This is a genomic window from Knoellia sp. AC549 (genome assembly GCF_979258975.1).
The window spans coordinates 685,725-741,418 of sequence record NZ_OZ409890.1 but is presented as its reverse complement, the minus strand read 5'-3'; the positions used below and the strand labels follow the sequence as shown (position 1 = coordinate 741,418).

The following is a 55,694-nucleotide window of genomic DNA, read 5'->3' as shown; positions in this document are numbered from 1 at the left end:
CCCGCAGTCGGCAGTCCGCTCGGCCTCCGACGTGCTGCTGCAGTCGGTCGAGCTGGCGGTCGCCGCCGAGGAGGTGGGGGCCGACGGCGCCTACTTCCGGGTGCACCACTTCGCCCAGCAGCTCGCGTCGCCGTTCCCCCTGCTCGCCGCAGCCGGGGCTCGGACGAGCCGGATCGAGCTGGGCACGGGCGTCATCGACATGCGCTACGAGAACCCCGCCTACATGGTCGAGGACGCGGGAGCGGCCGACCTCATCGCGCAGGGCCGACTTCAGCTGGGCATCAGCCGAGGATCGCCCGAGCAGGTCATCGAGGGCTACCGCCACTTCGGGCACGACCCGCGCGAGGGTGAGTCCGACGCCGACATGGCCAGGCGGCATACGGCGCAGTTCCTCGAGCTGTTGGACGGCAAGGGCTTCGCGGAGCCCAACCCCCGTCCGATGTTCCCCAACCCGCCCGGCCTGCTGCGGGTCGAACCGCACTCCGAGGGGCTACGGGACCGCATCTGGTGGGGTGCCGGTTCGCGGGCGACCGCCGTGTGGACGGCGCAGCAGGGGATGAACCTCATGAGCTCGACCTTGCTCACCGAGGACACCGGAGTGCCGTTCCACCAGCTGCAGGCCGAGCAGATCCACCTCTTCCACGAGGCGTGGCGGGAGGCCGGGCACGAGCGCACACCGCGGACATCGGTGAGCCGCAGCATCTTCCCGCTGGTGACGGCGCAGGACCACGCCTACTTCGGCGCGGACCGGCGCAGCACCGACCAGGTCGGGATGATCGACGGCGGCCTCGCCCGGTTCGGGAAGTCGTATGCCGCGGAGCCGGACGAGCTGGTGCGTCAGCTCGCCGAGGACGAGGCGATCGCGGCGGCCGACACCCTGCTGCTCACGATCCCCAACACCCTCGGCGTGGACTACAACGCCCACATCCTCGAGAGCATCCTCACCCACGTCGCCCCCGGGCTGGGCTGGCGCGACTGACGACGGCTCACCGCGTCAGCACGCCCTGCCCCGTCTCGGGGTCCCAGGGCACGGACTCGTGGTCGTGGGTGATGACCCAAGCGCCCTCACGACGCCTGCACCCCAGGGTGGCGCGCACCCACATGTCCACCTCTGCGCCCTCATTGAGGGTGCCGGTGACGTGATAGAGGAAGCTCGCGAACCCCACATCACCAGCTGCGGTCACGGTGAGGTCGTGCAGGTCGTAGCCGATGTCGGACGCATAGCCGTCGAACCACCCGCGCGCGGACTCGAGCACGGCCTCTCGTCCCACGGCCCGGTGAGGTGGAAGCACGTTGAAGGACTCGACATCCTCGGCCAGGACTGCTGCCAGGGCGTCGAGATCCTTGGCCTTCACAGCGGCGACGCGGGTCTCCAGGAGCGCGTGTATGCCGTCGTCGGCCGACTCGTCCGAGGTCACGTCGTACTCCTCGACGGTGAAAGCGCGGATGCTGTCTCCGACCTCACCCTCCGGGCCGCTGCCCCGGAACCGGTCCAGCGCCTTGCGATCGGTCCATCTCTCACTGACGTTGACGCGATCCGGCTCGACCGAGTCAGCGCTCACGGCGAAGTCGAGGCACCCGGCGTCCGAACGGGCGGCGACGACCGCGTCGCGGGACAGCTCCACCACGCGGTCACGGTCGTCCGCAGCGACCCTCAGATGTCCGGTGACGATGATCACGACCCGTTCCTCTCGACGTCGTAGACGACGGCGACGGCGCCGCTGTCGAACGTGCGGTGCTCGCGCAGCTCGAGCCCGCTCGTGAATCCTTCGGGCAACCATCGGAGCCCGCCGCCGGCCACGTGCGGCATGACGTATGCCGTGATCTCATCGACGAGTCCGGCCCGGAGTGCGTGGGCGGCCAAAGTCGGACCGCCGATGCTCACGTCGGTCGGGCTCTCGCGGACCAGGGTCGCGAGGCGATCGAGGTCCAGGTGGTCCCACAGCTCCGTTCTCGGTTCGGTCGGAGGCGCCAGGGTCGTCGACACGATGACCTTGTCGGTCTGCCTCCAGATCGCCACGAACTCGTCGTGCTCGGGGGCCGTGAGGTCGACGGCCGGCGGGTTCTCCCAGTAGCGCATGGTCTCCCACATCTCGCGGCCGAAGACGTAGGTGCGGATGCCGCCCTCACGCTCGTTGACGTAGGCGTGGAGCGCATCATCGGGGGCGGCCCAGTCGAAGGAGCCCGCCGCATCGCGGGCGTAGCCGTCGAGGGAGACCAGCATCCCGTAGCGAAGGCGTCCCATCACTGCTGCTTCCGGTGCCAGAACTGATGGACCACGCCGGGCCGAGCGGAGTTCGCGGTGTGGATGTCGAACTGGGACTCCACGCCCTCGAGGCCCTGCCAGAGGGACTCGCCGCGGCCCAGCACGATGGGCGCGATGACCAGGTGCAGGTCGTCGATGAGCCCGGCCCTGAGGAACTCCCGGACGATGGTGGGGCCACCACCGATCCGGATATCGAGGGCGCCGGCTGCCTCGCGAGCCATGGCCAGGACCTCTTCCGGTGTCCCATCGGTGAAGTGGAAGGTCGTCCCACCCTCCATCTCGATCGGCTCGCGCGGGTAGTGGGTCATGACGAAGACCGGGGTGTGGAACGGAGGGTTCTCACCCCACCAGCCTCGCCATGACTCGTCGGTCCACGGACCCGCATAGGGCCAGAACTTGCGCCTCCCCATGATCTCGGCGCCCACCGAGCCGTCCCAGCTGACGGCGGCCAGTGCTCCGTCAATGCCGGACTGTGCGCGGGTCTCACCACCCGCCTCGGGTGGGAACATCCATTCGTGGAGCCGCTGACCGGCGTGCCCGAACGGTTCCTCCAAGGTCTGCACATCCCCCGTGGCGAAGCCGTCGAGGGAGATGCTGAACCCCGTGACGCGAACGATCGACATCGTCTTCTCCTTGGTCCGTGCACATCGGCGAGTGATTGCGAAGTGCAACCACGAATCACCGTAGAGTAGAGTGGTTGCGATTGGCAAGCACTCTGCCGGAGTGACGTTCGACGAGGAGAGACATGCGCGGTGAGCCACGCTCGGGCTGCCCCATCAACGCCGCCGTCGAGGCGCTCGGTGACCCCTGGAGCCTCATCGTCCTGCGCGACATGATGTTCGGCGACCGCCGCTACTTCCGGGAGCTGCTGACCCGCTCGGACGAGGGAATCGCGAGCAATGTGCTCTCGTCCCGGCTCAAGTCCCTCGTTGCTGCGGGCCTGTTGACCCGTGACGATGCGACGCGTGGCCAGCGGGCCCGCTACAGCCTGACCGAGGACGGCATCCAGACGCTGCCGGTGCTCGTGGCACTCGGGGCCTGGGGTCGGGCACATCGTGACACCACTCCGGAGCTCACCATCCGACAGCAGGTCATGGAGGAGGGCGGAGCCGCCATGGTCGCCGAGCTCATGGACGAGCTGCGCGCCCACCATCTGGGTGCCCGGCTTCCCGCGAGCGAGGGTCCACGGGCCAGCGAACGGCTGCAGGCGGCATACGAAGCCGTCGTCAACGGCAGCGAACGCTGACAGGGACTCACACGCGCCGGTGTTGGGCCGGCGGCCCCGGATCTCTCCTTGGTCAGGCCGCCGCACTCGCGGTGCTGCTGCCACCGAAGACATAGGTGGCGTTGAAGAGCAGGACTCTGTACTCACGGCGCGCGGACACCGTGTAGGTGTAGGAGTAGCGCCCATCTGGATCGGATGCGACGTTCTTGAGGCCGAGCCAGGTGGTCGTGCCCGGCACGCGGTACTGGATGAGTCCCACCGCGCCACCCCACGAGCCGAAGGCCGCGGTGGACGTCCAGAACCGGGTGGCCCTGGTCGAGACGCTCACCTTCCCTCCGGAGCGAGTCGCCGTGATGCCGGCTCGCGACGTGACACGCACATCGACCGTCGGCGTGTTCATCTCGTCGGCGGTCAGCTCGCGGGTGGGGTCGACCTGGTCGACGTAGCCCGACAAGGGCTTCCACGTCCACCGTCCCGGCGAGGTGTGGTCGAAGATGTACGGGGGTGGGTCGAGGTCGCGCTGAGTCGAGTTGGACAACGCGTGGTACCAGACCGGCTCCGGTCCAACTCGTCTGCTGGGAGCGTGGGCCTGCCACTTCATGGACATGTTCTCCGGGTGCGATCCACCCGGCGGCCAGCAGTCGGTCTGGACGTCGGCGGCCGGATACGTGTGGGCGCTGGAGATGCCGACGCGAGGAGGAAGCACGAGATCGGCGTAGGTGCAGGGCGCGTCCGAGTCGGCCTGTGCACCGGCCGGGCCAGCGCTCACGGCCAGGACCGAGAGGCTCGCGGCGGCGCCGGCCACGAGTCTGCGCAGGGTCGAGGAGGTGAGCTCCGTCGACAGGACCATCTCGTGATCGTACGCCCGCATGGGACCGGGTCAATGCTCTGCTTCCGCGTGCGGCGCACCGTGGCGTGTGCCCAAACTCTCGTCGGCGCAGACCTCCACCGCCGGTAGGGTGACGAGAGGTTCGCAGACCTCGCGTCAGGTGCGGACCGACCCGATCGGCTGAGGAGCGGTGGATGACGGTGGCCCCGAAGCGGCCCGCGGCGATGGCGCTGGCGGCACACTTCCCGGAGCGAACCCAGGAGCAGTGGCGCGAGCTCGTGGGCGCGGTCGTCAACAGCGGGCGACCCGAGGCCGAGCACCTGAGCGGTGAGGCCGCGGTCGCGTCGATGCACTCGCGCCTCGAGGGTGGCCTGGACATCCAGCCGCTCTACACGAAGTCATCCGCTGCGACTCCGCTCGGCCTGCCCGGTGCGATGCCGTTCACCCGCGGGCGGGCGCTGCGCGACGCGGACGTCCCGTGGGACGTCCGCCAGGTCCATGACGACCCCGATGCCGCGACGACGCGCAAGCTGGTGCTCGCCGACCTCGAGAACGGCGTCACCTCCGTCTGGCTCCACGTCGGTGCCGACGGACTGGCACCCGGCGGCGTCGCCGAGGCGCTCGCCGACGTCCGGCTCGACCTCGCGCCGGTCGTCGTCTCCTCGTGGGACGACCAGGTCGCTGCCGCAGACGCCCTGTATGCCGTCCTGTCCGGTTCCCCTGCCGCCTCCGGCAACCTCGGGCACGACCCGCTCGGAGCGGCCGCGCGAACGGGCGGGCCGGTCGACCTCGAGCCGCTGGCGGGCGCTGTCCGCCGCCTCGCCGATCACGGTGAGGTCCGTGCGATCACCGTCGACACGAGTGTCCACACGGACGCCGGCGCGACGGTCACCGACGCGATCGGGTTCGCGCTTGCGACAGGTGTGGCCTACCTCCGTCACCTCGAGGCCGAGGGCATCGACGTCGTCGAGGCCTTCCGCCACATCGACTTCCGGGTGAGCGCGAGAGCCGACCAGTTCCTCACCGCGGCCGCCCTGCGCGCCCTGCGTCGCACGTGGGCCCGGGTCGGCGAGAGCGTCGGTGTTCCTGAGCAGCTGCGGGGTGCCCGCACGCACGCGGTGACCTCACGGCGCATGTTCACGCGTGATGACGCCTGGACCAACATCCTGCGCAGCACGCTCGCGACCTTCGGTGCCAGCGTCGGGGGCGCCGACGCCATCACCGTGCTGCCGTTCGACACCGTGTCCGGACTGCCGACACCGTTCTCCCGACGCATTGCTCGCAACACCCAGATCCTTTTGGCCGAGGAGTCCAACGTCGCCCGCGTCACCGACCCGGCGGGTGGCTCCTGGTATGTCGAGACGCTCACCGATGACGTCGCAAAGGCTGCATGGGCCACCTTCCAGGAGATCGAGGGCGCCGGCGGAATGGTCAAGGCACTCGCGAGCGGCCTTGTCGCACAGCGAATCTCGGCTGCGGTGGCCGAGCGTGACGCTGCTCTGGCAACGCGATCCACACCCATCACCGGCGTCAGCACGTTCCCGCTGGCTGGCGAGAGGCCGCTGACGCGAGTGCCCCGCGCCCAGCTGGTGGTCCAGTCCAGCGCCCTTGTGCCACAGCGGGACTCGGCGATCTTCGAAACGCTTCGGGACCGCTCGGCGGCATACGCGACGGAGCACGGACACGCACCCCGCGTCGCCGTGCCGACCCTCGACGTCCCCCGCGCCGCAGACCGGCGCGTCGACGCAGTCAACCTCCTCACCGTGGCCGGGATCCACGCCGTCGAGGGCGGGGACGACACCGACGCTGCGCTCACGAGCACCGACCAGGGCTACGCCGGCATCAGCAAGGACATGGACGTGGTCGCCTTCCTCTCGGCCCTGCTCGACGAGATCGGAGCACCGGCATGAGCGCCATCCCTGACTTCACACACGTCGACCTCGGTGACGGCCGCCCCGCCGCCGCAGACCTCTCGGATGTCGGCGCCCAGACCTGGCTCACGCCCGAGCAGATCGAGGTGCCGCCGCTCTACACCGACGCCGACCTCGAGGGCCTCGACTTCCTCGAGACGATCCCCGGTGCGCCGCCCTTCCTGCGTGGCCCCTACCCGACGATGTACGTCAACCAGCCGTGGACGATCCGCCAGTACGCCGGGTTCTCGACCGCCGAGGAGTCCAACGCCTTCTACCGCCGCAACCTTGCGGGCGGGCAGAAGGGCCTCAGCGTCGCGTTCGACCTCGCGACCCACCGCGGCTACGACAGCGACCACCCCCGCGTCGAGGGCGACGTCGGCATGGCCGGTGTCGCCATCGACTCGATCTACGACATGCGCACCCTCTTCGAGGGGATCCCGCTCGACCAGATGTCGGTGTCGATGACGATGAACGGCGCGGTCATCCCCGTGCTCGCGCTCTTCGTCGTCGCAGCGGAGGAGCAGGGTGTCGCGCCCGAGCAGCTCTCCGGGACCATCCAGAACGACATCCTCAAGGAGTTCATGGTCCGCAACACCTACATCTATCCGCCCGAGCCCTCCATGCGGATCATCAGCGACATCTTCGCGTTCACCTCCGAGAGGATGCCCCGCTACAACTCCATCTCCATCTCGGGCTACCACATGCAGGAGGCCGGGGCCACGCAGGACCTCGAGCTCGCCTACACGCTTGCCGACGGCATCGAGTACCTCCGCGCAGGCAAGGAGGTCGGCCTCGACGTCGACCGGTTCGCCCCAAGGCTGTCCTTCTTCTGGGCCACCGGCATGAACTTCTTCATGGAGATCGCCAAGATGCGTGCGGCCCGCCTGCTCTGGGCCCGGCTCGTCGAGCAGCAGGGCGCCAAGAACGCCAAGTCGCTCAGCCTGCGCACCCACTGCCAGACCAGCGGCTGGTCGCTCACCGCGCAGGACGTCTACAACAACGTCGTCCGCACCTGCATCGAGGCGATGGCGGCGACGCAGGGCCACACCCAGAGCCTGCACACCAACGCCCTCGACGAGGCCATCGCCCTCCCGACCGACTTCAGCGCGCGGATCGCCCGCAACACCCAGCTCGTCCTCCAGCAGGAGTCGGGCACGACGCGCACCATCGACCCGTGGGGCGGCTCGGCCTACGTCGAGCGGCTCACCCACGACCTCGCCGAGCGCGCCTGGGCGCACATCGAGGAGGTCGAGGCCGCCGGTGGCATGGCCAAGGCGATCGAGGCCGGCATCCCCAAGATGCGCATCGAGGAGGCGGCCGCCCGCACCCAGGCGCGCATCGACTCCGGCCAGCAGCCGGTGATCGGCGTCAACCGCTACATCCCCGATGGTGACGAGCCGTTCGAGGTGCTCAAGGTCGACAACGCCGCGGTGCGGGCCAGCCAGATCGCCAAGCTCGAGCGCCTGCGCGCGGAGCGGGACGACGAGGTATGCCGTGTCGCCCTGGAGCGCTTGACCGCCGCCGCCCGCGATGGTTCCGACGGCACGCTGGACACCAACCTGCTGGCGCTCGCGATCGACGCGGCCCGTGCCAAGGCCACGGTGGGGGAGATGTCGACCGCGATGGAAGCGGCGTTCGGCCGCTACACCGCCCAGATCCGTACGATCGGTGGCGTGTACTCCGACGAGGCCGGCGCCGACGCCAACGTGCGCAGGGCCCAGGAGCTCGTCGAGGAGTTCGAGCAGGCGCAGGGGCGGCGCCCCCGGATCCTCGTGGCGAAGATGGGGCAGGACGGTCACGACCGCGGCCAGAAGGTCATCGCCACGGCGTTCGCCGACCTGGGCTTCGACGTCGACGTGGGCCCCCTCTTCCAGACGCCGACCGAGGTGGCGCGTCAGGCGGTCGAGTCCGACGTGCACGTCGTGGGGGTGTCCTCGCTCGCGGCCGGCCACCTCACGCTCGTGCCCGCTCTGCGCAGGGAAGCTCGATGCGCTGGGTCGTGAGGACCTCATGATCGTCGTGGGCGGCGTCATCCCCACCCAAGACTTCGACGACCTCCGGGCCGCCGGCGCCGACGCGATCTACCCACCCGGGACGGTCATCGCGACTGCGGCGACCAGCCTCATCGGTGACCTGAGTGCTCGCCTGGATGCCGCTGCCCGGGCCGGCGAGTGACCGACGAGCTGTTCGACGGGATCCGCGCTGGCTCGCGGACCGACGTCGCCCGGGCGATCACGCTCGTCGAGTCCAGGCGCCCCGACCACCGCGAGCGGGCACGCGCCCTGCTCACCGAGCTCACGGCATACACGGGTTCGGCGGTGCGCGTGGGGGTCTCGGGGGTCCCGGGCTCCGGCAAGTCCACCTTCATCAACGCGATGGGACAGCGGCTCATCGAGGCGGGCCACAAGGTGGCTGTCGTCGCCGTCGACCCGAGCTCGCGGCGCACGGGCGGCTCGATCCTCGGTGACCGCACCCGGATGGGTGAGCTGAGCGCCAGTGACCGCGCGTTCGTCCGGCCGAGTCCCAGCGGACGACACCTCGGGGGAGTGGCGCGGGCGACCCGCGAGTCCATGCTCGTCCTCGAGGCCGCCGGGTTCGACGTCGTCATCGTCGAGACCGTCGGGGTGGGCCAGAACGAGATCGCCGTGTCCGAGATGGTCGACACCTTCTTGCTGCTGACCCTGGCCCGGGCCGGCGACCAGCTGCAGGGGATCAAGCGCGGCATCCTCGAGCTCGCCGACGTCATCGCGGTCAACAAGGCCGACGGCGACGGTGAGATCGCGGCCAAGGGGGCAGCCAAGGACCTCACCTCGGCGATGCGACTCATGCTCCCAGGCGCCGACGTGCGGCGTCCGGCGGTGCTGACCTGCTCGGCCCTCACCGGTGCGGGGCTCGACGAGGTCTGGACCGCGGTGCTCGAGCACCGCGCCCACCTCGAGTCCGAGGGGTCACTCGAGGCTCGGCGCGCCCAGCAGCAGCAGGACTGGATGTGGGCGCTCGTCGACGCGCACCTGACCGATGCCGTGCGCGCCGCCCCCGAGGTCAGGGAGCAGCGCGCGCAGATCGAGGCCGCCGTCAGGTCGGGGAAGCAGCGCCGTCGACGCAGCGAGCAAGATCCTCGCCGCCTTCCGGCACTGACGCGACTCGAGCTCAGCCGCGGGCTGGGGTGCGCCACCCGGCCGGAGCCACGCCGCGACGGCGGGCCAACCACAGCAGGACGGCCGACACGAGCACCGTGGCGACGACGTTCATCGCTGCCGACACGGGCGACCCCTCACTGGCTCCGTCGACGAACGACTCCTCGAGCCCACCGAAGAGGATGCCGGTCACCATGATGAGCAGGTTGTTGACCACGTGCAGCACGATGACGGCCTCGAGGCCGCCGGTGCGCCACGCCAACCAGCAACCGGCGACCGCCAGGGAGCCGAGCTCGATGACGATCCACGGATCCGCGGACCCGTGGGCGGCCGCGAAGAAGGCCGTCGACAGGACGGCGGTGACGACCAGGGCCACCACGGGGGAGCGGAACCACGCTCCGACTCCCTGGACGAGGCCGCCCCGGAAGGCGAGCTCCTCACCTGCCGCCTGCAGGGGAGTGGTGAGCAGCGTGACGACGATGAGCGCCACCCAGTGGTTAGGCCGGTCGAGCACCTCCTGGTCGAACACGACCCAGCTCACCGCGAGGTAGGCCGCCCACAGCGGGGTGACGACGAGGGCGCACCAGCCCAGCCACCCCCACCGCAGACGCCCGGCCACCGACAGCACCCGCCACGGACTCCGCCGGAAGCCCGCCCAGAGGCCGATCAGAGTCGCCGGGATGAGGCTGGCGAGCAGGAGGTTGGTGACCAGGGCTGCCCACGGGTTCAGCGGGTCGACGAGCGCCTCCTCGCTGTCCAGGAGGCCGCTGAGCCCGCTGGGCACGAGCAGGGCGACGAGACAGACCAACGCCACGGCGACCGCGACGGCCAGGGCGACGAGTGGCCGCCACCAGCGGTGACGCGGGCCACGCATCTGATGGACGTAGGGCCGCGGCTCGCGCTCGGCCGCCTCGAGCTCGGCGGCTCTGGTCCGCTCGACCTGGCCGCGGATCCGGTATGCCGCCCGCTGCCGGGCGAGCTCGACGAACCACCGAGGTGGCTCGCTGGGAGAGACGACGACCGCGGTGCCCTGCTGGTGGGCCACCCACGCGGCTCGGCGGACCGGTTCGGACTGCGCGTCCTGCGGCCAGGCCATCAGCCAGAGGGCGTCGAACCCGTCGAGCCGCCCGCCCGCCAGCTCCCAGGGGGCGAACGGCGACCACTCCAGGTCTGCGGCGGCGTCCACGGACAGGGCTCGGGCCCGCGAGAGCGACTGCTGGTTCCGCTCCAGGCCGGGATCCCCGACGACGGCGATGCGCACGTTCATGCCGTCAAGTCTCACTGTCACGCACGGCCGAGCCGGCATCGGGCCGGGTGCTGGGTTCACGGGCCTGCAGTCCCGAGCGACCGAGGGAGGCCACGCACGTCCGCAGGCCCGCAGCACGGCATACATCGATTTCGTGCTCAGCGCGTGCTCCCGTAGGATGGAGCGTCGGTCTCGTGTGTTCACGCATGCCTTGAACAGCACGAGCCGCATCTCCATGGTTTCACTGGTGGCCTCGCGCCGCACCCAGGGTGGGACCAGCAACGGATTGAGAGGGTATGGCCAAGAAGGACGGCGTCATCGAGATCGAGGGCACCATCGTTGAAGCGCTCCCCAACGCGATGTTCCGCGTCGAGCTCACCAACGGTCACAAGGTGCTCGCGCACATCTCGGGCAAGATGCGTCAGCACTACATCCGGATCCTCCCCGAGGACCGCGTGGTGGTGGAGCTCAGCCCCTACGACCTGACCCGAGGCCGCATCGTCTTCCGCTACCGCTGACCGGTCTGATCCGTAGGCAGTAGCTTCTGCAGCACCCCAGCAAGAACCCGTGCGGCTTCCGCCGTGTCGGGAGGATCGACAAGACAGCAGAGGCAATGAAGGTTCAGCCGAGCGTCAAGAAGATCTGTGACAAGTGCAAGGTGATCCGCCGCAACGGTCGGGTCATGGTCATCTGCGAGAACCCGCGCCACAAGCAGCGCCAGGGCTGATCCCAGAAGACCAACTCTGACCGTCCCGTCGGAGTTCTGCACGAGGCCACAGCCTTCGAGCACACGCACAAGTGAATGACTGAGAACGCAGCGCCCGACCCCCGTGTCCGTCACCTGTCAGAGGTGAGCGCGGGACGTCACCCTCGGCCCGGAGGCCGAGGACCGGACAAGAGTGCCGGACCGGCGACTGCACCAGACCTCCGGAATCCCAGAACAGGAACCATCACACGATGGCACGTCTCCAAGGAGTCGATCTGCCGCGCGAGAAGCGCGTCGAGATCGCATTGACCTACATCTTCGGTGTGGGGCGCTCCAGCTCGCAGAAGGCCCTTGCCGCCACCGGCATCGACCCCAACGTCCGCGTCAAGGACCTCACCGACGTCAACCTCGTCGCCCTGCGCGACTGGATCGACGAGAACCTCAAGGTCGAGGGTGACCTCCGCCGTGAGGTCCAGGCCGACATCCGCCGCAAGGTCGAGATCGGGTCCTACCAGGGTCGCCGTCACCGTTCGGGCCTGCCCGTCCACGGTCAGCGGACCAAGACCAACGCGCGCACCCGCAAGGGCCCGAAGCGCACCGTCGCCGGCAAGAAGAAGGTTGGTAAGTAATGCCTCCCAAGGGCCGTTTGGCCGGCGCCAAGAAGGTGCGCCGCAAGGACAAGAAGAACGTTCCCGTGGGCCAGGCCCACATCAAGTCGACGTTCAACAACACGATCATCTCGATCACCGACCCCACCGGTGCCGTCATCGCCTGGGCCTCCGCCGGCCAGGTCGGCTTCAAGGGCTCGCGCAAGTCCACCCCGTTCGCCGCACAGACCGCCGCCGAGGCTGCTGCCCGTCGTGCGATGGACCACGGCGTGCGCAAGGTCGACGTCTTCGTCAAGGGCCCGGGTTCGGGTCGCGAGACCGCGATCCGCTCGCTGACCGCTGCCGGTCTCGAGGTCGGTTCGATCCAGGACGTCACGCCCTCACCGCACAACGGTGTCCGCCCGCCCAAGCGCCGCCGCGTCTGAGCGCCTGAGACCGAAAGAGAACTGGAAAAATGGCTCGTTATACCGGCCCCATCACCAAGAAGTCGCGTCGTCTGCGCGTCGACCTCGTGGGCGGCGACAAGAACTTCGACCTCCGTCCCTTCCCGCCCGGCCAGCACGGCCGTCGCCGGATGCAGGAGAAGGAGTACCTCACCCAGCTGCAGGAGAAGCAGAAGGCCCGCTTCACCTACGGCGTCATGGAGAAGCAGTTCCGCCGCTACTACAAGGAAGCGGCGAACCGCCCCGGCAAGACCGGTGAGAACATCCTGACGATCCTCGAGTCGCGACTCGACAACGTCATCTACCGCGCGGGCCTGGCCCGCACCCGTCGTGCCGCGCGTCAGCTCGTCACGCACGGCCACTTCGAGGTCAACGGCAAGCGCGTCGACGTCCCGTCCTACCGCGTCGAGCAGTACGACATCATCACCGTGCGCAAGCAGTCGGTGGAGACGTTCCCGCTCCAGCTCGCGCGTGAGACCTTCGGCGACCGCCCGACCCCGGCGTGGCTGCAGGTCGTCCCGGGCTCGCTCCAGATCCTGATCCACTCGCTCCCGATCCGGGCGCAGATCGACTCGATCCTGACCGAGCAGCTCATCGTCGAGTTCTACTCGAAGAACTGACAGAACCCGACGTATTGCGCTTTGTGGTCGGCGAGCTCCAGCGAGCGGACCACAAAGCGCAATAGGTCGGGGCGGTGCGCACCCAGGTGCGTACCGGCATACCCACGCTCATGTTCAGGTCACAGACAGAGGTGACCTGGATGGCCGGGCCGACCCGGCAGTTTCACGAGGCGTCATATAGCGGTCGCCCGTGGGAAGGAAAATCACCGTGCTCATCGCACAGCGTCCACTCCTCTCTGAGGACGTCATCTCCGAGAACCGGAGCCGATTCGTCATCGAGCCCCTCGAGCCTGGCTTCGGCTACACGCTCGGGAACTCGCTCCGCCGCACCCTGCTCTCGAGCATCCCCGGTGCCGCCGTGACGAGCATCCGGATCGACGGGGTCCTCCACGAGTTCTCCACGATTCCCGGTGTCAAGGAAGACGTCACCGAGATCATCCTCAACATCAAGGGTCTGGTCGTCTCCTCGGAGCACGACGAGCCGGTGGTCATGTACCTGCGCAAGCAGGGCTCCGGCGCCGTCACCGCCGCGGACATCGCTCCGCCGGCCGGCGTCGAGGTCATCAACCCCGACCTGCACATCGCGACGCTCAACGACAAGGGCAGCATCGAGATGGAGCTGACCGTCGAGCGCGGTCGCGGCTACGTCTCGGCGCAGCAGAACAAGTCCGGTGACCAGGAGATCGGCCGTATCCCGGTCGACTCCATCTACAGCCCGGTCCTCAACGTCACCTACAAGGTCGAGCTGACCCGAGTCGAGCAGCGCACCGACTTCAACAGCCTCGTCCTCGACGTCGAGACCAAGCAGGCCGTCACCCCTCGTGACGCGCTCGCCTCTGCCGGCAAGACCCTCGTCGAGCTCTTCGGCCTTGCCCGGGAGCTCAACGTCGAGGCCGAGGGCATCGACATGGGCCCCTCGCCCACCGATGCCGCGCTCGCTGCCGACCTGGCGCTGCCGATCGAGGACCTCGACCTCACGGTCCGCTCCTACAACTGCCTCAAGCGCGAGGGCATCCACACCGTGGGTGAGCTCGTCGGTCGCAGTGAGGCCGACCTGCTCGACATCCGCAACTTCGGTCAGAAGTCCATCGACGAGGTCAAGGCCAAGCTGCACGGTATGAGCCTGGCCCTGAAGGACAGCCCCGCCGGCTTCGACCCGAGCCAGATCGCTTCCTACGACGACGAGTTCAGCTTCGCCGACGCCGACGACGCAGAGGACGCGTCGTTCGCCGAGGACGAGCAGCTCTGACGCTGACTTAACCACTAGGAGATAAAGACATGCCTACGCCCACCAAGGGTCCCCGTCTCGGAGGCGGACCGGCTCACGAGCGTCACATCCTGGCGAACCTCGCGACGTCGCTGTTCGAGCACGACTCGATCACGACCACCGAGACCAAGGCCAAGCGCCTTCGCCCGCTCGCCGAGCGCCTCGTCACCTTCGCCAAGCGTGGCGACCTGCACGCCCGGCGCAGGGTCATGACGGTCATCCGCGACAAGGGCGTCGTCCACCGCCTCTTCGTCGAGATCGCACCGGACATGGCCGAGCGCCAGGGTGGCTACACCCGCGTCACCAAGATCGGCCCGCGCAAGGGCGACAACGCCCCGATGGCGGTCATCGAGCTCGTCCGCGAGCCCGTCGCCAGGAAGGCCACCGTCAAGGAGGCCGAGGGCGCGACCAAGCGTGCCGTCAAGGAGTCCAAGGCTGCCGAGGCCGAGGCTGAGGTCACCGAGACCGAGGCCACGGACGCGCCAGCCACCGAGGCCACCGAGGACGCTGCCGCAGTCGAGCTGCCGAAGGGTGCTGTCGCCTCCAACGAGGACGGCTCCGCACCCGAGGGTTACTCGGTCAAGGGCAACGCCGACTCCGGCAAGTACCACGTCGAGGGTTCGCAGTGGTTCGACCAGACCGAGGCCGAGTTCTGGTTCGCTTCGGCGGACGACGCCAAGGCAGCCGGCTTCGAGCCTGCCGGTGGCGAGGACAAGCAGCAGGTCGAGGACGACAACGCCTGACCTCCGCTCCACGGCACTGCGCAAAGGGCCGTTCACCTCGACGAGGTGAACGGCCCTTTCGCATGCCGTCCGTCCGGATCGGTTGGGCACGCGAGCCCAGTCGGTGAGTCGAACTCGGCGACTCAGTCGAGCGCGACCGTCCCGCCGGAGCGCCAGTAGGTCCCGTCCCGACGGTCGAGGAAGCCCTCCTCGACAAGGTAGCGGCGCAGTGCCGCGTGGTCGGGGTGGCGCCGTCGCAGGATCTCGTTGAGGGTCGACTCCGGGTAGATCTCGCCCAGGGCGAAGTCCTGAGCGACGAGGTCGAGCACGACGAGCCGCTTGGTGATCCTCGTCGGGATGGAGGCGAGCCGTCCGTCGGCGCCGACGAACGCGCGCAGGACGGCGTCTCGCCGCTCGAGCGCCGAAGTGAGATGGGGCCGGTCCATGGGTGGAAGTCTATGAACCAGACGCTGATCGCGCGACGCTCAGCCGAGTGCACCGCCGACGCGTGACCAGGTGTGCCGACCGGGACGTCCGTCGTAGGTCCACAGCGCGCCGTCGTTGCCGCGACCGAACGCCACCCAGCTGTTCGTGCCCCGCGAGGCGACCGCCGGGGCGCCGGTCAGCTCGCCACCGATCGCAGTGACGAACGAGCCGATGGCCACCACCGGGGTCACCCCGTTGCGGGTGAGCACCACACCCGAGCCCGGTGTGACCGCCGGGGCCGACGAGGTCTGCCGGGAGCCCACGGGGGCCCAGCCGCGGCGGGTGCCGGTGCTGGTGAGGATGCTGTCCCAGAGGCGGCCGTCACGGCCTCGCGCGAGCACCCGCACGGTGCCAGAGGTCCGGTCGGCGGCGGCCGCCGGTGCGCTGCTCACCCCTCCGTGGATCGTCGACCAGGACGTCCACCGAGTGCCGTCCCAACGGATCCTCCACAGCGCATCGCCGCTGCGGGCCACCGCGTCCAGGGTTCCGGACGACAACGACGCCGCCGTGGGTGCGCCCCGGATCGAGCCGCCCAGGTTGCCCCACGGCGCGAAGGTGCCACCGTTGCTGTAGGTGTGCACGAGCGTGCCTGCTGGGCCACGGGCGAAGAGGTCGACCCGCGAGCCGCCCCAGGTGACTGCCGTCGGGGCCGAGGTGATGGTGCCCTGCACCACCTGCCAGGCGCCGAAGCCCCCGCCGGCGAGGGCCTGCGTCGTGTGCCACACCCGCCCGTCGGTCGCCCGCACGAACACCGTCACGGCGCCGTTGCGCACGACCGCCGACACTCCGCTGGGGGAGACGTCGAGCCCGGACGTGAAGGGTTGCGGCGTCGCGGTCGGGTCGAGGCGCAGCACCCTGTCGCCGCTGCCGTTGCTCGTGCTCACGAACATCGAGCCGTTGGCGGCCGACTGCACGGTGCGGATCCGTCCCACGGAGCCGTCCAGTGAGTCCACCTGCTCGTCTCCTCGCACCCGGCCGTCGGGCGTGAGCGACAGCACCCGCACACCGGAGTTCTTCAGCTCCGCCACCGCGAGCGCACCCTCCCAGCGGCCCCACCGGCTGCCGGTGAGGAACGTCGCGCCACTCGTGGCGACAGTCGGGCGGCCGGACCGCCAGCGGGCCGGGACGGCCGAGGGGAACTTCGCCAGGTCGGTCATCGGAACGTTCTGGTTGTAGCCCGGCACGGGGTCCCACCCGTAGTTGCGGCCGGGGACCAGCCGGTTGACCTCGTCGTCGACATCCGGGCCGTGCTCGGCGCTCCACATCTCGCTGGTCCCGGGTCGCAGCGCCAGGCCCTGGACGTTGCGGTGGCCGTAGGTCCAGACCTTCGCGGCGTTGCCCCCTCGTGAGGAGAACGGGTTGGAGCTCGGGACGGCGCCGGAGCTGCTGACGCGCAAGGTCTTCCCGCCGAGAGAGCCGAGGTCCTGCGGGCTCGTGCCCACGATGGCGTCGCCGGTGCCGACGTGCAGGGTCCGGTCGGCGGCGAAGCGCAACCGGCAACCGCCGTGCTGCCCACTGGTGACCGGGATGCCGGTCACGACCGGTGAGCCGCTGCGGCTGGCCGAGGCACCGCTGGCCGCGAGCACCCAGCGCAGCACGCGGATGTCGACGGCGGAGGTGCCGCTGCCGCGGTACGCCTGGCAGGTGTAGTACGTCCGATTCGTGGCGAAGCCGGGGTCGATGACGAGCCCCATGAGGCCGGACTCCGACCCGACGAAGAGGTCGGGCTGAGCGGTGCTGACGGTCTGGACGGCTCCGTTGGTGCGGATGATCCTCGTGGCTCCGCCGCGCTGGGTGAACAGCACCTCGCCGGACGGCAGGGGGGCGACGTCCCATGGGAGGGCGAGCCCACTGGCGACCGTGGTGAGGCGGGAGGCTGGCTCGGCCGCCGCAGCCAGCGCCGCATCCGTCGCTTCCACACTCCGAGGCGGCGCACCGGCATACGCCGCTCCGGGGGCCAGGGTCGCCGTAGCGGTCCCGGCAAGAAGAGCGCCGACGACAAGGATGCGCGTGTACCGCCCCATGTCGGCAGCGTAACCGTGCCCCGGGGCTCGCGCATCCGCTGCACGGCCACAGCAGGGTGTTGGCCGTGAGCGCGTGGCCTAGGCTGCGGACCCATGACGTCGCTGCGCGTGCGGATCGACCTCGCCTACGACGGGACGGACTTCTCGGGATGGGCCGCGCAACCGGGCCGGCGGACCGTCGAGGGAGAAGCTGTCGGCGGCCCTGACAACTCTGCTCCGTGCGCCGGAACCGTTGCGGCTCACTGTCGCTGGGCGCACGGACGCCGGCGTCCATGCCCGCGGCCAGGTTGCCCACGCCGACGTCGACGCAGCCCTGTATGCCGTCCTGCCGGGTCGGTCGTCCCGCTCACCCGAGGAGGCGGCGAGAACCCGACTGGCCGGCATACTCCCGTCCGACGTGGTGGTGCGGGCCGTCTCACGTGCGCCGGCCGGCTTCGACGCACGGTTCTCGGCGTCGCAGCGGCGTTACCTCTATCGGGTCTGTGACCGCCCCGGCACGCTCGACCCGTTGCGTCGACGGGACACGGTGCTCGTCAAGGATGAGCTCGACGTCGAGGCGATGGACTCGGCTGCCGGGCGCCTCACCGGGCTGCGCGACTTCGCGGCCTTCTGCAAGAAGCGTGAGGGCGCGACGACTGTGCGCACGTTGCTGGACTACTCGTGGGAGCGCGCAGCCGACGGCACGGTCGAGGCAACAGTCGTCGCAGATGCGTTCTGCCACAGCATGGTTCGCGCCCTCGTCGGGTCGGTCGTTCCTGTGGGGCTGGGGCGGGCCGAGGTCGGGTTCCCGGCCGAGGTGCTCGCCGCGGGTGCGCGTGACCCACGCGTCACGGTGATGCCGCCGCAGGGGCTCTCGCTCGAAGAGGTGACCTATCCGGCGGACGCGGACCTCGCCGCTCGCGCGGTGGAGGCCCGGGCCACGCGCACCCTCGACCCCGAACCTTGATCCTCACCCTCAGCGCGTGATGCTGACGTCGTCGCCGCGCAGGTGGGCACGGAACCCCTCGGCCTGGACGGACACTGCCGTGAGCGCCATGCCCTCAGGGACGCCCTGGACCGTGTGCCTGATCGTCACGAGCTGCCGCACGATCGTCGAGGCGGCCGAGTCGAGCCAGTCGGGCCCGTCGAGGTCGATCGTCTCGGGCGTGATGACGAGCCGGCCGTCGACGGCACGCACCGCGCCCGTCGCGCGCACCTCGACGTCGCGACCCAGCACACTCACCCGGCGGCGCAGGCCCGCGAGCCCGTCGTCGGCGGCATACAGGGTCACCCCGTCACCGATCTGGGAGGCGGCTGACTCGAAGGGGAGCAGGGCGTCGATGTCGAGGCGTCCGGCACGCAGGCCGTTCTCGTCCAACCTCACTGCTGACCCGATCGCGGTGACGTCACGCAGGCCGCCGTCGCCCGTGACCACCTGGGCGCTCGTCAGGCGCACGTCGCCGAGCCAGGTCTCGCCGCTGGTCAGGTCCGTCGGCGCGGACGGCCGTGGGGCGGCGCTCGCGGTCGGGGCGGGCACGTCGGCTCCCGACCCCGGACTGCCCACGGACCACACGAGCACGAGGGCGGCGACGACCAGGGCCGTGAGCATGGTGACTGCGCCCAGCACGAACTGCTTCACCCCCACATCCTGCCCTGTGTGCCTGAGCCCACGCCCCGTCGTGGTCTCGGGCACACAAGGGGTGGTGCTGGGCTTCATGTAAAGCGTTTACGCAGATAGCCTCCACTCCAGTTCACGTCCGCGCGCCAACGGTGGCGCCGCGGCCACCTCGGAGGAGCAACGATGCCCAGTCCACGCCGCCTGTATGCCGTCCTGGCCGGGGCCGCCGTCGCCGTCACCCCGCTCGTGGGGGCCGCGCTTCCCGCTGCTGCCGAGACGACGTCGGTCGCGCTCGCCGGCTCGCTCCAGACCGAGCTGGGGTGCTCCGCCGACTGGCAACCCGAGTGCAGCGCCAGCGAGCTGACCCGGGTCGGGGACACCACGGCATACAGCAAGACGTTCAGGCTCCCCGCCGGGAACTACGCGTTCAAGGTCGCGATCAACGACTCGTGGGCCGTCAACTACGGCGCGAACGGTGCGCTCGACGGTGCCGACATCCCGCTCGTCCTCGAGGGACCGGCCACGCTGAAGTTCACCTACGACGACGTGACCCACCTCGTGAGCGTCACGCCCCAGAACCTCTCCGGCAGCACGACGCCCGCCGACGCCGCACTGGCCAAGAGCTCGCTGCGCTCCCCGCTCACCAAGGAACGCTTCTACTTCCTCATGGCCGACCGGTTCGCCAACGGCAGCACCGCCAACGACAAGGGTGGGCTCACCGGCGGGCCGCTCACGACCGGGTTCGACCCGACGCACAAGGGCTTCTACCACGGTGGTGACCTCAAGGGCGTGATCAACAAGCTCGACTACATCAAGGGCATGGGCACGACCGCGATCTGGCTCACGCCGAGCTTCAAGAACAAGCCGGTGCAGGGCAAGCCGGGCGAGGAGAGCGCGGGCTACCACGGCTACTGGATCACCGACTTCACCCAGATCGACCCGCACCTCGGCACCAACGAGGAGATGAAGACGCTCATCGCCGCGGCGCACAAGAAGGGGATGAAGGTCTTCTTCGACATCATCACCAACCACACCGCCGACGTCATCGACTACGAGGAGCAGCAGTACACCTACCGCTCCAAGAAGAACTTCCCCTACGAGGACGCCTCGGGCACGGCCTTCGACGACCGCGACTACGTCAACAAGACCTTCCCCGAGATGGACCCGGCGACGTCCTTCCCCTACACCCCGGTCCTGCGCCCGGGCGACGAGGACGCCAAGACCCCCGCCTGGCTCAACGACCCGCTGATGTACCACAACCGCGGTGACTCGACCTTCGCCGGCGAGTCCTCGACCTACGGCGACTTCATCGGCCTCGACGACCTCTTCACCGAGCGTCCCGAGGTCGTCGACGGGATGGGTGAGATCTACAAGCAGTGGGTCGACTTCGGCATCGACGGCTTCCGCATCGACACCGTCAAGCACGTCAACCTCGAGTTCTGGCAGAAGTTCATGCCCGACCTGCTCGGCCACGCCGCCAAGAAGAACCCGGACTTCTTCGCGTTCGGCGAGGTCTACGACGGCAACCCCGCCGTCATGTCCGAGTACACGACTCGCGGCAAGCTCCAGGCCACCCTGGACTTCGGCTTCCAGCAGCAGGGCATCGACTTCGCCAAGGGCAAGCCGGCCGGCGCGCTCGCGGACTTCTTCGCCAAGGACGACTGGTACACCGACGCCGACAGCAACGCCTACCAGCTGCCGACGTTCCTCGGGAACCACGACATGGGCCGCGCCGCGATGTTCCTCAAGGAGGGCGTCTCGAGCGAGGCCGAGCACCTCGCCCGCGTGAAGTTCGCCGACTCCCTCATGTTCGCCACGCGTGGCAACCCGGTGACCTACTACGGCGACGAGCAGGGCTTCGTCGGCACCGGCGGCGACCAGCTCGCCCGCGAGGACATGTTCGCGAGCAAGGTCGACGTCTACAACACCGAGGACGTGCTCGCCGGGCCCGAGGGCTCGCGCGACCGCTACGACACCACGCACCCGCTCTACGCGCACATCAAGGCGCTCTCGGCGGTTCGAGCGAAGCACCCCGCGCTCGCGGACGGTGCCCAGGTCAACCGCCACTCGGCCGAAGGCGCCGGCATCTTCGCCGTCTCCCGGATCGACGCGGGTCAGAAGGTCGAGTACATCGTGGCCGCCAACAACGACGAGAAGGCTGCGTCCGCGACGTTCCCGACCTGGAGCAAGGGCAAGGGCGTCGTGTTCACGCCGGTCTCCGGCACGGACACGGCGGTCAAGCCGGCTGCGGACGGCTCGGTCAAGGTGAGCGTGCCGCCGCTGACGGTCAGCGTCTGGCGGGCCAACAAGGCGATCTCCACGACGGGTGCCGCACCGACGGTCGAGCTGACCGCTGGCGCCGACTCGACGGTGTCGGGTCGAGCCGAGGTGGCTGCCGACGTGTCGGCGAGCACCTTCGCGCAGACGACCTTCCTCTACCGCCCCGTCGGGACGTCCGCGTGGCGCTCCATCGGGACCGACGACAACGCCCCGTTCAGGGTCTTCCACGACGTGGCCGGTATGCCGCTCGGCTCGGTTCTCGAGTACCGCGCGGTCGTCCGTGACGCAGCAGGCCGGGTGGCCGCGGACGGCACCTGGGCCTCGGTGGTCGCGGAGTCGGCGGGCGGTTCGACGGAGGGTGAGATCGGTGACCCGCCGCCGACCCAGCCGACCGCGGTGTCGGTGCCGGGCACGCACAACTCGGAGATGGGCTGCCCGTCCAACCTCGGGGTCAACGGTGACTGGGCGCCCGACTGCGACCAGGCCCAGCTGACCCTGGACCAGGACGACCTCATCTGGAAGAAGACGTTCACCATCGCCCCCGGCCCCTACTCCTACAAGGTCGCGCACGACCGCTCGTGGACCGAGTCCTACGGTGACGGTGGTGGCAGCGAGAACATCTCCTATGAGACTCCGGATGGCACGGTGACCTTCTTCTACGACCCGCGCACCCACTGGGGCACCTCGGACGAGCAGACGGAGATCATCACCGCGCCGGGGACCTTCCAGACCGCGCTCGGGTGTCCGGCGATCTGGGCCCCTGACTGCATGCGCCCCTGGTTGCAGGACAAGGACGGCGACGGCGTCTTCACCTGGGCGACGACGCAGATTCCCGCCGGCACGTACTCGTTCAAGATCGCCCATGACCAGCTGTGGGCCGAGAACTACGGCGAGGGAGGCACCCGCGACGGCGCCGAGATGAGCGTGACCGTTCCGAGCGACGGGGCGACGACGAACTTCGTCTACGACTCAGCGACCCACCGCACGACCGTCACCAGCCGCTGACCTCAGGCGGGCGCGGCGTCACCCTCGACAGGGTCGACGCCGCGTCCGCGCTCGTGGCGCAGCGCCGGGAGGTAGAGGAAGGCGCCGAGGATGCTGACCAGGCCGGCCACGACCATGGCCGTCTGGACCGATGTCGTCTCGGCGAGCCAGCCGATCGCGGGAGCCGCCACTGCGCCTCCTGCGAACATCACCATCGAGTTCATCGACAGCACGGTGGCGCGGTTGCGCGCGCTGGCCTCTCGGTGCAGCAGGGTCGCGTGCGGGGCGCCGCCGACTCCGTGCAGCATGTAGGTGACGAGGTAGGCCCCCACCAGCCCGACCGGGCCGAGCATCAGACCCATGACGGCCGCCCCCAGGCCGTTGAAGATCCGCGCCCCGATGGCGGCGCGCACGACGCCCCACCGCTTCATCATCCGACCGGCGAGGGTCGACCCCAGTGCGAAGACGGCCCAGCCCCCGGCAGCGACCGGGCCGAGAAGGGCGCCGGCGTCCGTGGTGCTGCCGAGGAGCTCGGCCATCCGGATGGGCAGCATCGACTCGAAGACGGTCATGCCGATGACCCAGAAGAGCTCCACGCCCACGATGCCGGCGAGGATCCGGTTGTGCCGCAGCAGGGTGAGGCCGTCCGCGATGACCTTGGGCGTGTCCTTCGCGGAGTCGAGCGCCTGGCGCAACCGCGTGGACTCGTGCGGAAGCCGGGGCTCGTGGACGAGCGCCAGGGTGAGGACGAGGTGGATCACGGCGAAGGCGATCGAGACGACGATCGGCAGCGCGATGGCGCTCCGGTCGGCGAGGGGATGCCAGGCGATGAGCCCGCCGGAGGCGAGTGAGCCGCCCGCGATGGCGACGCCCACGATGGTGCCCTGTGCTGCGAGGGCCTGGTCGACGTCGGCGCCCGGTTCGCTGAGGTGGACGGTGTCGACGAACCAGGCCTCGAGCGGACCGGAGTCCAGGGCCCGGTAGACCCCCATGAAGGCCGCCGCCAAGGTGAACTGCCAGAAGGACGTCGCCGTCACGTAGAGCACGCCGGTGACGACGTTGATGACGCCGGCGGCGACAAGGACGCTCTTGCGCCCGAAGGCGTCGGCGAAGCCGCTGGTCGGCAGCTCGAGGAGGAGGACCATGACGCCCTGCGCCGCGGCATACGTCAGGGTCTGCTGGACCGTGAGCCCGCGCTCGAGCGCGAAGAGGGTGAAGACCCCGATGACGAAGCCGACCGGCAGCCACCGGGTCGCACTGAGGATGAGGAAGACGCGGCGCGCGGCCGCGGGGGAGAGGTGCGGGCTCATGTGTCGTCCCCGCGGGGGATGCGGTCGAGGTCCAAGGGGTAGGAGACCGTGTAGACCGCGAGGCGCCGGGCGGCCGGGTTGCCCTGTCCCACCCGGCGATAGCGCGCCACCACCTCGTCGAGCTCGGCCTTCATCGCCTGCAGCTGTGCCGGGGTCGCGACGACGTAGGAGTCGCTCATGCCGGCTGCGTCACGCCACGCGATCGGCCAGGCGGCCTCGACGTCGAGCCACCTCTCGAACTGCTCGGCGAAGTGGCGGGTGTAGTCGCGCACGAGCCAGTTCAGCGCCGTCTCGGAGTCCTCGTCGCCGGCGAAGTCGCTGGGCTCGAAGCTGTGGCTCTCGGTGGCGGCTCGCCACAGCCGTCGCTTGCCCTCGCCCTCACCGGTGTCGGCGACGAGACCGACCGACTCGAGCCTGCGGAGGTGGTAGCTCGTGGCACCTGAGTTGGTCCCGAGCGAGGTGGCGAGGTCGGTCGCCGTCGCCGGGCCGCCACGACGCAGCGCAGACAGGAGACGGGAGCGCAGCGGGTGGGCGAGCACCTTGAGCGAGGCCGCGTCGAGCCGGAGGCCGGTGAGCTGGTGGTGGGCGGGGGTGGAGTCGGAGGGCATGCCGTGCACAATACCTCTGCACACTTCGTTTGCACAACATCTGTGTATGCTGCCGGCTAGCCATCGTTTGTGCAGGTCAGGGGCACTTTCCGACCTGGTTGTGGGCGATTTGGGCGCGGAGCCGGTCGCCCGTAAACTTGAGGACTGTTGTGCCGTGCGCCCTTCCCAGGGTGACCCGAGAGGTTCGAAACCCTGGCGGGAGCACACGGCATACCCCTGAGGTTCTGGTCCGGCACGGACGAAGGCTGTCCCGCTGACACAGACCGCAGGTCATCCCGTTCCATCCACACGTTAGGTAACACCGTGCGTACCTTCACCCCGAAGCCGGGCGACATCACCCGCACGTGGCACATCATCGATGCCACGGACGTCGTGCTCGGTCGCCTCGCCGTCCAGACGGCGACGCTCCTGCGCGGCAAGCACAAGCCGACCTTCGCCCCCCACGTCGACGGTGGCGACTTCGTCATCATCATCAACGCCGACAAGGTGGCCCTCACCGGCGCCAAGCTCGAGCAGAAGCGCGCCTACCGCCACTCCGGCTTCCCGGGTGGTCTGCGTAGCCGCACCTACGTCGAGATGCTCGAGAAGTTCCCCGAGAAGGCGGTCGAGAAGGCCGTCCGTGGGATGCTCCCGCGCACCACGCTGGGCCGTCAGCAGCTCGACCAAGCTCAAGGTCTACGCCGGCTCCGAGCACCCCCACGCTGCGCAGCAGCCCAAGCCCTTCGAGATCACCCAGGTGGCCCAGTAATGACCGAGAACATCACCGACGCCACTGACGCAGAGTTCGGCACCGACACCGAGGACCAGGAGATCACCGAGTACACCTCGGAGTCCTCCGCCGACTCGGCCACCGAGCCCGCCCGTCGTCCCACCGCCTCCGCTCCCGGCGCAGCCACGGGTCGTCGCAAGCAGGCCATCGCCCGCGTGCGCATCGTCCCCGGCACCGGCGAGTGGAAGGTCAACGGCCGCACGCTCGAGGCCTACTTCCCCAACAAGGTCCACCAGCAGATCGTCAACGAGCCCCTCAAGGTGCTCGAGCTCGACGGCGCCTACGACGTGCTTGTGCGCGTCCACGGTGGTGGCCCCTCCGGCCAGGCCGGCGCTGTGCGTCTCGGTGTCGCCCGCTCCCTCAACGGAGTCGACGAGGAGCTGAACCGTCCGACCCTCAAGAAGGCCGGCTTCCTCTCGCGCGACTCCCGCGTCCCGGAGCGCAAGAAGGCCGGTCTCAAGAAGGCCCGCAAGGCACCTCAGTACAGCAAGCGCTGATCCAGCGTTCTTGGAGTGCGCGTCCTCGTGGCGCGCCCCGCATGGAGGCGGCATCCCGCAGGGGGTGCCGCCTTCGGCGTGCGGGGGTAGGTTGACTCGTCGGCCGTCAACACGACCGGCGCCCAGAAGGACGACGAAAGGCACGGCACACGCATGGCACGACTGTTCGGGACCGACGGAGTCAGAGGACTCGCCAACGTCGACATCACTGCCGATCTCGCCATGCGTCTCGCCATGTCGGCCGCCACGGTCCTCGGGCGTGGCGCGCGCGAGGCTGGTCGCAAGCCCAAGGCCGTCGTGGGGCGGGACCCCCGGGCCTCCGGCGAGTTCCTCAGTGCTGCCGTCATCGCCGGACTGGCCTCGTCCGGAGTCGACGTCCACGACGTGGGCGTGCTGCCCACCCCGGCGGTCGCCTTCCTCACGGCCGACATGGATGCCCACTTCGGCGTCATGCTCTCGGCCTCGCACAACGCCATGCCGGACAACGGCATCAAGTTCTTCGCCCTCGGTGGGCACAAGCTGCCCGACGCGCTCGAGGACGAGATCGAGGCGGGGCTCGACTCGCCTGCGCCGCTGCCGACCGGAGCCCAGATCGGTCGGGTCCACCAGAACCGGGCCGGCCAGGCGCGCTACGTCGCGCACCTCCTGGAGGCCATCCCCAACAGTCTCGACGGGCTCACCGTCGTCATCGACGGAGCCCATGGTGCGGCCTCCTCGGTCTCACCCGAGGTGTTTCGGCTGGCCGGCGCCGAGGTCATCGAGATCGGCACCGAGCCCGACGGCCTCAACATCAACGACGGCTACGGCTCGACCCACCTGACCCACCTCAAGGACGCCGTCATCCGCCGGGGTGCCCACCTCGGCATCGCCCACGACGGCGACGCCGACCGCTGCCTCGCCGTCGACGCCGACGGCAACGAGGTCGACGGCGACCAGATCATGGGGATCCTCGCGGTCGACATGAAGTCACGTGGCGCACTGCACGAGGACACCCTCGTGGCGACGGTCATGAGCAACCTCGGCCTCATCCAGGCCATGGAGCGCGAGGGCATCAAGGTCAAGCAGACCGGCGTCGGCGACCGCTATGTGCTCGAGGAGATGCGCCGGTCCGGGCACACGCTCGGAGGCGAGCAGTCCGGCCACGTCATCATGCTCGAGCACGGCACCACGGGCGACGGTGTCCTCACCGGACTCATGCTGGCCGCTCGCATGGTCGCGACCGGGCGCACCATCGCCGACCTCGGCACGGTCATGACGCGCCTGCCGCAGGTCCTCATCAACGTCAAGGGCGTCGACAAGGCACGCGTCGAGAGCGACGAGCACGTGCAGGCGGCCGTGGCAGAGGCGGGGATGCGGCTCAACGGGTCGGGACGGGTGTTGCTGCGCAAGTCGGGCACCGAGCCGGTCGTGCGGGTCATGGTCGAGGCCGCCACCAAGGACGACGCGCAGCTGGTCGCCGACCGCCTGGTCGAGGTCGTCAAGGAGCGCCTCACCCTCTGAGGCCCCTGCAGGCCCAGATGAGAGAAGAGAACGCGCCGCCTCCGAGATTTGGGAGACGGCGCGTTCTTTACTCTCGATCGATCGGTCACTCCTGCTTGGCCGCGCCGACGTCGTCAGCCGGTGGTCAGTTGTGAGTGGTCAGTGGTGGGGGTCGATCGAGATGTCCGGTCCAGTTCGCGCCTGGTCGGCCTCGTGGCGCTTGGCATATGCCGCGTCTTCGGCTCCCGTGTCGACGTGTGTCGGGTCGAGCACGCGTTGCAGGAAGACTCGCGTCCGCTGCTCCTTGGGCTCACCGATGACCTGTTCGGGGGCGCCCTCCTCGACGATGTTCCCGCCGTCCATGAAGATCACCCGGTCCGCGACCTCGCGGGCGAAGGCCATCTCGTGGGTGACGACGAACATCGTCATGCCCTCACTCGCCAGGCGGCGCATGACCGAGAGCACGTCCCCGACGAGCTCCGGGTCGAGCGCGGAGGTCGGCTCGTCGAAGAGCATGAGCTTGGGGTCCATCGAGAGCGCACGGGCGATGGCGACGCGCTGCTGCTGACCGCCGGAGAGCTGGGCGGGGAACGCCGACTCCTTCTCGGAGATCCCGACCTTCTCGAGGTTCTCGCGGGCCTTGGCCTCGGCCTCGGCCTTGCTCCGCTTGAGCACCGTCGTCTGGGCGATGGTGCAGTTGTCGAGCACCGACAGGTGGGGGAAGAGGTTGAACTGCTGGAAGACCATGCCCATGTTGCGACGGATGGCGTCGATGTCGCAGTCGGGGTCGGTGACCTCGTCGCCGTCGAACGTGATAGAACCGCTCGTGGGCTCCTCGAGCAGGTTGATGCAGCGCAGGAAGGTCGACTTGCCCGACCCGGACGGGCCGATGACACAGACCACCTCGCCCTGCGTGATCGTTGCGTTGAGTCCTTGGAGGACGTGGTTGCTCCCGAACGACTTGTGCAGGTCGGTGACCTTCACGACGGTGGAACTGGCGGTGGGGGATGCACTCATGGCGCTCAGCGCTCCTTCTTCTGGCGCGCTTCCATACGGCGGACGAGCATGGAGAGCGGGAGGGTGATGATGAGATAGCCCAAGCCAGCCACGACGAGGGGCGTGAGGTTGGAGGTCTCACTGGAGAGGTCACGCCCGTACTTCGTCAGCTCGTAGCCGCTGAGGGACAGCCCCAGGACGGAGACGAGGGAGGAGTCCTTGACCAAAAGGATGACCTCGTTGGTCAGGGGCGGGGTGATGATGCGGAGCGCTTGGGGAAGGACGATCTTGCGGGTGGCAGCCCCTGCCGGCATGCCCAGTGATCGGGCGGCTTCGACCTGGCCGGGTGGCACGGCTTGAATGCCGGCTCTGATGGTCTCGGCCATGTAGGCCGAGGCGACGATGCCCAGCCCCAGCCAGACCGTGCCGTTCACGCCGAAGGGGATGGCCAGACCTGGAAAGGCCACGCCCAACAGACCGAAGCCCAGTAGGACGACGATGGCGGGGAGTCCGCGGAAGAACTCGATCCACGCCGTCGCGATCCACCGGTAGGGGGCGATGGACGACAACCGCATCAGCGCGAGCACCGTGCCGAGGACCAGTCCGATGACGAAGGCGCCCGCGGTGTAGGTCAAGGTGTTCTTGAAAGCGGTGCCAATCCCCCCGACAAGCGTCTCCTTGACGAACTCGGTCCGGAAGAACTGGGCCTGGAACAGGGACCAGTTCGCTGAGAACGCGATGACCAGCACCACGACGACGAGGAGTGCATACTGCACCCACCGGATCCGTTGGGCGCGCTTGCGCGGAGACAGCTTCTTCTTCGGTGGTGCCTCAGTGGTGGGGCTGGTGGTGCTCATCAGTTCTCCTGCCGACCGTCGGGGTCATGGGCCACAACGCCGAGGGGCGGCGGGCCGGTCGAAACCGTACCGCCGCCCCCGACGCCAAGGAAGGGTCACTTCGGGGCGTCGACTCCGAACCACTTCTTGTAGATCGTGTTGTAGGTGCCATCGGCGACCGCATCCTTGAGGACCTGGTTGGTCAGCTCGGCGAGCTTGGTGCCGTTGGGGTCGTCCTTCTTGAACATCAGGCCGTACTGCTCGCCGGTGTCGAACTCCTTGACGACCTCGGTGGTCGGGTTGTCCTTGACGTAGTCGAAGAGAGGACCGTTGTCGTTGATCGCAGCATCCACCCGTCCGGCGAGCACGCCGGCGAGCTGGGTGGGCAGGTCGTCGAACACGACCGGCTCGTAACCGTTGGCGGCCTGCTCCTTCTCGGCGAACTCCTGACCGGTGGTGTCGGTCTGGACCCCGATCTTCTTGCCCTTCAGGCTGGCGAGGTCGGTGATCCCTGAGCCCTTCTTGGTGATCAGCGCCGCGGTCGAGTCGAAGTACGGGTCCGAGAAGACGATGGCCTTCTTGCGCTCGTCGTTGATCGTCGTTGCGCCATAGCCCATGTCGCACTTCTTGGCGGTGAAGGCCGCACCGGAGGTGATCGTGGCGAACTCGATGTCGATGACCTCCTGCTCCAGACCGAGCTTCTTGGCAACGAGGTCGGCGAGGTCGTAGTCGAAGCCCACGACCTTGGCGCCCTCCTTGAACTCGAACGGCTTGTAGGACAGGTGCGTGCAGGCCGTGAGCTTGCCGTCCGAGATCGTCGTGATGCCGCTGGAGTTCGAGGCGGCGGGGGTGTCCCCGTCACCGGAACCGCAGGCGGCGAGGGCCAGAGTGGACATGAGCGCGGCGGCAGCGAGGGCGCTGGCGCGGCGGGTACGTGAGGTGGTCACCGGGGAACTCCTTGGCGGTAGTGGACGTGGTCGACCCACGTCTGACTAGTCGCTGACCCTACCCAGCGCTGGGCCCGATGCAGCGACTTTGCCGCATGAGACCCCCGAATCGTGACCTGTGTCGCCGACGCGGCGCCGCGGTTATTCGCGATGCGAGGCGATGATCCGGGCGTACTCGAGCCCGGAGTCCTTGATGGTGCGCTTCTGGGTGTCGTAGTCCACGTGGACGATCCCGAAGCGCTTGCTGTAGCCGAAGGCCCATTCGAAGTTGTCCATGAGGGACCACGCGAAGTAGCCGCGGATGTCGGCTCCGTCGTCGATCGCCCGCTTCGCCGCCTCGAGGTGACCGTGCAGGTATGCCGTCCGCTCCGGATCGTGGACCGCCGCGCCCTCGGGTCCGGTCTCGAGGGTGTCCGGCCAGGCGGAGCCGTTCTCAGTGACATAGATCGGCAGCCCGGACTCCTCCCATGAGCGCATGAGGATGTCGTGATGGCCCTCGGGCGAGATCTCCCAGCCCATGTCGGTGAGTGGTGGGCGTGGCTCGGCGTCCTCGACGCCCTCGCCGCCCGGGAGCGGGTGGATGGCGCCCTCTGTGTGGCGGACGCGGGTGGGGAAGTAGTTGTTGACCCCGAGGTTGTCGAGGGGGGCGTTGATGACCTCGAGGTCACCCTCCTGGATGTACGCGTGGTCGGTGAGGTGGGCCGTGTCCTCCAGCAAGGTCGCCGGGTAGGAACCGTGGAAGAGCGGGCCGAAGAAGACGCCGTTGAGGACGTTGTCGGCCCGACGCACGGCATCGAGATCGCGTTCGTCGCCGTCCTCGGGTCCCCAGACCTGGGTGGGGTTCAACGTGATCGAAACCTCCGCATCGGCGCACTTCTCACGGATGACCGGCACCGCGGTGCCGTGGGCGAGCATGAGGTGGTGCGCGGACACGAGTCCCTCGACCGGGTCGGTGTGCCCCGGGGCGTGTTGGCCGAGCGAGTAGCTGAGGAAGGACGAGCACCACGGCTCGTTGAGGGTGGTCCAGTTCTTGACCCTGTCACCCAGCGCATCCACGACGGCCCCGGTGTAGTCGGCGAACCAGTCCTTGATGTCGCGGTTGAGCCAGCCGCCGCGGTCGCCGAGGGCCTGCGGCAGGTCCCAGTGGTAGAGCGTGACGAAGGGACGAATTCCGTTGTCCAGCAGCGTGTCCACGAGGCGTGAGTAGAAGTCGATGCCGGCCTGGTTGACAGCGCCGGTGCCGGTCGGGATGACTCGGGGCCAGGCGACGGAGAAGCGGTAGGCGCCCAGACCCAGGTCCTTCATGAGCGCGACGTCCTCGGGGACGCGGTGGTAGTGGTCGCACGCCACCTCGCCGGACTCGCCGCCGTGGACCTTGCCGGGCTCGGCGCTGAAGGTGTCCCAGATGGACGGAGAGCGCCCGTCTTCGGCGACGGCCCCCTCGATCTGGTAGCTCGCGGTGGCTGCGCCCCACAGGAAGCCGTCGGGGAAGGTCGTCTCGAAGGTCATGGACCCAACGTAGTCCGCACGCGAGGGCTGGGGCATGGTGTTCATATGCCATACGAAGCAGTCACCGAGCCCCTGTACACCATCGCCGCGACCGCCACGGGTGGGCGTGAAGGCACCGTCAAGAGCGAGGACGGCGTCGTCGACCTCCCCCTGGGCAAGCCGGGCAGCCAGGCCAACCCCAAGGCCAACCCCGAGACCCTCTTCGCCTCCGGGTACGCCGCCTGCTTCACGGGTGCCCTCAACCTGGTCGCCAAGCGGGACGGCCTCGACACGAGCGCGTCCGTCGTGACGGCAGACGTGACCTTCGGCAAGACCGACAGCGGTGCTGGCCTGGCGGTCGCCATCGAGGCGGTCATCCCGGGCGTCGACCAGGTCAAAGCCCAGGAGCTGGTGGAGAAGGCCCACGAGGTGTGCCCCTACTCGAAGGCCACCCGCGGCAACATCGACGTCACCGTCACCGGACGCGCGGCCTGATCATGGCTGCCGTCACGGTCATCGGTGGCCACGGCAAGATCGCGCTGCGCCTCGCCCAGCAGCTGTCGGACGCCCGGCACGACGTCACGTCCTGGATCCGCAACGCCGACCAAAGTGCTGACATCGAGGAGGTCGGGGCCACCCCTGCCGTCCTCGACGTCGAGTCGATGTCGGTGGAGCAGATGGCTGAGGCGTTCGCTGGGGCGGACGTCGTCGTGTGGTCCGCCGGTGCCGGTGGCGGAAGCCCCGAACGCACCATCGCCGTGGACCGCGACGCAGCCATCCGCTCGATGGAGGCCGCCGTCGCCGCCGGGGTGCCGCGCTACGTCATGGTGTCCTACATCAGCTCTGGCCCCGATCACGGTGTGCCGCAGGACAACCCGTTCTTCACGTACGCACAGGCCAAGACCGACGCAGATGCCCACCTGCGCGAGACATCGCTGGACTGGACGATCCTCGGACCTAGCACGTTGACCGACGACACGGGCACCGGACGCATCGAGGTCGGTGACGAACTCGAGCCCGGCCATGTCACGCGTGACGACGTCGCGACCGTCGCGGCATACGTCGTCAAGCACGACGTCTTCGCGCGCACCACGGTGCTGTTCAACAACGGGGAGACACCGATCAAGCTGGCGCTCGACGCGATCGTCTGAACCTCAGCCGGGCACGACCTCATCCCCGATGCGCACCACGCCGGTGCCGTCGGGAATGAGCTGCATCGCGAACCAGGTCTTGCCGTCCCAGCGACGGTGGCGGGCCAGGGTGCGAATGGGTTCCTTCGATGTCGCGAGAGTGCCGGGGTCGATGGTCGTCATGACACACCTGTCGACGGGCTTCGCCACCCGGAAGGTCACCTCGCCCAGCCGGAGCGTCGACCAGCCGTCCTCGACGAACGCCTCGAGGTCACCGTCGATGACAACGTTGGGCCGGAAGCGCTCCATCGGCAACGGCTCGGGCACCGGCTCGCCACGGTCCACAGCGCCTTCGGCGATCCAGTCGTTGAGCCGGCCCAGCGACCGCTGGCTGGCGAGCGTCACGGGATAGCCGTCGGCGTATGCCGTGTGGTCACCTTCCTGGCTGAAGTCGGGGTTGAGCGCCCGCCGGGTGGGGTCGACACAGCGCACGAGCCTCAGTCCCGGAACGCCAACGGCACGGCTCACCCACTCATCCGCCTCGCGTGACACGAGCGAGCCCATGAGGTCGTGTCGGTGCAGCCGAACCGGGATCTGCTCACCCCGCGCGTCAGGCAGGTGCAGGTCCGACGCCCCCGGCGCGCGCAGCCGCAAGCCACTTGGCACGTGCGGGTCGGTCTCGGCGGTGTCGGGCACGATAGAAAAGAGACGGTGCTCCTCACGCGCCGACACGAGGAGTCCGTCGGCATCGACGACCATCCAGCGCCGGTCACCGACGAAGCCCGCTCGTTCCACCGACGCAGACGCCACCGGCCGGATCGCCGTGCTCTTGACCGGATGCACGTTGAGCCCGACGACATGGACCTTCGACATCGCTCAATCCCTCCCTAACTTGGAAGCCGGAAGGTCGAGCGTAGGGCGATGTGCGCGTTCGCGACGAAGGAGCGACTGAGCGTGCGTCGCCCTACGCTCGACCTTCACGCGCGTTCGCGACGAAGGAGCGACTGAGCGTGCGTCGCCCTGAGCACGACCTTCACCCGTCAGCTCACGCGCGCTGGTCGATAAGGCCGGTGTCGACGTCGTAGATGAACCCACCAACAGCAACGCTGTCGGGGATGAGCGGGTGCGCGCGCACGGCCATGACATCGGCCTTGAGAGCAGCCTCCTGGTCGCTGATGACGTGGAAGCCCTGCCAGGAGGCGTCGGACCCGGCCTTCTCGCCGATGATTGCGCGCAGCTCGGTCTCGGAGTACTTGGTCATCGCGCAGCGGGTGTGCGGCACCACGAGCACGCGCTGGACATTAAGCAGGTGCACACCGAGGACGAGCGCCTCGAGAGCGGCCGCCGTCACGCGGCCACCGGGGTTGCGGAAGATCTTGGCGTCACCGGGGGAGAGGCCCAGCATGCCCAGCGGGTCGATGCGCGAGTCCATGCAGGTGACGACGGCGACGCCCCGGTGGGCGATGCCGTCGAAGCCACCGAGGGTGAACTGCGTCGCAAAGGCCTCGTTGGCCGCGAGCAGATCGTCGAATCCCGCTGTGGGGGAGGGGTTCTCGCTCATGTCAGTCCTGGTCGCTTGGGGATGGTCATGGCCATCGGCTTGGTCACTGAGGCAAAGAAGTCGTTGCCCTTGTCGTCGACGACGATGAAGGCGGGGAAGTTCTCGACCTCGATCTTCCAGATCGCCTCCATGCCGAGCTCGGGGTACTCGAGCACCTCGACGCTCTTGATGCAGTCCTGAGCCAGACGAGCGGCCGGACCTCCGATCGAGCCGAGGTAGAAGCCGCCGTGCTCGTTGCAGGCGTCCGTGACGGTCTTGCTCCGGTTGCCCTTGGCCAGCATCACCTTGGATCCGCCCGCGGCCTGGAACTGCTCGACGTAGGAGTCCATGCGACCGGCGGTCGTCGGACCGAAGGAACCGGACGGCATACCCTCCGGTGTCTTTGCGGGACCGGCGTAGTAGACCGGGTGGTCACGAAGGTAACCAGGCATCTCCTCACCGGCGTCGAGGCGCTCCTTGATCTTCGCGTGGGCGATGTCGCGGGCGACGACGAGCGGTCCGGTGAGGGAGAGGCGGGTCTTGACGGGGTATGCCGTCAGCTCGCCGAGGATCTCGTCCATCGACCGGTTGAGGTCGACCTCGACGACGGCGCCCTGACCGGTCGACCCGGCCCCCGCGGCCTCGTCGTCGTGGGCCTCCAGCGCGCCGTGCGTCGTGTCGGGCAGGAACCGAGCCGGGTCCGTCTCGAGCTGCTCGATGAAGACACCCTCAGCCGTGATCTTGGCGAGCACCTGTCGGTCGGCCGAGCACGACACGGCGATGGCGACAGGGAGGGAGGCGCCGTGGCGGGGGAGGCGGACGACGCGGACGTCGTGGCAGAAGTACTTGCCGCCGAACTGCGCGCCGATGCCGAACTCACGGGTCAGGCCGAGCACCTGCTCCTCGAGCTCGGTGTCGCGGAAGCCGCGTCCGGTGGCTGCATCGCCTGTGGTGGGGAGGGCATCGAGGTACTTGGCGCTCGCGTACTTCGCTGTCTTGAGGGCGAACTCGGCGCTCGTGCCACCGATGACGATCGCCAGGTGGCAGGGCGGGCAGGCCGCCGTGCCGAGGCTGCGGAAGCTTCTCGTCGAGGAAGCGCATCATCGCGGTCTCGTTGAGGACGGCCTTGGTCTCCTGGAAGAGGAACGACTTGTTGGCGCTGCCGCCGCCCTTGGCCATGAAGAGGAACTTGTAGGTGCTCTCGTGGCCCGGGGTCGTGTCGGCGTAGAGCTCGATCTGAGCGGGGAGGTTGTTGCCGGTGTTCTTCTCGTCCCACATGGTCACAGGGGCCATCTGCGAGTAGCGCAGGTTGAGCCGCGTGTAGGCGTCGTGGATGCCGTGGGAGAGGGCCTTCTCGTCGACCCCGGGCGTGAGCACGTGCTGGCCGCGCTTGCCCATGACGATCGCCGTGCCCGTGTCCTGGCACATCGGCAGGACACCACCAGCGGCGATGTTGGCGTTCTTGAGCAGGTCGAGAGCGACGAACTTGTCGTTGTTGCTGGCCTCGGGGTCATCGAGGATGTTGCGCAGCTGTTGGAGGTGAGCCGGCCGCAGGTAGTGCGCGATGTCGTGCATCGCCGTCTCGCTCAGCAGGCGCAGCGCCTCGGGCGCGACCTGGAGGAACTGGCGTCCTCCCGGACCATCGAGGACCTCGACGCCGTCCGTGGTGAGGAGCCGGTATGCCGTGTCGTCCCGACCGACGGGAAGAAGGTCCTCGTAGGCGAACTCGGCCATCGTCGTCAGATCTCCTCTCGCGTCGGGGCATAGGCGCCGGCCCGCCCGACCGTGATCGCACTCGTCGCCAGTGCCCGGCTGACCGAGTCGGCCACGTCGTTGAGGGTGGCTGCGCCGAGCCTCTGCCGAGCGTCGACGTCGCCCAGCAGCCCGGCGTCGAGCAGGCCGGATACGAGCCCAGCCATGAAGGAGTCGCCGGCGCCCACCGTGTCGGCCACCTCGTCGACCCGTGCGGGTGCCTGCGCGATCTCTCCCGTGGCCGAGACGCGGTAGGCGACGCCGTCGCCGCCACGCGTGATGACGACCAGTCCCGGTCCCAGCCGACCCCACGCGGCCATGACGTCCGGAAGGGACTTCCCGGCATACAGCCAGGCGATGTCGTCCTCACTGGCCTTGACCACGTCGCTGAGAGCGATGAGCTCCTCGACACGGTCTCGGACCTCGTCGACGGTGCCCATGATCGTGGGTCGGACGTTGGGGTCGTAGGAGATCGTCGCGTGCTTACGGGCTGCGGTGAGGGTCTGGGTGACCACGGCCTCGCCGGGCGTGAGCGTCGCCGCGATGGAGCCGGTGTGGACGTGAGCGACCTGGTCGAGACCGGTGACGGGGCGCAGGTCCCAGTGCAGGTCGAAGTCATACTCAGCCGCGCCGGAGTCGTCGATCGTGGCGAGCGCCGTCGACGTCGGGTGCTGTCCGGCGTCGAGGTTCTCGATGGTCACGCCGTGCGAGGTGATCTGCTCGGTGCAGCGCGTGCCGTGGTCGTCGTCGCCGAGGGTCGTGGCGAGGACGGTGTCGTGACCGAGCCGGGCGATACCCATGGCGACGTTGGCGGGGGAGCCGCCGACGTGCTCGGCGACCGCTCCGTCGGGGGTGTGGACGATGTCGACGAGGGTCTCGCCGACGACGAGGACGCGCTGCTCCGTGGTCAGGTTGTCGGTCATGTCAGGCACTTCCCTGCGGAAGGCCTGCGGTGCGGCCGACGACGTGGTGGCTCTCGATGACGCGGACGGTGCCGGACTTGCTGCGCATGACGATGGAGTTCGTCGTGGCCCGGCCGCGGGAGTAGCGCACGCCCTGGAGCAGCTCACCGTCGGTGATGCCCGTCGCGACGAAGAAGCAGTTGTCCGAGGTGACGAGGTCCTCGGTCGTGAGCACACGGTCGAGGTCGTGGCCGGCGTCCAGCGCCTTCTGCCGCTCGTCGTCGTCCTGTGGCCACAGGCGCCCCTGGATGACGCCACCGAGGCACTTGATGGCGCAGGCCGTGATGATGCCCTCGGGCGTTCCACCGATGCCGAGGAGGAGGTCGATGCCGGTCGTCTCGCGGGCTGCGGAGATGGCGCCGGCGACGTCGCCGTCGGAGATGAGCTTGATGCGGGCGCCGGTGCCCCGGATCTCGTCGGCGAGCTTCTCGTGGCGCGAGCGGTCGAGCAGGACGACGGTGACGTCCTCGGGGCTCTCCCTCTTGGCCTTGGCGATCCGGCGGACGTTCTCGGCCGCGGGCAGGCGGATGTCGACGACGTCCGCGACTTCGGGACCGGCGACGAGCTTGTCCATGTAGAAGACCGCGCTGGGGTCATACATCGTGCCCCGGTCACTCACCGCCATGACCGCGATCGCGTTGGGCATGCCCTTGGCCGCGAGGGTCGTGCCGTCGATCGGGTCGACGGCGACGTCGACCTCGGGACCGTGGCCGGCGCCGACCTGTTCGCCGTTGAAGAGCATGGGGGCGTTGTCCTTCTCGCCCTCGCCGATGACGACCGTGCCCCGCATCTCGACCGTGGCGATGAGGGCACGCATCGCCTCGACCGCGGCGCCGTCGGCGCGGTTCTTGTCGCCCCTGCCGACCCAGCGGCCACCGGCCATGGCGGCGGCCTCGGTGACGCGGACGAGCTCGAGCGCGAGGTTGCGGTCGGGGACGTTCGCGGGCGTGGCGTCGGGCATGGGAAACCTGTCTTCCTTGACGTGGCGCAGTGGCTGGATCGGGCTGGGATCCTGCGCGCCCGACTCTATCGCCGACCCGATACGTCGATTCCCGGGGTCATCGGCGACGATGGAGGGGTGAGCACGACGCCGACCAAGAGCCGCTACTCGATGGGTTCCGCCCCCAACATGCTGCGGTCGCTCCTCGTCATCGGCGCGCTCATGGCCCTCATCTGGTTCATGACCCCCCGCGTCAACACGCTGGCTGGACCGGTCGTCGACGTGCACGGCACGGCCGTCACCGTCGCCGAGGAGAGCGGGTGGCCGATCTCCGAAGCCGTCGACCTGCCCCAGGACTGGAAGACGACGAGCGCGCGCTACGTCAAGGGGACCGACGGGCTCATGACGTGGCACGCGGGATACCAGGCGCCATCGGGCAACTACGTGGCCGTGGAGCAGACCCGTGACGCCACCCAGGGGTGGGTCGACGCGCAGACCAACCGGGCTCGTCGCGTCGGCGAGCTCCAGGCGGCCGACATCACGTGGATCAAGTTCGAACGCGGCGGCAAGATCCAGAACAGCCTCCTCGACCGGCGCAAGGGGGCCGGTGAGCTGACGACACTGCTCACGGGCACCGGCACGTTCGAGGAGCTCACCTTCGTCGCCGAGCACCTCGCCCCCGTCACCCAGTGACGCCCGCGCGACCCGGGACCGCGGCTACTCGCTGAGCTTGGCCTCGGCCTCGTCGAGCCACTTCGCGCAGTGGGCTGCCAGCGCCTCGCCGCGCTGCCACAGCCCCATGCTGTCCTCGAGACCGACCTGGCCGTTCTCGAGGCGCGCCACGATGTCGACGAGCTCGTCGCGCGCTGCCTCATAGCTCAACTGCGCCACATCGGCGTTCGCGCCATCGGGAGTCGCGACGGCGCTCGCGTCGTCGACGGTCTCGGGCTGCGGGGTGCTCTTCGCCATGCGCAGCACCCTAGCCGTCGGCGAGGACAGGTCCCGCTGTCCGACAAGGGCGGACGGCTCGCCCGCACGAGAGGGTTCGCGAGCCCTGGGCTCACCCGTGGACCGGACCGATCCGGTCCACGAAGAGCCTGATGGTTCGCGAACCGCTTCTGGCCTGCAGTGGCGGCCGCGCCGCGGGAGACGCTCGCCGTGCCGAGGCTTGAGGCCAGGCCGGCTCACCCTTCCGTGCGGACGCCGAAGTCTCCGCAAGCCACCGTCACGTGGAGCAGCTCCCGGACGCTCAGCTCGGCTGGGTCGTGCACGACGGCTCCGTCGACCTGTTGGACGATCGCGTAGCCCCGGTCGAGCGTCGACTGCGGTGAGAGCGTGCGCACCTGGGCGCGCAGGTGGCGGACACCGTCGTGGTGACGGTGCAGCTGGGCCTCGACGCGGTGCCGGGCCCGTGACCGCAGCGCTGTCACCACCTCGCGCTGCACGCGCACGAAGGCTGCGGGGTCGGCGAGCACCGGACGTGACCGCAGCTCGACGAGTCGCCGCCGCTCGTGGTGCAGCCGCCCCTCGAGGGCTCGTCGACCCCGCGTGCGCGCCGCCTCGATGACCTGGTGCTCGCGGTCGGCGTCGGGGACGATCGCCTTGGCCGCGTCGGTCGGCGTGGAGGCGCGGTGGTCGGCGACGAGGTCGAGCAGGGGTGTGTCGACGTCGTGGCCGATGGCGCTCACGACCGGTGTGCGCGTCGCCGCCACAGCGCGCAGAAGCGCCTCGTTGCTGAACGGCAGCAGGTCCTCGACCCCGCCCCCGCCGCGGGCGATGACGATGACGTCGATGTCCGGTATGCCGTCCAGCTCGCGCAGTGCCTCCGTCACCTCCGTGACGGCGTTGCCGCCCTGGACGGCCACCTGGCGGACCTCGAACTGCGCCGTCGGCCAGCGGCGTCGGGAGTTCTCGACGACGTCCTTCTCGGCGGCGCTGGCCCGGCCACAGATGAGGCCGATGCGGCGCGGGAGGAAGGGCAGCGGTCGCTTGCGGTCGGCGTCGAAGAGACCCTCGCTCGCCAGGTTGCGCTTGAGGTACTCGATGCGGGCGAGCAGCTCGCCCACACCGACGGGACGGATCTGTCGACCGTCGAGCATGAGACTGCCGCGCTGGGTCCAGAACGTCGGCTTGGCCTGGACGACGACCCGCGCACCCTCGACCAGCGGTGTGCCCATCGCGTCGAGGGCATTGACCTGGATCGCCACCGAGAGCGACATGTCGACGTCGGGATCGCGCAGCGTCACATAGGCCGTGCGCGCCCCGGGGCGGCGGTTGAGCTGGACGACCTGGCCCTCGACCCAGAGCACCGACATCTTGTCGACGTACTCGGCGATCTTCATGGAGAGCAGACGGACCGGCCACGGCTGCTCGGCGGTGGTGTCGCCGGCCCGCTCGGGGAGAGCCGGGCGCGCATCGGGGCTGGTCACGCAGCCACTGTAGGAGGTGGGTCCGTCAACGCTGCCGGCGTCACCATCAGGACCGCAGCGTCGCCCGCCGGCGCGAGCGGCCGGCCGTGGTCGGCGACAACGACGCAAGCCGGCGTATGCCGCGTGGTGCGCACCCGGCATACGTGGGCTCGGTCGATTGGGGACGCCACGAACGGCGACCTACCATTGAAGACGTGACCGCCGCATATCTTCCCCATGACCAAGCCACCAAGCGCGTGCTCCTCGCGGCGCCTCGCGGCTACTGCGCCGGAGTCGACCGGGCCGTCGTCACGGTCGAGAAGGCACTCGACCTCTATGGGGCGCCGGTCTATGTGCGCAAGGAGATCGTCCACAACAAGCACGTCGTGACCACGCTCGAGAAGCGCGGCGCGATCTTCGTCGAGGAGACCGACGAGGTGCCCGAGGGCGCGACGGTGATCTTCTCCGCGCACGGCGTCGCCCCGGTCGTCCACGAGGAGGCCAAGGCGCTCGGCCTCAAGACGATCGACGCGACCTGTCCCCTCGTCACCAAGGTGCACCGTGAGGCCGTCCGCTTCGCCAGCGACGACTTCGACATCCTCCTCATCGGTCACGAGGGCCACGAGGAGGTCGTCGGCACCGCCGGTGAGGCGCCCGAGCACATCACCCTCGTCGACGGCCCTGAGGACGTCGACAACGTCGAGGTGCGCGACCCCGAGAAGGTCGTCTGGCTGTCGCAGACCACCCTGTCGGTCGACGAGACCATGGAGACGGTGCGTCGCCTGCGCGAGAAGTTCCCGATGCTGCAGGACCCGCCCAGTGACGACATCTGCTACGCCACCCAGAACCGCCAGCTCGCCGTCAAGCACATGGCGCCGGACTGCGACCTGATGATCGTCGTCGGCTCGCGCAACTCCTCGAACTCGGTGCGCCTCGTCGAGGTGGCGCTCGAGCACGGTTCCAAGGCCGGTCACCTCGTCGACTATGCCGACGAGATCGACGCGTCGTGGCTCGACGGGGTCGCGACGGTGGGTGTCACCTCCGGTGCCTCCGTGCCCGAGCTGCTCGTCCGTGGCGTGCTCGACTACCTCGCCGAGCGGGGCTTCGAGGACGTGCGCCCGGTCGTCGCAGCGCAGGAGTCGCTGATGTTCTCGCTGCCCAACGAGATCCGCCGCGACCTCAAGGCCGCGGGGCTGTCCGACAAGATGGTGCACGACGCCGGGTTCACCGCGGACGGCGCACTCCACTGACGGGGCGGCCGCTCCTCAGGAGCGGTCGATGAGGGCGGCCAGGCCGTCCAGGGTGCGGGCGAGTCCGAAGCCCCACGCCGACTCGGCGCTCCACGCGCTGCCCTGCGCCTCGCCGGCTGCTGACCCGATGCGCGCGGCCCGCGGGTAGGCCTCGGCGTCGAGGGCCTTGGCGAGGACGGGCTCGTTGGCGGCCCACCACTGGGCATCACTCATCGCGGTGTCGGTGGTCGCGCGGGCCGCGTCGTGCGCCGACCTCACGTGTGCCTGCACGAAGCCGAGCAGGTAGGTCAGCGCGGCATCGGTGTCGACGTCGGACAGGCCGGTGTCGTCGAAGGCCGCGAGCTCGTGCTCGTACTTGCCCATGACCCCCGGGCCCAGCGGCGGGCGGCTGAGGGCCGCGACCTCGGTCAGCCAGGGGTGCTGGACGAGCAGCTCGCGGTTGGCCTGCGCGACCTTGGTGAGGCGTGTCCGCCAGCCGGATCGGCGCCAGGTCGGCCGGGGCATCCGGAGGTAGAGCGTGTCGACCATGAGGTCGAGCAGCTCGGCCTTGCCCGGGACGTAGGTGTAGACCGACATCGCCGACACCCCGACGGCCTCGGCCACGGCACGCATGGTGACAGCTGCGAGCCCCTGCTCATCGGCCAGGTGGAGTGCCGCATCGACGACCTGCTCGACGGTCACCGACCGGCCCGGCCCCTTGCGGCGGGGGGTGGCCGAGGGGTCGTCCCAGAGCAGGGCGAGCGTGCGGCTGGGATCGCCGGCGCCCGTAGCGGTGGGAGGTCTGGTGGCCATGGGAATGATTCTGTCACGGCTGCGTTGTACGTTGTACACCGTACAATGTACAGTATAGTGACCCCAGCACCACGAAGTCGAGGAGATCGATGACTCAGAGCACCACCGCACGCCCCGCCCACCCATCGACAGGAGCCCCCATGCAGTTCAGCAGTTTCACCGTGTCACTCAACGTCGTCGACGTCGAGGCCTCGGCCTCGTGGACCAAGAAGCACCTCGGCTTCACCGAGGCGATGGCCGCCGACGGGTTCATCGCGCTCCAGCACGAGGAGACTGGGACGAGCGTCGTCTACCTCCGCGTGGGTCTGTCGACGTTCAAGCCGGCCTCCGCAGCCGGCCCGGTGGACGGACTGCTCCTCGCCTTCACGGTGGACGACATCGACGCGCAGTACGCCCGTCTGCAGGCCGAGGGTGTCTCGATCATCACCCCGATCGAGACCGAGCCGTGGGGCGAGCGCTACTTCCAGATGGCCGACCCCAACGGGGTGATCTACCAGCTCGTGCAGTGGGTCGAGCCGACCGACCCGCAGTACATCCAGGGCTGACCAGTCGGGTCCTGTGTGACGAGTCGGGATCTACGGACATCCCGGCTCGTCACGCAGCCGCCGACTCGTGAGACATTCGACAGCCGCGCTCAGCCGACCTGGTCACGAGCTTGCCGCGGCTGCCCGGGCAGGTCGAGCAGCAGGTCCGGGCGCTCGTCCTGCGCGCCGACGGCCTCGAGGAGCTCGATCGCGGTGAGGACGCGAGGGCCGGTCTCGAGCGGCGCCAGCTGGGAGCTCGTCGGTGACGACGTCGAGCTCCTGCATCCGCCGTGCCGTGACGAACACCCGGGACTCGAGGGCGCCGACGAACTGGTTGTAGCTCTCGACGGTGGCGTGCAGCGAGCGCCCCATCTTGGCCGTGTGGGTCCCCAGGGTCGCGAGCCGCCGGTAGAGCTCCTGCCCGAGGGCGAGCAGCTCGCGGGCACTCGAGCTCAGCGAGTCCTTCTGCCAGCCGAAGGCGACCGTGCGCAGCAGGGCGAGCAACGTGCCCGGTCCGACGAGGACGACACGCGAGGCCATGGCCCGCTCGTGCAGGCCGGGGTCAGCAGCCAGGGCCGCGCCCAGCATCGCGTCGCTGGGCACGAAGCAGACCACCATCTCAGGGGTGGTGTCGAAGGCCGACCAGTAGTCCTTGGCCGCGAGGGCGTGGACGTGCTGCCGCAAGGCCCGCGCGTGCTCGCGGAGCAGCTCGGCCCGCTCGTGCTCGGGGAGCTCCTCGGTCTGGGCGTCGAGGAAGGCGGCCATCGGGGCCTTGGCGTCGATGACGAGGGACCGCTCGCCGGGCAGTCGCACGACCACGTCCGGGCGCACCTCGCGGTCGTGTCGGCTGCGCGCGCGGACCTGCTCCTCGAAGTCGCAGCGCGCCAGCATGCCGGAGGCCTCGAGCACGCGTCGCAGCTGCACCTCGCCCCAGGAACCCCGCACCGACGAGGACCGCAGCGACCCCGCGAGCGACTGGGTCTGGCGTCCCAGCTGCTGGGCCTCGGACTCGACCCGGCCCATCACCGCCCGGATCGCTCCGAACTGCTCCACCCGGTCACGCTCGAGCACGCCCACCTGTCGCTCCACCCGGCCGAGGGCATCACGCAGCGGCGCGAGCAGCGATGCCGTCTCGAGGTCCTCGGCCAGCGAGGCCTCGAGGTCGAGCACCCGCTCGCGGAGCAGGTCACGCTCCGTGGCCATGGAAGCCGAACGGACGGCATACCCCTGCCGGAGAAGCAGGTATGCCGTGAGCGCACCGATGACGATGCCGCCCACCAACGTGATCCACGGGTTCATGGGTGCCACGGTGCCAGTCGGCACCGACAGGACGCGGGACCTCAGGAGCGTGCGACGGGGCGGAAGGCGCGTTGGAGCCAGACGGTCACGACACCGGCGACGAGCATGCCGGCGATGTTGACGACGAGCTGGCTCACCGAGCCCCGGATCTCGTCGGGCGACCAGAGGGCCAGCGCGAGCGCCAGGTTCCCTGCGGCGGGGACGGTGGTGACGGAGATGAAGACCCCGACCATGGCGGCCGACTTCGCAGTCGTCATCGCCAGGACACCAGCGGCGCCGGCGACGAGCGCGACGATGAACGACCACCGGTCCGGGTGCCAGATGAAGCCGGTCAGTGGTCGAGGGCGCGTCACCATCTCCGACGTGATCAACCCGGTCGCCCTGGCGACCAACGCCAGGAGCATGACGCCCACGATGGCGACGAGGAAGGCGGCCACGAGCCGGGAGAGGCCCCGCGCCGCCTGACCCCAGCGACCGAACGCCATGGCCACGCACGCCCCTGCGATCGACGCGAACTCCGGCCCGACGACCATGGCGCCGACGACGAGGACGGCGGAGTCGGTGATGACCGCGATGGCGGCAAGGATCGTCGCGAGGACGAGGAACGCCAGGTAGGTCGCGCTGGGCCGCGCGCTCGTGCGCGCCCGGTCGAGCACGGCGCCCCAGAGGACGGCATCGTCCGGGTCGCCCGGTGCTGCTCGACCGACCGCAGAGGCCGCGTCGAAGCGGGAGCCGTCCACATCGCTGAAGGCCAGACCACCACGGGCCGGCAGTCCGGTCGCGCAGATCGCGTCGATGACGTCGCTGGCCGCCTCGCGTGCCACGTCGGCCTCGATCGCATCGCCCACGGGCTGCACGGAGACCCCGCGCATGACGACGACGTTGGTGACGCGGTCGTCGGTGACGAGGAGGTCCTCGATGGTGGGGGAGAGGTCCTCGGGAACCGTCATCCTCAGGTGGACGAGCATGAGGGGCAGGGTATGCCGCACGGTCGCCTCCTCGTGGTGGCGGACCCGCAAGTTAGCCTCAAGGCATGGCAGACCGCGGGCGACCCGACCCATCCTCCGAGGGCGCAGACGGCACAGGTCGTCGGTCTCACGTGCATTTCCTCAACGCCAAGCTCCCGCGCAAGCGCAACATCGCGCAGGGCCTGCTGCGCAACGAGGACGGCGAGATCCTGCTGTGCGAGCTGACCTACAAGTCCGAGTGGGACCTGCCCGGCGGCGTCGTCGACCCCAGGGAGTCTCCGGCCGCGTGCGTCGTCCGTGAGATCACCGAGGAGCTCGGGGTCGCGCTCGGCATCGAGGCACTCCTGGCCGTCAACTGGCTGCCGCCATGGCGCGGGTGGGACGACGCGGTCCTGTTCCTCTTCGGAGTGGGCGTGGTCCCGCGCTCGTTCACCGACGACCTCACCCTCCTGCCGCGCGAGATCAAGGGGGTGCACTGGGTGGCTCCCGAGGCTCTCGCCGACCACGTCGCGCCCTACACCGCACGGATGGTGGAGCAGGTCCTCGAAGGTGGGCGGCCGGCATACCCGATGTATCTCGAGAACAGCGAAGTCCCTGAGAGCCTGCAGTGACCATCGCAGGGTGCCGTGTGGTGAAGGCACGCGCCCTGCGCCAGTAGACTCCTGTCCCCGTGGCACTCACCATCGGAATCGTCGGGCTCCCCAACGTCGGCAAGTCGACGATGTTCAACGCCCTGACCAAGAACAACGTCCTCGCCGCGAACTACCCGTTCGCGACCATCGAGCCCAACGTCGGCGTCGTGCCGCTGCCGGACGACCGGCTGGCCCGGCTCGCCGAGATCCATGGGTCCGAGAAGATCCTGCCGGCCACGGTGTCCTTCGTCGACATCGCCGGCATCGTCCGTGGCGCCTCGGAGGGGGAGGGGCTCGGCAACAAGTTCCTCGCCAACATCCGCGAGGCCGACGCGATCTGCCAGGTGGTGCGCGCGTTCGAGGACGGTGACGTCGTCCATGTCGACGGCAAGGTCTCGCCCGAGTCCGACATCGAGACGATCCACACCGAGCTGATCCTCGCCGACCTGCAGACCCTCGAGAAGGCCGTGCCGCGCCTCGAGAAGGAGTCGCGGATCAAGAAGGAGTCCAAGCCGCTCCTGGACAACGCCCTCGTCGCGCAGAAGGTGCTCGAGGAGGGAACGACCCTGTATGCCGTCAAGGACGACACCAAGGTCGGTCTCGACTGGGCTGCCACCACCTCGCTGGGGCTGCTCACGACCAAGCCCTTCATCTATGTCTTCAACCTCGACGAGGACCAGCTCGCGGACGCCGAGCTGCAGGCCTCGCTGCGCGCCCTCGTGGCCCCGGCCGACTCCGTCTTCCTCAACGCCAAGCTCGAGATGGACCTCATGGAGATGGACGCGGCCGAGGCGATGGAGCTGCTCGAGTCGTTCGGGGCGACCGAGTCCGGCATCAGCCAGCTCGCGCGCACTGGCTTCCACACCCTCGGGTTGCAGACCTACCTGACCGCCGGGCCCAAGGAGTCGCGGGCGTGGACGATCGGGCAGGGCTGGACCGCGCCCCAGGCTGCCGGCGTCATCCACACCGACTTCCAGCGCGGGTTCATCAAGGCCGAGATCGTGTCCTTCGACGACCTCGATGCCGCGGGGTCGATGGCCGCGGCCAAGGCCGCCGGCAAGGTCCGCATGGAGGGCAAGGAGTACGTCATGTCCGACGGGGACGTCGTGGAGTTCCGCTTCAACGTCTGACCGCGCCACCTGCGGTCGCCACAAGGTCCCACGGATCGCGGGCACGGAGGCCGCGCTCTGCGGGATCTTGTGCCCCTCTCACGTGCGCAGAGGGGCGCCCACGACGGACAGGAGCTGGAGCTTGTCCGGCTCTCGCTGCCGGGCGCGGCGGTGTAGACGAGCAGCATGTGCGCCTGCTGGGGGTCGAGCAGGATCTGGCAGCTCAGCTCGAGGAGCCCGACCCCTGGGTGCTGGTAGCGCTTGACCTCTCTCGGTCTGATGCCGACCTCGTGCTCCTGCCAGAAGCGTCTGAACTCCTCGCTCTGTGAGCTGAGCAGGTTCACCAGGTGGGCGGCCCTGGAGTCCGGTCCGCGCAGCGCCATGACTCCGCGCAGACCGGAGGCATACATGCGGGAGTAGAACTCGTGGTCCTCGGCGGGATGGAGCTCGCGGGCGGAGGGATCGGTGAACCACCGGTAGCCGATGCTGCGCGACGGTCCGGAGTGCCGGCCCAGGTCACCGACGAGGGCCACCCCGAGCGGGGTCTGGCGCAACGTCTCACCGAGCTCGGTGACGATCTCCGCCGGAGTGTCGCCCAGCCGGTCGAAGATGCGCAGCATCCCGGGACTGAGGTGGTCCCCGCCGGGGCGTCGTGCCGGGGGCTGGTGGCCAGCGAGGAGGAAGAGGTGGTCGCGCTCGTCCAACGACAGGTGCAGGCCCTGTGCGATCGACGCGACCATCTGCTCGGAGGGCTGCGGACCCCGTTCGCGCTCCAGGCGCGAGTAGTAGTCGGTCGACATGTGGCACAGGACGGCGACCTCCTCGCGGCGCAGGCCACTGGTCCGACGGCGGGCACCACGCGGCATACCCACGTCCTCGGGCTGGAGCGACTCCCGGCGGACCCGCAGGAAGCCGGCCAGCCCGGCGCGATCGATCATGCGGCCATCCTCTCCCGAGGTGGCTCGCGCAGCCACGGATCGTCAGGCCGTGGATAACTCCGTCGCGACCGCGGATGGTGGTCGGGTGCACCGACCAGGGCACCTCACAGACCAGTCCAGGAGCAACACATGGCAGGCACGAAGTACGACCTCTCCATCCCGGACCTCACCGGGAGACGCGCGGTCGTCACGGGGGCGAGCGACGGGATCGGCCTCGGCATCGCGACGGCGCTGGCGGCCTCCGGTGCCGAGCTCGTGCTGCCGGTGCGCAACCGGCGCAAGGGGGAGGCGGCCATCGCCACGATCCGGAGGCGGAGTCCCGGCGCCGTCATCAGCCTCGTCGACATGGACCTGTCCTCGCTCGAGTCCATCGCGACGGCGACGGAGCGGCTGCGCGCAGAGGGTTCGCCCGTCCACCTGCTCATCAACAACGCAGGGGTGATGACACCACCCGAGCGACAGACCACCGCGGACGGGTTCGAGCTCCAGCTGGGCACCAACCACCTCGGCCACTTCGCCCTCACCGGCGGGCTGCTGCCCCTGCTCAAGGCGGGACGTGCGCGCGTCACGTCGCAGGTGAGCATCGCCGCGCGCAGCGGGAAGTTCAACTGGGACGACCTGCAGTGGGAGCGCGAGTACGACGGCATGCGCGCCTACCGCCAGTCCAAGATCGCGGTGGGCCTCTTCGGTCTGGAGCTCAGCCGCCGCAGCGCCGCCGAGGGCTGGGGGCTGACCAGCAACCTCTCGCACCCCGGCGTGGCTCCGACGAGCCTGCTCGCTGCTCGGCCGGAGCTCGGCCGGACGCAGGACACCCTCCAGGTGCGGATGATCCGCTGGCTCTCTGCTCATGGCCTCGTCGCCGGCACCGTCGAGACCGCGAAGCTGCCCGCGCTCCTCGCCGCGGCCGGACCCGACGCCGGGGACGGGAGCTTCCACGGACCGCAGTGGCCCGGCAACGCCGGTGGTCCTCCCGGGAAGCAGAAGCTCTGGGCGCCGCTGCGCAGCACGGAGGATGCGGCGCACCTCTGGTCGACGTCGACCGAGCTGACCGGGGTGCGGTTCGCCTGACCCTCCGGTCAGCAGTGGGGTTCGGGAGCTGCCCCTCTAAGTGGCAGAACCACCTCGGGCGGGAGGGGCGGCGGTTAGGGTTCGGGACATGGATTCGCTCGCACGGCACAACGTCGTGACCTCAGGAGCGGAGGGCCGACAGCCGATGCTGTTCGCGCACGGGTTCGGTTGTGACCAGACCATGTGGCGCCACGTCGCACCGGCGTTCGCCGACCGTCATCACGTCATCACCTTCGACTTCGTCGGGGCGGGTGGCTCGGACCTCTCGGCCTACGACCCGCAGAAGTATGCCGACCTGCGCGGCTACGCCTCGGACGTCCTCGAGATCGTGCGAGAGCTGGACCTGCACGACGTCGTGTTCGTCGGGCACTCGGTGTCCGCGATGATCGGCGCGCTGGCGGCCATCGAGGCGCCGGAGCGGTTCAGCAGCCTGGTCATGGTGGGTCCCTCGCCCCGCTACATCGACGACGACGACTACGCGGGAGGCTTCTCCCGCCAGGACATCGACGAGCTGCTCGACTCGCTGGCCTCCAACTTCCTGGGCTGGTCGGCGGCCATGGCGCCGGTCATCGTCGGCAACCCCGACCGGGCAGAGCTGGGGGCCGAGCTGACGGCGAGCTTCTGCCGGATGGACCCCGACATCGCCCGTCAGTTCGCGACGGCGACCTTCCTCGCGGACAACCGCCAGGACCTGGCACAGGTCCCCGTCCCCACCCTCGTGCTGCAGTGCACCGACGACTTCATCTCGCCGGACTTCGTCGGGGCCTATGTCGCGAACGCCGTCCCCGACGGGACACTGGTCCGCATGGCCGCCACGGGGCACTGCCCCAACCTCAGCGCGCCCGAGGAGACCATCGCGGTCATCGACGGCTTCCTGCGTCGACGCCAAGCGGCCTAGCCATGGAGCCCGAGGACCACGGCTTCCGGATGGTCCTGCTCGACGACGACCCCGCACTGCTCTACGAACAGGCGCCCTGCGGCTACCTCTCGACGACCGACGACGGCAACATCGTCAAGGTCAACGCGACCCTGTGCAGCTGGCTCGGCCGTGAGCCGGATGACCTCATCGGCCGCCGTTTCGCCGAGCTGCTGACGCCGGGGAGCCGGATCTACCACGAGACGCACTACGGCCCGATGCTGCGCCTGCAGGGCTTCGTCCGTGAGATCGCCGCCGACATGGTGCGGGCGGACGGCAGCAGGTTGTCCATCCTCCTCAACGCCTCCGTGGCCCCGTCGGCGGACCACTCGACCCACCTCGTCCGCATGGCGATCTTCGACGCGACCGAACGCCGCTCGTACGAACGAGAGCTCGTGCGGGCCCGTGATGCCGCGCGGGAGGCCGAGCTGCACGCCGAGGCACTGACCCACACACTGCAGGCAAGCTTCATCCCTCCGACCGCGCCGGACATACCCGGCCTGGCGATCGCGACGGCATACCGACCTGCCGGTGACGGGACCGAGGTCGGAGGGGACTTCTACGACATCTTCCCGACCGGGCCGCAGGACTGGGTGCTGGCCCTCGGCGACGTCAGCGGCAAGGGCGTGGAGGCTGCGGTCGTCACCTCGATCGTGAGGCACACCGTTCGCGCCCTGACGGTGCTGGGGCACGCGCTGCCCGAGGTCCTCGACGGGGTGGACCGGGTCATCGCCCAGCACGAGACCGACAAGTTCTGCACGCTCGTGGTGCTCCGGCTGCGCCGGGACGGCGACAGCTGGGTCAGCACCGTGGCCGTGGGTGGGCACCCGCCGCCGATGCTGCTGCGTCCGGGGTGCGAACCCCGGATGGTCGACGCGCACGGCCCGCTGCTCGGGCTGCTGCCGGACGTCGCGTTCTCCGAGTGGCCGGTCGACCTGCGACCTGGCGACACCCTGCTCCTCTACACCGACGGCGTGACCGAGGCCCGGCTGGACGGGAAGTACTTCGGCGAGGAGCAGCTCCTGGCCTGGGCCGCGGCGCGGGAGTCGGACCACCCGTCGGTCCTCGTGGACTCGCTGCTCGACGAGGTGCTGCGCTTCCAGGCGGGTGAGCCCCGCGACGACATCGCGGTCGTGGCCGTCCGGCACACCTGACCGAGTGGTCATCTGACGTCGCGAGAGCTGGGCTGCGCGTCGTTGTGGCGTGGGACCAGGGGCCGGGTCTAGTGTTCGCGGGTGCGCGCAACGGCGCTCGCAACGCAGACGAAAGAGGTTGTTCTCGTGGACGAACCTGAGGTCGTGGACCATGACACGGTCCCTCCCGCCAACAAGAAGCTGCTGGCGGCCGCCGGGGTCCTGCTCCTGCTCCCCATCGTCGCCCTCATGTGGGTCAGCTCCTACAGCAGGGCCGAGCCTCGTCTGTGGGGCTTCCCCTTCTTCATCTGGTACCAGTTCCTCTGGGTCTTCCTCTGCTCCGCGATGACCTACGCCGCCTACCGGCTCGTGCTCCTGGCGCGTCCGCACCGTCCCATGGATGACGTCGAGCGCCACTCGCGCAGGACCGAGTCCCACAGGCACGGCCGCCACGAGCGGGGAGCGACGATCGGTGACACCACCGACGCCGACCTCCACGACGGCCAGCCCTTCGACGCCAAGGAGGGCGACCGATGACCACCCTGGCCACAGCACTGCCCGCAGCACTGCCCGCAGCACTCCCGGCAGCCAACCCCCCGGGCGTCAACTACGTCGCCCTCACCATCCTCATCGTGCTGTTCCTCCTCGTCACCGTCATGGGCTTCCTGGCGACGCGCTGGCGGCGACCGGACAGCATGGAGTCCCTCGACGAGTGGGGCCTTGGCGGACGCTCGTTCGGCACGTGGGTGACCTGGTTCCTCCTCGGAGGTGACCTCTACACGGCATACACGTTCGTCGCCGTCCCGGCCGCGATGTTCGCCCTCGGGTCGGTGTCGGGGTTCTTCGCCGTGCCCTACACGATCGTGCTCTACCCGATCATCTTCGTCTTCATGTCCCGCCTCTGGTCGGTGAGCCACCGTCACGGCTACGTCACGCCCGCCGACTTCGTCAAGGGTCGGTACGGCAGCCGTGAGCTCTCGCTCGCCGTCGCGGTCACCGGCTTCCTCGCGACGATGCCCTACATCGCCCTGCAGCTCGTCGGCATCCAGGCCGTCCTCGAGGTCGTCGGCGTCGGTGGCGGCGACAACTGGGTCGCCAAGGACGCGCCGCTCTTCATCGCGTTCGCCCTGCTCGCGGCCTACACCTACAGCAGCGGCCTGCGCGCGCCGGCCATGATCGCGTTCGTCAAGGACACGCTCATCTACCTCGTCATCATCGTGGCGATCATCTACCTGCCGTCCAAGGTCGGTGGCTGGGAGGCCGTCTTCGGGGCGGCCGAGGAGAAGATGACGACGCCCAACCCGGCGACGGGCAAGGTGCCGGGCGCGTTCATCCCGGGCAGCGAGCAGATGTGGGCCTACGCGACGCTGGGCCTCGGCTCGGCCCTCGCGCTGTTCATGTATCCCCACTCGATCACCGCGACCCTCTCCTCCAGCAGCCGCAACACGATCCGCCGCAACGCGGCGATCCTGCCGGCCTACTCCTTCGTCCTCGGGCTCCTCGCCCTGCTCGGATGGGTGGCCATCGCAGCCGGCACCAAGCCGATCGGTCTCGACGGCGAGCCCAACGCGCAGCTCGTCATCCCGCAGCTGTTCGAGGACATGTTCCCGAGCTGGTTCGCGGGCGTTGCCTTCGCGGCCATCGCCATCGGCGCCCTCGTGCCCGCTGCGATCATGTCGATCGCGGCCGCGAACACCTTCACCCGCAACATCTACAAGGAGTGGATCAAGCCGGACGCCTCCGCACAGCAGGAGGCCAAGGTCTCCAAGCTCGTGTCGCTGGTCGTCAAGGGGTTCGCGCTGGTGTTCGTCCTGCTGCTCGACAAGCAGAACGCGATCAACTTCCAGCTCCTCGGCGGCATCTGGATCCTCCAGACCTTCCCGGCGATCGTGTTCGGTCTCTACACCCGCTGGTTCCACCGGTGGGCCCTGCTCGTCGGCTGGGCCATCGGCATGGTCTATGGCACGTGGTCGGCATACAACGTCGTCAACCCCGTGACGGGCAGCCACTTCGGTGGCTCCCTGGCCAACATCCCGGGCATCGCGCAGCTGGGCTACATCGCGATGACGGCCTTCGTCCTCAACCTCATCATCGCTGGAGTGCTCAGCGCCGTGTTCAACGCGATGAAGGTGTCCAACGGCCACGACGAGACGATCCGCGGCGACTACTTCGCCGACGCCGGTGACCCCCGGGTCGAGCGGCTGCCCGTGGGTCCGCACGAGAGCACGCCCAACCCCTGACCCACGGTCGGGGCTGAGTCCCAGGGGCGTCGTCGCGGTTGCGGCGACGCCCCTGGTGCGTGCCGGCGCCGGGGACGGGCAGGATGGAGCCATGCTTCCCGTCGCGCCGTCCGACGCCCTCCTCGACCTCGCCCGCGCCCACGGGGTGGCGACCGAGTTCGTGGACTGGAGGGGCGCACACACCGTCATCGGCGACGGACCCCTCAGGACGGTCCTGGGTGCCCTCGGCGTCGATGCCTCCACCCCTGAGGCAGTGGCATCGGCGTTGCTGGACGTCGAGGACCGGCCATGGCGGCGCACCCTGCCCGCAACCGTCGTATGCCGTGAGGGCTGGACTCCGTGGATCCATGCGCACGTGCCCCACGGGGCCGCCATCTCGCTCACCGTCGAGCTGGAGGACGGCGGCAGCCGCGAGGTGCCGGCGGTCGAGCGCTGGGTCCACCCGCGGACCATCGACGGCCGCGAGATCGGTGAGGCGACCTTCGAGCTGCCGGGTGACCTGCCGACCGGTTGGCACACCCTCGTCGCCCACCTCGACCAGCCCGCAGTCATGGAGGGCAGCGAGGTCTCGACCCTCGTCGTCACACCCGGTCGGCTCGAGCTTCCCGGAGGTCCTGCGGCACGGTGGCGTCACGGGCCTGATGACCCAGGTCTACCAGGTGCGTTCGGCGGGCTCCTGGGGAGTCGGTGACCTCGCCGACCTCGGTGACCTGGCCTCGTGGGCGGCAACGGACCTGGGGGCCGACTTCATCCTCGTCAACCCGCTCCATGCCGCCGAACCCGTTGCGCCGATGGAGGACTCGCCCTATCTGCCGGCGACGCGGCGGTTCGTCAACCCGATCTACCTGCGGGTCGAGGACATCCCCGAGCTGGTGCGGCTCGATGCCGGTGCCCGCACCCGCGTGAGTGAGCTCGCTGCCACCGCCCAGGCCCTCAACGCCGGGGAGACGATCGACCGTGACGCTGCCTGGACCGCCAAGCGAGAGGCGCTCGGGCTCGTGCACGCCGTCGGGCTCGAGGGTCGCCGGGCGCGCGACTTCGTCCGGTTCCGTGAGCGCGAGGGCGAGGGCCTCACGACCTTCGCCACCTGGTGCGCGCTGGCCGAGCGTCACGGGCTTCCCTGGTCACAGTGGCCGGCCGAGTACCACGACCCCACGAGCCCTGCCGTGGCCGAGTTCACCGCGAACCACCCCGACCTCGTGGGTTTCCACATGTGGCTGCAGTGGCTCCTCGACCGTCAGCTCGGCGAGGTCCAGCGCGAGGCCAGGGCCGCCGGGATGTCGCTGGGCGTGGTCCACGACCTGGCCGTGGGTGTCCACTCGCGGGGAGCGGACTCGTGGGGCCTCGCCGGCGCCCTGGCCCTCGGAGTCACCGTGGGCGCCCCGCCGGACCAGTTCAACCAGCTGGGCCAGAACTGGTCGCAACCCCCCTGGCACCCCGAGCGGCTCGCCGAGCTGGGCTACGCGCCCTTCCGCGACATGGTCCGCACGGTGCTGCGGGACTCGGGCGGCATCCGCGTCGACCACGTCATCGGCCTCTTCCGTCTCTGGTGGATCCCCGAGGGCCTCACGCCCGCCGAGGGCACCTATGTCACCTATGACCACGAGGCGCTCATCGGGATCCTCTGCCTGGAGGCACAGCGCGCCGGTGCCGTGGTCATCGGCGAGGACCTCGGTGTCGTCCCGGCCATCACCCGCGACTACCTGCAGGAGCGGGGCGTGCTGGGCACGAGCATCCTGTGGTTCGAGAACACCGACGACGCACCCACCCCGCCCGAGGACTACCGCGAGCTCTGCCTGTCGTCGGTGACGACGCACGACCTGCCGCCCACCGCAGGCTTCCTCACCCTCGAGCACGTGGACATCCGTGAGCGCCTCGGGCTGTTGACGCGTCCTGTCGAGGAGGAGCGGGCGCACGAGGAGGAGTCGATCGGCAAGGTCCGTGACGCTCTCGTCGCCCGGGGCTGGCTCGAGCCGGGCGCCGGGGTGCCGTCAGTCATCGAGGCCATGCACCGCTGGCTCGGCCACACCCCGAGCGCGCTTCGCGCCATCTCGCTGGCGGACGTCGTCGGGGACCGGCGAGCGATCAACCAGCCGGGCACCGACGACGAGTACCCGAACTGGAACCTGCCGCTGGCCGGCCCCGACGGCACACCACTCTCCCTCGAGGACGTGATGAAGTCCGAGCTCGCGGAGGTCCTCTTCCGAGCGACCGCGGGAGACTGACCGCCAGCTCGGCAGGTCGTCAGAGCTGAGTCCCCACGAGGGATCCGATCCCATAGGTCACGGCCATGGCGAGAACGCCTCCGACGACGTTGCGGCGGATCGCCGGCCCCACGGGAGAAGAGCCGAGCCGGGCGCTGAGCCAGCCGGTGCCGAGCAGGGCCGCGACGACTGCCACGACCGTGACCGGCACCCGGGCGCTCACCCCGACGAGCAGCACCGCGACCAGCGGCACCAGGGCACCGACGGTGAACGACACGAACGAGGCGTATGCCGCCTGCCACGGTCTCGTGAGCGCCTCCGGGTCGATGCCCAGCTCGGTCTCGGCGTGGGCACCCAGGGCGTCGTGTGCCGTGAGCTGCACGGCGACCTCGTGGGCCAGCTCCGCGGAGAGACCCTTGTCGGCATACATCTCGGCGAGCTCCTGGAGCTCGGCCTCGGGCTCCTCGCGAAGCTCGCGTCGCTCCTTGGTGAGGAGCGCCTCCTCGGTGTCGCGTTGGGTGCTGACCGAGACGTACTCGCCCACAGCCATGCTCATGGCACCGGCGGCGAGCCCGGCCAGTCCGGCGGTGAGGATCGTCGAGCGCT

General features: G+C 69.4%; 51 protein-coding genes and 6 pseudogenes (2 of these 57 cut by a window edge). 31 read left to right on the top strand and 26 right to left on the bottom strand.

What is annotated here, in order from left to right:
• Positions 1 to 979: the 3' portion of an LLM class flavin-dependent oxidoreductase gene (locus ACZZ98_RS03530; RefSeq protein ID WP_463514968.1), read on the top strand. It extends 44 nt beyond the left edge of the window; the window shows 979 of its 1,023 coding nt (coding positions 45-1,023); its start codon lies beyond the left edge, outside the window; it ends in the stop codon at positions 977 to 979.
• 7 nt (positions 980 to 986) lie between these two features.
• On the opposite strand, the gene ACZZ98_RS03525 is transcribed toward ACZZ98_RS03530, so the two are convergent.
• Genes ACZZ98_RS03525 through ACZZ98_RS03515 form a run of 3 tightly spaced genes read right to left on the bottom strand, consistent with a single transcriptional unit; the run spans position 987 to position 2,889 of the window.
• A complete protein-coding gene (locus tag ACZZ98_RS03525) occupies positions 987 to 1,679 on the bottom strand; it encodes an SgcJ/EcaC family oxidoreductase (protein ID WP_463514967.1) in 693 nt (230 codons plus the stop codon).
• A complete protein-coding gene (locus tag ACZZ98_RS03520; RefSeq protein ID WP_463514966.1) occupies positions 1,676 to 2,245 on the bottom strand; it encodes a dihydrofolate reductase family protein in 570 nt (189 codons plus the stop codon). Before ACZZ98_RS03520 ends, ACZZ98_RS03525 begins: the two co-directional genes overlap by 4 nt.
• A complete protein-coding gene (locus ACZZ98_RS03515) occupies positions 2,245 to 2,889 on the bottom strand; it encodes a dihydrofolate reductase family protein (protein ID WP_463514965.1) in 645 nt (214 codons plus the stop codon). Before ACZZ98_RS03515 ends, ACZZ98_RS03520 begins: the two co-directional genes overlap by 1 nt.
• A 122-nt stretch (positions 2,890 to 3,011) precedes the next feature.
• On the opposite strand from ACZZ98_RS03515, the gene ACZZ98_RS03510 reads away from it, so the two are divergent.
• Entirely contained in the window at positions 3,012 to 3,512 is a 501-nt protein-coding gene (locus tag ACZZ98_RS03510) for a winged helix-turn-helix transcriptional regulator (RefSeq protein WP_463514964.1), read from the top strand.
• A 52-nt stretch (positions 3,513 to 3,564) separates the two neighbouring features.
• Here ACZZ98_RS03510 and ACZZ98_RS03505 read toward each other — a convergent pair whose 3' ends face one another.
• Positions 3,565 to 4,341 carry a hypothetical protein gene (locus tag ACZZ98_RS03505; protein WP_463514963.1) on the bottom strand — a complete coding sequence of 259 codons (777 nt, stop codon included), beginning with the start codon at positions 4,339 to 4,341 and terminating at the stop codon, positions 3,565 to 3,567.
• 173 nt (positions 4,342 to 4,514) lie between these two features.
• Between ACZZ98_RS03505 and ACZZ98_RS03500 the strand changes: the two genes are divergently transcribed.
• The 3 genes and pseudogenes from ACZZ98_RS03500 (at position 4,515) to meaB (ending at position 9,568) form a co-directional block, all read left to right on the top strand.
• Entirely contained in the window at positions 4,515 to 6,230 is a 1,716-nt protein-coding gene (locus ACZZ98_RS03500) for a methylmalonyl-CoA mutase subunit beta (protein ID WP_463514962.1), read from the top strand.
• Positions 6,227 to 8,408, top strand: a pseudogene (gene scpA, locus ACZZ98_RS03495) (methylmalonyl-CoA mutase). The gene ACZZ98_RS03500 and the pseudogene scpA overlap by 4 nt, the downstream one beginning before the upstream one ends.
• Positions 8,405 to 9,568 (top strand): methylmalonyl Co-A mutase-associated GTPase MeaB, encoded by a 1,164-nt coding sequence (gene meaB, locus ACZZ98_RS03490; RefSeq protein ID WP_463514961.1) that lies wholly within the window; start codon positions 8,405 to 8,407, stop codon positions 9,566 to 9,568. Before scpA ends, meaB begins: the two are co-directional and overlap by 4 nt.
• A gap of 13 nt (positions 9,569 to 9,581) precedes the next feature.
• Here meaB and ACZZ98_RS03485 read toward each other — a convergent pair.
• A pseudogene (locus ACZZ98_RS03485) lies at positions 9,582 to 10,244 on the bottom strand (lysostaphin resistance A-like protein); the annotation flags it as partial.
• Positions 10,245 to 10,912: 668 nt separating this feature from the next.
• Between ACZZ98_RS03485 and infA the strand changes: the two are divergent.
• From infA to rplQ, 7 genes are all read left to right on the top strand, one after another.
• A complete protein-coding gene (gene infA, locus ACZZ98_RS03480; protein ID WP_006946284.1) occupies positions 10,913 to 11,134 on the top strand; it encodes a translation initiation factor IF-1 in 222 nt (73 codons plus the stop codon).
• A gap of 95 nt (positions 11,135 to 11,229) precedes the next feature.
• On the top strand, positions 11,230 to 11,343 hold the full coding sequence (gene rpmJ / locus ACZZ98_RS03475; protein WP_009775928.1) for a 50S ribosomal protein L36: 114 nt from the start codon (positions 11,230 to 11,232) through the stop codon (positions 11,341 to 11,343).
• Between the two features lie 230 nt (positions 11,344 to 11,573).
• Complete coding sequence (rpsM, locus tag ACZZ98_RS03470; protein WP_009775927.1) at positions 11,574 to 11,951, top strand: 30S ribosomal protein S13; 378 nt, start codon at positions 11,574 to 11,576, stop codon at positions 11,949 to 11,951.
• The gene (rpsK, locus tag ACZZ98_RS03465) at positions 11,951 to 12,355 is read left to right on the top strand and encodes a 30S ribosomal protein S11 (protein ID WP_009775926.1); all 405 of its coding nucleotides are present in this window, start codon (positions 11,951 to 11,953) and stop codon (positions 12,353 to 12,355) included. Before rpsM ends, rpsK begins: the two co-directional genes overlap by 1 nt.
• A gap of 29 nt (positions 12,356 to 12,384) precedes the next feature.
• Entirely contained in the window at positions 12,385 to 12,993 is a 609-nt protein-coding gene (rpsD, locus tag ACZZ98_RS03460; protein ID WP_009775925.1) for a 30S ribosomal protein S4, read from the top strand.
• Positions 12,994 to 13,201: 208 nt separating this feature from the next.
• Positions 13,202 to 14,242: a DNA-directed RNA polymerase subunit alpha gene (locus ACZZ98_RS03455; protein ID WP_380085604.1), complete on the top strand. Its 1,041-nt coding sequence runs from the start codon at positions 13,202 to 13,204 to the stop codon at positions 14,240 to 14,242.
• A gap of 29 nt (positions 14,243 to 14,271) precedes the next feature.
• On the top strand, positions 14,272 to 15,003 hold the full coding sequence (gene rplQ / locus ACZZ98_RS03450; protein ID WP_463514960.1) for a 50S ribosomal protein L17, sunset domain variant: 732 nt from the start codon (positions 14,272 to 14,274) through the stop codon (positions 15,001 to 15,003).
• Positions 15,004 to 15,125: 122 nt separating this feature from the next.
• On the opposite strand, the gene ACZZ98_RS03445 is transcribed toward rplQ, so the two are convergent.
• Both ACZZ98_RS03445 and ACZZ98_RS03440 read right to left on the bottom strand, forming a co-directional pair.
• Entirely contained in the window at positions 15,126 to 15,428 is a 303-nt protein-coding gene (locus ACZZ98_RS03445; protein WP_463514959.1) for a DUF2087 domain-containing protein, read from the bottom strand.
• 39 nt (positions 15,429 to 15,467) lie between these two features.
• Positions 15,468 to 17,492: a PQQ-dependent sugar dehydrogenase gene (locus ACZZ98_RS03440; RefSeq protein ID WP_463514958.1), complete on the bottom strand. Its 2,025-nt coding sequence runs from the start codon at positions 17,490 to 17,492 to the stop codon at positions 15,468 to 15,470.
• Positions 17,493 to 17,585: 93 nt separating this feature from the next.
• On the opposite strand from ACZZ98_RS03440, the pseudogene ACZZ98_RS03435 reads away from it, so the two are divergent.
• Positions 17,586 to 18,438 (top strand): annotated as a pseudogene (locus tag ACZZ98_RS03435) (tRNA pseudouridine synthase A).
• A 9-nt stretch (positions 18,439 to 18,447) separates the two neighbouring features.
• Here ACZZ98_RS03435 and ACZZ98_RS03430 read toward each other — a convergent pair.
• Entirely contained in the window at positions 18,448 to 19,110 is a 663-nt protein-coding gene (locus tag ACZZ98_RS03430; RefSeq protein WP_463514957.1) for an LmeA family phospholipid-binding protein, read from the bottom strand.
• 162 nt (positions 19,111 to 19,272) lie between these two features.
• Between ACZZ98_RS03430 and ACZZ98_RS03425 the strand changes: the two genes are divergently transcribed.
• Positions 19,273 to 22,374, top strand: coding sequence for a pullulanase X25 domain-containing protein (locus ACZZ98_RS03425; protein ID WP_463514956.1), 3,102 nt, complete (start codon positions 19,273 to 19,275; stop codon positions 22,372 to 22,374).
• 2 nt (positions 22,375 to 22,376) lie between these two features.
• On the opposite strand, the gene ACZZ98_RS03420 is transcribed toward ACZZ98_RS03425, so the two are convergent.
• On the bottom strand, positions 22,377 to 23,663 hold the full coding sequence (locus ACZZ98_RS03420) for an MFS transporter (RefSeq protein WP_463514955.1): 1,287 nt from the start codon (positions 23,661 to 23,663) through the stop codon (positions 22,377 to 22,379).
• The gene (locus ACZZ98_RS03415) at positions 23,660 to 24,271 is read right to left on the bottom strand and encodes an ArsR/SmtB family transcription factor (RefSeq protein WP_463514954.1); all 612 of its coding nucleotides are present in this window, start codon (positions 24,269 to 24,271) and stop codon (positions 23,660 to 23,662) included. Before ACZZ98_RS03415 ends, ACZZ98_RS03420 begins: the two co-directional genes overlap by 4 nt.
• Positions 24,272 to 24,574: 303 nt before the next feature.
• Between ACZZ98_RS03415 and rplM the strand changes: the two are divergent.
• The 3 genes and pseudogenes from rplM to glmM all read left to right on the top strand — a co-directional run bounded on the left by rplM (position 24,575) and on the right by glmM (position 27,037).
• A pseudogene (gene rplM / locus ACZZ98_RS03410) lies at positions 24,575 to 25,019 on the top strand (50S ribosomal protein L13).
• Complete coding sequence (gene rpsI, locus ACZZ98_RS03405) at positions 25,019 to 25,537, top strand: 30S ribosomal protein S9 (protein ID WP_463514953.1); 519 nt, start codon at positions 25,019 to 25,021, stop codon at positions 25,535 to 25,537. The pseudogene rplM and the gene rpsI overlap by 1 nt, the downstream one beginning before the upstream one ends.
• A 153-nt stretch (positions 25,538 to 25,690) precedes the next feature.
• The gene (gene glmM / locus ACZZ98_RS03400) at positions 25,691 to 27,037 is read left to right on the top strand and encodes a phosphoglucosamine mutase (protein ID WP_463514952.1); all 1,347 of its coding nucleotides are present in this window, start codon (positions 25,691 to 25,693) and stop codon (positions 27,035 to 27,037) included.
• Between the two features lie 138 nt (positions 27,038 to 27,175).
• Here the strand turns inward: glmM and ACZZ98_RS03395 are convergent, their stop codons facing one another.
• From ACZZ98_RS03395 to ACZZ98_RS03380, 4 genes are all read right to left on the bottom strand, one after another.
• Positions 27,176 to 28,033, bottom strand: a complete 858-nt coding sequence (locus ACZZ98_RS03395; RefSeq protein WP_463514951.1) for an amino acid ABC transporter ATP-binding protein — start codon at positions 28,031 to 28,033, stop codon at positions 27,176 to 27,178.
• A 5-nt stretch (positions 28,034 to 28,038) separates the two neighbouring features.
• Positions 28,039 to 28,869 carry an amino acid ABC transporter permease gene (locus ACZZ98_RS03390; RefSeq protein ID WP_463514950.1) on the bottom strand — a complete coding sequence of 277 codons (831 nt, stop codon included), beginning with the start codon at positions 28,867 to 28,869 and terminating at the stop codon, positions 28,039 to 28,041.
• A gap of 95 nt (positions 28,870 to 28,964) precedes the next feature.
• The gene (locus tag ACZZ98_RS03385; protein ID WP_463514949.1) at positions 28,965 to 29,795 is read right to left on the bottom strand and encodes an ABC transporter substrate-binding protein; all 831 of its coding nucleotides are present in this window, start codon (positions 29,793 to 29,795) and stop codon (positions 28,965 to 28,967) included.
• Between the two features lie 141 nt (positions 29,796 to 29,936).
• Positions 29,937 to 31,304 carry a GH1 family beta-glucosidase gene (locus ACZZ98_RS03380; RefSeq protein ID WP_463514948.1) on the bottom strand — a complete coding sequence of 456 codons (1,368 nt, stop codon included), beginning with the start codon at positions 31,302 to 31,304 and terminating at the stop codon, positions 29,937 to 29,939.
• Positions 31,305 to 31,349: 45 nt separating this feature from the next.
• Here ACZZ98_RS03380 and ACZZ98_RS03375 point away from each other — a divergent pair, with 45 nt between their 5' ends.
• Together ACZZ98_RS03375 and ACZZ98_RS03370 are read left to right on the top strand one after the other, a co-directional pair.
• On the top strand, positions 31,350 to 31,778 hold the full coding sequence (locus ACZZ98_RS03375; RefSeq protein WP_463514947.1) for an Ohr family peroxiredoxin: 429 nt from the start codon (positions 31,350 to 31,352) through the stop codon (positions 31,776 to 31,778).
• A gap of 2 nt (positions 31,779 to 31,780) precedes the next feature.
• Positions 31,781 to 32,434 carry an SDR family oxidoreductase gene (locus ACZZ98_RS03370; protein WP_463514946.1) on the top strand — a complete coding sequence of 218 codons (654 nt, stop codon included), beginning with the start codon at positions 31,781 to 31,783 and terminating at the stop codon, positions 32,432 to 32,434.
• A gap of 3 nt (positions 32,435 to 32,437) precedes the next feature.
• Here the strand turns inward: ACZZ98_RS03370 and ACZZ98_RS03365 are convergent, their stop codons facing one another.
• The 5 genes and pseudogenes from ACZZ98_RS03365 to glpX form a co-directional block, all read right to left on the bottom strand.
• On the bottom strand, positions 32,438 to 33,286 hold the full coding sequence (locus ACZZ98_RS03365; RefSeq protein WP_463514945.1) for an MOSC domain-containing protein: 849 nt from the start codon (positions 33,284 to 33,286) through the stop codon (positions 32,438 to 32,440).
• 172 nt (positions 33,287 to 33,458) lie between these two features.
• Positions 33,459 to 33,974 carry a beta-class carbonic anhydrase gene (locus tag ACZZ98_RS03360; RefSeq protein WP_463514944.1) on the bottom strand — a complete coding sequence of 172 codons (516 nt, stop codon included), beginning with the start codon at positions 33,972 to 33,974 and terminating at the stop codon, positions 33,459 to 33,461.
• Positions 33,971 to 35,687, bottom strand: a pseudogene (locus tag ACZZ98_RS03355) (fumarate hydratase). Before ACZZ98_RS03355 ends, ACZZ98_RS03360 begins: the two are co-directional and overlap by 4 nt.
• Before the next feature lie 5 nt (positions 35,688 to 35,692).
• Complete coding sequence (locus ACZZ98_RS03350) at positions 35,693 to 36,628, bottom strand: carbohydrate kinase family protein (protein ID WP_463514943.1); 936 nt, start codon at positions 36,626 to 36,628, stop codon at positions 35,693 to 35,695.
• A 1-nt stretch (position 36,629) separates the two neighbouring features.
• Positions 36,630 to 37,628: a class II fructose-bisphosphatase gene (gene glpX, locus ACZZ98_RS03345; protein ID WP_463514942.1), complete on the bottom strand. Its 999-nt coding sequence runs from the start codon at positions 37,626 to 37,628 to the stop codon at positions 36,630 to 36,632.
• Positions 37,629 to 37,745: 117 nt separating this feature from the next.
• On the opposite strand from glpX, the gene ACZZ98_RS03340 reads away from it, so the two are divergent.
• Entirely contained in the window at positions 37,746 to 38,300 is a 555-nt protein-coding gene (locus tag ACZZ98_RS03340; RefSeq protein WP_463514941.1) for a DUF4245 domain-containing protein, read from the top strand.
• A 24-nt stretch (positions 38,301 to 38,324) separates the two neighbouring features.
• On the opposite strand, the gene ACZZ98_RS03335 is transcribed toward ACZZ98_RS03340, so the two are convergent.
• Both ACZZ98_RS03335 and xseA read right to left on the bottom strand, forming a co-directional pair.
• Positions 38,325 to 38,576, bottom strand: coding sequence for an exodeoxyribonuclease VII small subunit (locus tag ACZZ98_RS03335; protein WP_463514940.1), 252 nt, complete (start codon positions 38,574 to 38,576; stop codon positions 38,325 to 38,327).
• Positions 38,577 to 38,791: 215 nt separating this feature from the next.
• A complete protein-coding gene (gene xseA, locus ACZZ98_RS03330) occupies positions 38,792 to 40,036 on the bottom strand; it encodes an exodeoxyribonuclease VII large subunit (RefSeq protein ID WP_463514939.1) in 1,245 nt (414 codons plus the stop codon).
• 194 nt (positions 40,037 to 40,230) lie between these two features.
• Here xseA and ACZZ98_RS03325 point away from each other — a divergent pair, with 194 nt between their 5' ends.
• A complete protein-coding gene (locus ACZZ98_RS03325; protein ID WP_463514938.1) occupies positions 40,231 to 41,265 on the top strand; it encodes a 4-hydroxy-3-methylbut-2-enyl diphosphate reductase in 1,035 nt (344 codons plus the stop codon).
• Positions 41,266 to 41,280: 15 nt separating this feature from the next.
• Here ACZZ98_RS03325 and ACZZ98_RS03320 read toward each other — a convergent pair whose 3' ends face one another.
• Entirely contained in the window at positions 41,281 to 42,057 is a 777-nt protein-coding gene (locus ACZZ98_RS03320) for a TetR/AcrR family transcriptional regulator (protein ID WP_463514937.1), read from the bottom strand.
• 140 nt (positions 42,058 to 42,197) lie between these two features.
• Between ACZZ98_RS03320 and ACZZ98_RS03315 the strand changes: the two genes are divergently transcribed.
• Positions 42,198 to 42,602 (top strand): VOC family protein, encoded by a 405-nt coding sequence (locus tag ACZZ98_RS03315; RefSeq protein ID WP_463514936.1) that lies wholly within the window; start codon positions 42,198 to 42,200, stop codon positions 42,600 to 42,602.
• A gap of 102 nt (positions 42,603 to 42,704) precedes the next feature.
• Here ACZZ98_RS03315 and ACZZ98_RS03310 read toward each other — a convergent pair whose 3' ends face one another.
• Together ACZZ98_RS03310 and ACZZ98_RS03305 are read right to left on the bottom strand one after the other, a co-directional pair.
• Positions 42,705 to 43,880: a DNA recombination protein RmuC gene (locus ACZZ98_RS03310; protein WP_463514935.1), complete on the bottom strand. Its 1,176-nt coding sequence runs from the start codon at positions 43,878 to 43,880 to the stop codon at positions 42,705 to 42,707.
• 41 nt (positions 43,881 to 43,921) lie between these two features.
• Positions 43,922 to 44,848 (bottom strand): DUF389 domain-containing protein, encoded by a 927-nt coding sequence (locus ACZZ98_RS03305; RefSeq protein WP_463514934.1) that lies wholly within the window; start codon positions 44,846 to 44,848, stop codon positions 43,922 to 43,924.
• Positions 44,849 to 44,913: 65 nt separating this feature from the next.
• On the opposite strand from ACZZ98_RS03305, the gene ACZZ98_RS03300 reads away from it, so the two are divergent.
• On the top strand, positions 44,914 to 45,459 hold the full coding sequence (locus ACZZ98_RS03300) for an NUDIX domain-containing protein (RefSeq protein WP_463514933.1): 546 nt from the start codon (positions 44,914 to 44,916) through the stop codon (positions 45,457 to 45,459).
• A 59-nt stretch (positions 45,460 to 45,518) separates the two neighbouring features.
• Positions 45,519 to 46,610, top strand: coding sequence for a redox-regulated ATPase YchF (gene ychF, locus ACZZ98_RS03295; RefSeq protein ID WP_463514932.1), 1,092 nt, complete (start codon positions 45,519 to 45,521; stop codon positions 46,608 to 46,610).
• Positions 46,611 to 46,688: 78 nt separating this feature from the next.
• Here the strand turns inward: ychF and ACZZ98_RS03290 are convergent.
• Positions 46,689 to 47,527, bottom strand: a pseudogene (locus tag ACZZ98_RS03290) (helix-turn-helix transcriptional regulator).
• A gap of 129 nt (positions 47,528 to 47,656) precedes the next feature.
• Between ACZZ98_RS03290 and ACZZ98_RS03285 the strand changes: the two are divergent.
• The 7 genes from ACZZ98_RS03285 (at position 47,657) to malQ (ending at position 55,109) form a co-directional block, all read left to right on the top strand.
• Positions 47,657 to 48,595, top strand: coding sequence for an SDR family oxidoreductase (locus ACZZ98_RS03285; protein ID WP_463514931.1), 939 nt, complete (start codon positions 47,657 to 47,659; stop codon positions 48,593 to 48,595).
• Between the two features lie 88 nt (positions 48,596 to 48,683).
• Positions 48,684 to 49,493, top strand: coding sequence for an alpha/beta fold hydrolase (locus ACZZ98_RS03280; RefSeq protein WP_463514930.1), 810 nt, complete (start codon positions 48,684 to 48,686; stop codon positions 49,491 to 49,493).
• A 2-nt stretch (positions 49,494 to 49,495) separates the two neighbouring features.
• Complete coding sequence (locus ACZZ98_RS03275; RefSeq protein WP_463514929.1) at positions 49,496 to 50,665, top strand: PP2C family protein-serine/threonine phosphatase; 1,170 nt, start codon at positions 49,496 to 49,498, stop codon at positions 50,663 to 50,665.
• Positions 50,666 to 50,791: 126 nt separating this feature from the next.
• Positions 50,792 to 51,181, top strand: coding sequence for a DUF3311 domain-containing protein (locus ACZZ98_RS03270; RefSeq protein ID WP_463514928.1), 390 nt, complete (start codon positions 50,792 to 50,794; stop codon positions 51,179 to 51,181).
• A complete protein-coding gene (gene mctP, locus ACZZ98_RS03265; protein WP_463514927.1) occupies positions 51,178 to 52,884 on the top strand; it encodes a monocarboxylate uptake permease MctP in 1,707 nt (568 codons plus the stop codon). The genes ACZZ98_RS03270 and mctP overlap by 4 nt, the downstream gene beginning before the upstream one ends.
• A gap of 91 nt (positions 52,885 to 52,975) precedes the next feature.
• Positions 52,976 to 53,575 carry a hypothetical protein gene (locus ACZZ98_RS03260; RefSeq protein WP_463514926.1) on the top strand — a complete coding sequence of 200 codons (600 nt, stop codon included), beginning with the start codon at positions 52,976 to 52,978 and terminating at the stop codon, positions 53,573 to 53,575.
• Positions 53,526 to 55,109 carry a 4-alpha-glucanotransferase gene (malQ, locus tag ACZZ98_RS03255; RefSeq protein WP_463514925.1) on the top strand — a complete coding sequence of 528 codons (1,584 nt, stop codon included), beginning with the start codon at positions 53,526 to 53,528 and terminating at the stop codon, positions 55,107 to 55,109. The genes ACZZ98_RS03260 and malQ overlap by 50 nt, the downstream gene beginning before the upstream one ends.
• 19 nt (positions 55,110 to 55,128) lie before the next feature.
• Here malQ and ACZZ98_RS03250 read toward each other — a convergent pair whose 3' ends face one another.
• Positions 55,129 to 55,694: the 3' portion of a VIT1/CCC1 transporter family protein gene (locus ACZZ98_RS03250; protein WP_463514924.1), read on the bottom strand. Its footprint extends 157 nt past the window's final position; the window shows 566 of its 723 coding nt (coding positions 158-723); its start codon lies off the right edge, out of view; the stop codon is at positions 55,129 to 55,131.

Excerpts from the sequence above, each read along its gene's own strand:
- ACZZ98_RS03445 (WP_463514959.1), bottom strand. The coding sequence starts at position 15,428 with ATGGACCGGCCCCATCTCACTTCGGCGCTCGAGCGGCGAGACGCCGTC.
- ACZZ98_RS03285 (WP_463514931.1), top strand. The coding sequence starts at position 47,657 with ATGGCAGGCACGAAGTACGACCTCTCCATCCCGGACCTCACCGGGAGA.
- rpmJ (WP_009775928.1), top strand. The coding sequence starts at position 11,230 with ATGAAGGTTCAGCCGAGCGTCAAGAAGATCTGTGACAAGTGCAAGGTG.
- glmM (WP_463514952.1), top strand. The coding sequence starts at position 25,691 with ATGGCACGACTGTTCGGGACCGACGGAGTCAGAGGACTCGCCAACGTC.
- mctP (WP_463514927.1), top strand. The coding sequence starts at position 51,178 with ATGACCACCCTGGCCACAGCACTGCCCGCAGCACTGCCCGCAGCACTC.
- malQ (WP_463514925.1), top strand. The coding sequence starts at position 53,526 with ATGACCCAGGTCTACCAGGTGCGTTCGGCGGGCTCCTGGGGAGTCGGT.
- infA (WP_006946284.1), top strand. The coding sequence starts at position 10,913 with ATGGCCAAGAAGGACGGCGTCATCGAGATCGAGGGCACCATCGTTGAA.
- ACZZ98_RS03260 (WP_463514926.1), top strand. The coding sequence starts at position 52,976 with ATGCTTCCCGTCGCGCCGTCCGACGCCCTCCTCGACCTCGCCCGCGCC.
- ACZZ98_RS03335 (WP_463514940.1), bottom strand. The coding sequence starts at position 38,576 with ATGGCGAAGAGCACCCCGCAGCCCGAGACCGTCGACGACGCGAGCGCC.
- ACZZ98_RS03280 (WP_463514930.1), top strand. The coding sequence starts at position 48,684 with ATGGATTCGCTCGCACGGCACAACGTCGTGACCTCAGGAGCGGAGGGC.
- ACZZ98_RS03440 (WP_463514958.1), bottom strand. The coding sequence starts at position 17,492 with ATGGGGCGGTACACGCGCATCCTTGTCGTCGGCGCTCTTCTTGCCGGG.
- ACZZ98_RS03420 (WP_463514955.1), bottom strand. The coding sequence starts at position 23,663 with ATGAGCCCGCACCTCTCCCCCGCGGCCGCGCGCCGCGTCTTCCTCATC.
- rpsD (WP_009775925.1), top strand. The coding sequence starts at position 12,385 with ATGGCTCGTTATACCGGCCCCATCACCAAGAAGTCGCGTCGTCTGCGC.
- ACZZ98_RS03380 (WP_463514948.1), bottom strand. The coding sequence starts at position 31,304 with ATGACCTTCGAGACGACCTTCCCCGACGGCTTCCTGTGGGGCGCAGCC.
- ACZZ98_RS03390 (WP_463514950.1), bottom strand. The coding sequence starts at position 28,869 with ATGAGCACCACCAGCCCCACCACTGAGGCACCACCGAAGAAGAAGCTG.
- ACZZ98_RS03360 (WP_463514944.1), bottom strand. The coding sequence starts at position 33,974 with ATGAGCGAGAACCCCTCCCCCACAGCGGGATTCGACGATCTGCTCGCG.
- ACZZ98_RS03370 (WP_463514946.1), top strand. The coding sequence starts at position 31,781 with ATGGCTGCCGTCACGGTCATCGGTGGCCACGGCAAGATCGCGCTGCGC.
- glpX (WP_463514942.1), bottom strand. The coding sequence starts at position 37,628 with ATGCCCGACGCCACGCCCGCGAACGTCCCCGACCGCAACCTCGCGCTC.
- ACZZ98_RS03320 (WP_463514937.1), bottom strand. The coding sequence starts at position 42,057 with ATGGCCACCAGACCTCCCACCGCTACGGGCGCCGGCGATCCCAGCCGC.
- ACZZ98_RS03315 (WP_463514936.1), top strand. The coding sequence starts at position 42,198 with ATGCAGTTCAGCAGTTTCACCGTGTCACTCAACGTCGTCGACGTCGAG.
- ACZZ98_RS03520 (WP_463514966.1), bottom strand. The coding sequence starts at position 2,245 with ATGGGACGCCTTCGCTACGGGATGCTGGTCTCCCTCGACGGCTACGCC.
- ACZZ98_RS03395 (WP_463514951.1), bottom strand. The coding sequence starts at position 28,033 with ATGAGTGCATCCCCCACCGCCAGTTCCACCGTCGTGAAGGTCACCGAC.
- ACZZ98_RS03365 (WP_463514945.1), bottom strand. The coding sequence starts at position 33,286 with ATGTCGAAGGTCCATGTCGTCGGGCTCAACGTGCATCCGGTCAAGAGC.
- ACZZ98_RS03375 (WP_463514947.1), top strand. The coding sequence starts at position 31,350 with ATGCCATACGAAGCAGTCACCGAGCCCCTGTACACCATCGCCGCGACC.
- rplQ (WP_463514960.1), top strand. The coding sequence starts at position 14,272 with ATGCCTACGCCCACCAAGGGTCCCCGTCTCGGAGGCGGACCGGCTCAC.
- ACZZ98_RS03505 (WP_463514963.1), bottom strand. The coding sequence starts at position 4,341 with ATGGTCCTGTCGACGGAGCTCACCTCCTCGACCCTGCGCAGACTCGTG.
- rpsK (WP_009775926.1), top strand. The coding sequence starts at position 11,951 with ATGCCTCCCAAGGGCCGTTTGGCCGGCGCCAAGAAGGTGCGCCGCAAG.
- rpsI (WP_463514953.1), top strand. The coding sequence starts at position 25,019 with ATGACCGAGAACATCACCGACGCCACTGACGCAGAGTTCGGCACCGAC.
- ACZZ98_RS03425 (WP_463514956.1), top strand. The coding sequence starts at position 19,273 with ATGCCCAGTCCACGCCGCCTGTATGCCGTCCTGGCCGGGGCCGCCGTC.
- ACZZ98_RS03510 (WP_463514964.1), top strand. The coding sequence starts at position 3,012 with ATGCGCGGTGAGCCACGCTCGGGCTGCCCCATCAACGCCGCCGTCGAG.
- ACZZ98_RS03415 (WP_463514954.1), bottom strand. The coding sequence starts at position 24,271 with ATGCCCTCCGACTCCACCCCCGCCCACCACCAGCTCACCGGCCTCCGG.
- ACZZ98_RS03305 (WP_463514934.1), bottom strand. The coding sequence starts at position 44,848 with ATGCTCGTCCACCTGAGGATGACGGTTCCCGAGGACCTCTCCCCCACC.
- ACZZ98_RS03350 (WP_463514943.1), bottom strand. The coding sequence starts at position 36,628 with ATGACCGACAACCTGACCACGGAGCAGCGCGTCCTCGTCGTCGGCGAG.
- ACZZ98_RS03515 (WP_463514965.1), bottom strand. The coding sequence starts at position 2,889 with ATGTCGATCGTTCGCGTCACGGGGTTCAGCATCTCCCTCGACGGCTTC.
- ACZZ98_RS03310 (WP_463514935.1), bottom strand. The coding sequence starts at position 43,880 with ATGAACCCGTGGATCACGTTGGTGGGCGGCATCGTCATCGGTGCGCTC.
- rpsM (WP_009775927.1), top strand. The coding sequence starts at position 11,574 with ATGGCACGTCTCCAAGGAGTCGATCTGCCGCGCGAGAAGCGCGTCGAG.
- ACZZ98_RS03500 (WP_463514962.1), top strand. The coding sequence starts at position 4,515 with ATGACGGTGGCCCCGAAGCGGCCCGCGGCGATGGCGCTGGCGGCACAC.
- ACZZ98_RS03300 (WP_463514933.1), top strand. The coding sequence starts at position 44,914 with ATGGCAGACCGCGGGCGACCCGACCCATCCTCCGAGGGCGCAGACGGC.
- ACZZ98_RS03275 (WP_463514929.1), top strand. The coding sequence starts at position 49,496 with ATGGAGCCCGAGGACCACGGCTTCCGGATGGTCCTGCTCGACGACGAC.